Genomic DNA, 57,671 nt, shown 5'->3' with positions numbered 1-57,671 from the left:
CAGCTGTAGTAGAGGCCGGTTTCGCTGTCCGCGAGCAGGCCCCTTCCACGCCAGGGCCCGCAATCGCTCCGGCCAGTGATTGGCTCCTGATTGTCCCCGGCCTTCCTGTCGGCGTGCCACAGCTGTTCCCCCCGATGGTCGAAGAGGGCCAGGGGGGCTCCCTCCGGGTCCACCAGGTAATGCGCCATATCTTCCTGCCGCCAGCGGCACAGCAGGTTTTTTTCCACTGGGTGGTGGAGATAGTGGGTGGTGGGCTGTGATTTCCCGTTGAGAGTGTGGGTCTCGCTCCATATGCCCAGGCTGTACCAACAGCTACCGACCCGACGCTGGCGGGTGGATTTGCGATGGGTACTGAGTTTGCTCAGCCGCCGCCCGAAGGGGTCGTAGCGGAAATAGGTTTTGAAATCGCCGCACTCGGCGCTGCTCAGCAGGCCCCAGCCGTCGTACTGGTAGCGATATTCCCGCTGCCGCTCTCCCGGTCTCCGCTCCACTGTGATATTGCCGCGCAGGTCGCGCTCAATTCCCTCGGGATGTGATCGCTCTGGCTCCGGAGCCGACAGGCTCAGCGGGGGCGGGGAGGCGAACTCCCAGCGCCCCTCGCCGGCTTCTACGGCGGCCAGCTGTCCGTTCCGGTAATTGTGTCGGCTGTGTGTTTCGCCCTGAATCCGGTTGATGCCCTGATCCTGATCCTCGCTGCGCAGGGCGGCCTCGCCGTTGGCGTCGATACCGTAAAGCCCGCCGCCGGGGGCGAAGGTATAGGCCAGGTCGAGGCTGTCGGAGCTCGAACTTTTCAGCCAGCCGCGGCTATCGTATTTGTGCCTGAGGCTGACGCTGCCGCTCTCCCGGCTGTCGTGGTGTTCGGCCACCAGCAGGTTGCGCTGGTCGTACTGAAAACGGACGGAACTGAATGCGTTGGCGGCCTGTACCAGCCGCTGTTGGCGGTCGTAGTGAAACTCGCACTGCTGGCCGTTGTTGTTGCGGATTTTCTGTTGTTCGCCGGTTTTTGAGCGGTGGAAATACCAGCGGATGTCGTTGTCGCGGAACTCCCGCACTTCGCCGTTGGCATCGTAAAACCACTGCCACTGGCGATCACCCGAGTCGGTACAGGAGGATACCAGGCCGAAAGGGTCGTACTGCCAGGCAATTTCAACGGCATCGCCCCGCAGTCCGGCGAGCTGCCCGAAGTCGTTGTAACGCATCTGCCATTCCCGGCCGTCGGCGAAATGCAGGTTCCGGCAGTTGCCGGATTCGTCGTAATCCCAGTGCAGGCTCTCCCGGGCGCCGGCGTGGATTGTGCAGGGGCGTCCGCGCTCGTCGTAATCCAGCGTGTAGCGGTGCTCGCCGATGCAGGTCTCCCTGAGTTCGCCCGAGGGGCCGTAGTGCCACTCGCGCCGGGTTTCGTTGTCGACGATCAGGGCCGTCAGCTGCTGCCAGTGGTTGTACTCGAACTTCCACTCGCGGCCGTTGCGCTGTATCGACAGGAGCTGCCCCTGGCTGTCCCAGCCGAGTTCCACCCGCCCGCCTTCCGGGTCGACGAGCTGGAGCAGCTGCCCCCGGTCGCTGTAGTGGAACTGCCACTGCTGTTTCGCCGGGTCGGTAATTTGCTGCGGCAGGCCCTGGTCGTTGTGCCGGTACTGCCAGACCTGGTCGCAGTGCTCCTGCGCGGCGGCGAGCAGTCCGCGCTGGTCGTAGAGATAGCGATCGGTGATGTCGCCCCGGGTGCGGCGGACCAGATGGCCCAGTTCATCGCGGCGATAGATGCTGCGTTCGCCGTCGGCAGCGGTGATCTGGCACAGGTTTCCGTACAGGTCGTAGAGAAAGCTTTTTCCGCGATCCCCCTGCCGTTCGCTGATCAGTTGTCCCGAGCCGTTGAATTTCCAATGCACCGGGTGCCGGTCGCCGGTGTGCAGGGTGCAACGCCGTTGGGCCTGACGCCAGCTCAGGGTTTGCACGAGCCGGCCGGAATGCAGTTTATGGCAGCGCTGCTGCCTGTCGTAGTGAAATTGCAGACTTCCCGCGGTGCCGCCGTCGATGGCTGTGAGCAATTCGTCCCGATACTGGTAGCGCTCGCGCTCCGGCCCGGTGGCGGCTTCGATTAATATTTCCCCTTCGTCGTAGCGGTATTCGCTCAGGATTTGCCGGTCGCCAGGGGCGTGGCTGTTGACCAGCTGCTCGATACGCTGTTCCCGGCAGCGGAATTCCACCACGCGCCCCCAGGAGCTTACGATCTTTGCGGGCAGGCCCTGCTGGTAGTCCACCGTGAGCGAGTTGCCGAAGTCGTCGCGTATCTCAACCAAAGGGAGCGCATTGCTGACGCCGTCGGCGCGGAAAATTCGCTGCGCCGGAGCAAACCCGGTGATCCGGTAGCTGTGCAGACTCTGGCGGTGGAGCAGCAGGCGTTCAAAACGGTTGTAACTGCTGTGCCCGATGGGGGGCAGGGGAAAGGGGACGATGCGGCCGTCCGCGGTGTGCAGCTCCGCTTTTCCCTCAAGAATATGCAGCTGTTCGCTGAGGCTGTGCCGCCAGCCCGCACCCAACCCGCAGTCATCCGTGTTACTGTGCCGGTAGAAACGCTGCCAGTGAAATGGCAGCGGGCCGGGGATAACAGCATCGGTTCGACTGAATGCCACCTCGCCGTTGCAGGCGATCACGTGGCTGGAGACCTGCTGGCAGTGCTCCAGGGCAGGCAAGCGCTGGCCGTTCGGATTGCCCCCGGGTTCGCTGGACATTTGTATCGGGCCGCCATCGAGTCCGGCGAGGCGGTGCCGGTGTGGTGCGCGGGCCAGGCTGTAAGAGTTGGTTTCAATTTCCGGCGGCCGCGGCCACGCTGGCCCCAGCGGATGCCCTGTATTTTTTGTTGCGGAATCGCCGGGGAGGTTCTGGTTTAGCCAGCGGCAAAAGGCGGCGGGATTTCCGGGTTCGATATCGATATCGGGAGCGCGCAGGGATTTGAGCAACTGCGGGATGTGATTGACCAGACTTTCCGGTGTCATAGCGATTCCCTTTGCAGAGGCTGGCTCAGCGCTGTTCTCTGCGTACGGTAATGTCTTCTTTCTTCGGTCGCAACGTGATGGTGTCGGGAGCGCTTTCGGTCTGAGTTTCCGGCCGGTTGTTGAACTCCAGGACGCCGGCGCTGATGTTGTCCCTGCCCCCGAGCCGATTGGCGTCGTCGACAAATCGATACACGCAGTCGAGGGCCGGCCGGTGGCTTGCCAGTACCTCTTCTATGGCGCGGTCGTCGAGGTATTCGGTGAGGCCGTCGCTGCATAGCAGCAGCAGGGCATTTTCGGTGAGTTTCCAGCTGTTGATGATGGGCTCAACGTGATCCGAGACCCCGAGCGCACGGGTAATGTGATTGCGGATATTCGACTCCTGTGCCTGTTCGGGAGTCAGCTGGCCGCTGTCGATCATTTCCTGCACGACGCTGTGGTCCCGGGTGAGGCGCTGCAGGCCGTAGTGGTTCCACAGGTAGGCGCGGGAGTCGCCCAGGTGGGCGACGATCAGAAAGTCGTGCCAGATCACTGCCAGCACAAGGGTGGTCCCCATCTGGGATAAATGGGGATGGGCGCTCTTGGCGTTGAGGATTTCCCGGTTGGCGGCGTGGATCGCATTCACCAGGGACGTGTGGAGAGCGGCCTGCTGCTGCTCGGGCGTGCAGGAGAAGAAGGCGCTGTCGAGCTGGCTGTTCAGGTGGTGTTGGAGGGTGTCTGCGGCAATTTTGCTCGCTGTCGCGCCACCGCTGTAGCCGCCCATGCCGTCGGCGACAATGACATAGGCGAAGGGATGATTGGGATCGGTGTGGCACCGAATACTGTCTTCGTTGGCTTCACGGACTCGACCTACGTCTGTCCGCCCATTGACTGCCAGCCTGATGGGCTCCATGTCCGCCGGGACTCCCTTTGGTTGTATCGATCTTGGTTGTATCGCTCTCGACAGGTTTGGCCGGCTTCGGCTGTAACCCCACCGTCACAGGCGGACGATTCTAACTTGGTGTGACAGGGAGTTTGAAATTTTTTTCCTTGTTTTGCGATAATGGGCCAGATTTCATGGTGAAACCAGGCGGTACGCCTGTACAAGAAAAGGACTCACCTACCCAATGCCCCGTCTACCACGACTCAATCTGATAGACATTCCCCAGCACATCGTCCAGGTAGGCCATAACAACTTGCCCTGCTTCTTCGATGAAGAAGATTACCAGTTCTACCTCATCAGCTTGCGCAATGCGGCAGATCAGTATCGTGTGGATGTCCATGCCTATGTGCTCCTGCCCAATATGGTGCAGATCATCGCCACACCGAGGGTGCCCAACGGCGTCTCTTCGATGATGCAGTCCCTGGGCCGGCGCTATGTCCAGTACATCAATCACCGCTATAAGCGCTCGGGCACCTTGTGGCGGGGCCGCTACAAGTCCAGCCTGATCGATTCCGATGCCTACCTGCTTACCTGTTATCGCTATGTGGAACTCCGGCCCCTGTACCTGGGGCTGGCCGACTCCCTGGGGGACTATCCCTGGTCCAGCTTCAATCACCACGCCGACAACGTGGAAAACGCCGTGATTACCGACCACCGGCTGTACATGGCCCTGGGGGAGACTCCGCGGGAGCGCGCGCAGGAGTACCGCTCGCTGTTCCGCTACAGCTTTGACCGCCGCCTGTTGGACTACATCGCGGAAACGATCAAGGTGGGGCACGTTTTGGGCGGCGATTCGTTCAAGGACAAAATTGAGCAGATCGCCAACCAGCGGGTCAGGCCCCTGAAGCGCGGACGGCCGCGCAAGTCGAAAAAAACTGCGGCCGACAAGGCTCCAGAGGTTGTCCGTGTCGCGCAGAGCGTGGCCAGGCAGCCGGAAAACCTCGAAGCCACACCAATGGAAACTTAATTTTGAATCAAATCACCATGAATTCCGGCGCCTCCATTTTTCACAGCGAACAGGGCGCGGCTCTTCAGCCGACGTCCGGCGAAGTGCTGAAGGTAGCTATTCTGGGCGACTTCAGTGGGCGCTCCAGCCGGCGCCTGTGCGAGCCGGAAACCCTGTCACAGCGCCCGGCCCACCGTCTGGGCAAGGACAGTTTCGAGTCCCTGTTCGAGCGGCTCGGCGTGCGTATGCAATTGCCGGTGATGGATGAGCCTCTGTCCCTGCTGGAGTACGACGACCTGCACCCCGACTACCTGTACAGTCGGGTGCCGCTCTTCAGGCAATTTATCGAACTGGAAAAGCGCCTGCTGAATCCAGCGGAATTCTCCAGGGCTGCGGAGGAAATCCAGCAGTGGAAGCCGGAACTGCGCGGCGTCAATGACGCCCTGGCGAATGCATCTCTCGGTGGGGCGTCCATGCTGGACGCAATCCTCGGCTCCGACAGCTATCGGGACAGCTACCGGAATAGCGATCAGGGCCGGATCGACCGGTTGATCCGGGATATAGTCGCCCCCTATGTGCAGAAAACGCCGGACCAGCGCCAGGGCACCTACCTGCAGGCGGTAAAAGAGGCGGCCTCCGAGGCCATGCGCAAACTCATGCACCACAGTGATTTCCGCCAGTTGGAGGCCAGTTGGCGGAGCCTGCACCTGTTGTTGCGCCGAGTGCAGGATCACCCGAATTTGCACCTGTACCTGATAGATATCAGCAAAGAAGAGCTGATGGCGGATCTCGCCCAGGCCGAGAGCGATCTCGAAAAATCCCAGGTGTTCAAATGCCTGGTGGAGCGGGAAACCATTTCGGGCAGCCGGCCGTACAATGTGATCGTCGGGGATTTCTTTGTCACCGACGAAGAGCGGGACCTCCATTGGCTCATCGATCTCTCCACTATTGCCGAAGCGGCGGGAAGCGCCCTGCTTCTCGGGGCGGACCCCCGTCTGGCGGGCTGCCCCAGCCTGGCGGGTTCCCTGGACCCGGACGACTGGCATTATCCCCTGTCCGGGGAGTTCGCCGAGAGCTGGTTGGCGGTGAGAGAGTATTCCGGTAGCGAGTACGTGGCGCTGGCGGGCCCGCGTTTTATGCTCCGCCTGCCCTACGGCGCTGACTCGGCGACGACGGACTGCTTTGAATACGAGGAATTGACACCGGAACACGGCCACAATTATTACCTCTGGGGCAACAGCGCCTACCTGCTGGCGCTTTCCATATGCCAACAGTTTTCCGAGGCGGGGCGGCCGGCACCGGTTTTGTCGGCGAGCTATGAGGACCTGCCTCTGCATTTGCGCGACCTGCCCCAGGGGCGGTGGATGACACCCTGTGCTGAAGCCCTGCTCACCGACAGGGCGGCGGCGCGGTTTGAAAGTGCGGGCATCAGCACATTGCGTTCGGTGCAGGGGCGCGACCAGATTCTGCTGCCCCGGCTGCAGTCGCTTGCCGGCGGCGGCCTCAAAGGGCCCTGGAGCTGATCTGTATCCGCCGGTGGAAATATGCGGATATTGAAGTAAAAAGAATGGCACCATGGCGGCAGTGCCGGCAGTATGCCCTGTCGCAATTGCGAAATAACAATACAGCGCGAGCCAGAGTGAAATGGATCTGATCCTCTCCGTGTTGGCGGACCCAAAGGGTGCCAACATGCTTAAGCACACCAAACTTTTTACTCCCGCCGGCGGCAATCTCGGCCGCGCAGACGGCAATGACTGGGTGTTGCCCGATCCGGAGCGGGTGGTGTCTTCCAAGCACGCGATGATCGCTTTCGGCGACAACCAGTACTATCTGGTGGACAACAGCACCAACGGAACCTACCTCAACCAGGGGGAGAACCCCATCGGCAAGGGCAACCGTGTTCCGCTGAGCGAAGGCGACGTTATCGGCATCGGGGATTACCAGTTGAAGGTGGCCCTCCGCCGGCCACAGGCCGAATCGGACCTGCCGAAGGGGCTCGGCGGGGCGGACTTCCTCGACAGCGGCGACCGCACCACCTTCAGTGCCGCAGCCGCCGCCAAAATGCAGAGCCAGGCGGAGGCGCAACAACTGGACAGCTGGCTGGAACCGGGCGCGAACTCAGGAGCGTCCCATTCCGGGGAGTGGGGATACGTCGGCACCAGTGCGGGCAGCCCCTCTTCCGACAGCTTGGTTTCCCCGAATGCCGAACCGGTGGATCCACTGGCGGTATTCGGCTCATCCGGAAGTTCAGGTTCCGGTGAAAGCTGGGACCCCCTGGCCGGTTTCGACAGTGGGTCGAACAGGGCGTCGGGCGGCCAATGGGAGGACGACGACTGGTGGAAAGACGGCAGTAGCCAGGATCACGCACCGGCGGACCAGCATGCGATGAGCTTTACCGCACAGCAGCCCCCGGTGGTGGAGCCGGTACAGGCGCCACAGCCGCAGCAACAGGTGCAACCGCCGCAGCAGATACCGCCGCAACCACAGCCACAACCCCCGGCCCCGCAACCGGCGGAGGTCGACAACCCCTTTGCGGAATCCTTCGCCGTCATGCAGGGGCAACAGGTGGATGGAGCACCCGGTTTTAACGTCGGCGGACAACCCGTTGAGGGCTTTTCCCACGCCTCGCAACAGTTTTCCCCTCTGCAGCAAACCCCGCCGCAGCAAACTCCACAGCAGCAGAGCCCCCTGCAGCAGAACCCATTGCAGCAACCTCCGCCCCAGCAAATCCCACCGCACAATGCGGGGCTTCAGCCCAGTCCCGCGGGTGTGAGTCCGGCCGCGGCGCCGGAGCCACCACCACCTCCCCCGCCGCCGGCGGCAAGCGTGGATACCGGTGCGCTGATGGCCGCGCTGGGCCTGAACCTTCCCCCCGAGCACAGGCAGCAGTTGGATCAGCAGGTGTCCGCGATTGTGCAGGAAACCATAGCCCGGCTGATCGACCTGTTGCGCGCCAGGAGCAGTATCAAAAACGAGCTGCGGGTGCAGCGCACCATGATCCAGACGGAGGCGAACAACCCGCTGAAATTCAGCGCCACGGCCGCCGATGCACTCGGTGTCATGTTTTCCGGAAACGGAGCCTTCATGTCGCCCCAGCAGGCGGTCGCGGACGGATTCGATGATCTTTCCGATCACCAGATGGCGGTGCTGGACGGCATGCGTGCGGGCTATGAGGCAATGCTGAAATTTTTCAGCCCGGACAACATCGAGCGCCGTGTGAGCAACCGGGGTGGCGTCTTTGGCAGTAAAAATGCCAAGAACTGGGAAGGTTTCAAGGAGTTGTACGGAGAGCTGGCAAGGGACCCGGAAGCCTGTTACCGACGCCTTTTCGGCGACGAATTTGCCACCACTTACGAGTACAGATTGTCGGAGCTGAAAAATCAGCGACATCTGAAAGATTAATACAAATAACAAGTCCAAGGATATTGTCATGTCTGCTAGTAAAGTTTTCAGGTTGCTGCTGATCGGGCTCCTTGTCCTGTCCGCTGCCGCCTGCCAAACCACTCGCCGCACATTGAATTTTGATACCAGCGTGGAGCTGGTCGTGGATGCCAGAAATGATGTGAATCCCGATAACGACGGCCGCGCGTCGCCGGTTGTGGTTCGTGTCTTCATGCTCGCCGACGACCGCCAGTTTTCCCGGGAGGACTTCCTCAACCTCTACGAGAACGCGGAGTCCAGGCTGGGCAAGGACCTGCTCGATACGGTCATTCTCAAGGAGTTTGCCCCCGGTGAGCAGCGCCTGGAAAAACTGAATTTGACCCCGGAAGTCAAATATATCGGCCTGCTGGCGGAGTTCGTGCAGTACCAGGATGCGGATGCGCTGATGCTGTTGCCGATAACTGATCACAAGGCAAATGAATATCAGGTAACGCTCGCGGATAAATGGATAGGTTCCCCGGCGTCGTTGTCGCGGCGGAGCCGGCTGTCCGACAGGAAGCCTAAGAGTGGAAGCTCTTCCCCGGAAAAGGACGATACGGTGACCATCTCCAGCGCCGAGTACGAGCGCATGCGCGAGCGACTCCAGCAAGTGGAGAAGGACAAGAAAGCAATCGAAGGTCTGAGCCGCTAACCAGGGCTTACAGCTCCGTTAAGGAAGAAACATGTCGGCGAATAATAAGGTTATTTGGGGGGAGGGCATGTTTTTGCGCCCTCAGCATTTCCAGCAGCAGGACCGCTACCTGGAACAATTGCTGCAGGCGCGGACGGCCGCCCTGGGGCCCTACACGTGGGGCATCGTTGAACTGGCCATCGACAGTGAGCCGCTGGCCATGGGGAAGATATCGGTATCCCGGGTCAACGCCATTTTTCCCGACGGTACACCGATGCTCGCTCCGGAGAACGAATATCTGCCGGAGGTTCTCGAAGTTCCGGTACATACCAGGGACGAAGTCGTCTATCTCTGCGTGCCGATGAAAAGACCCGGAAGCCAGGAGTCGGTGCGCGATCAGGAGGATTTTCCCCAGGCGCGTTATCAGACAAGTAACTTTGATGTCCGCAACAGCGCCTCGGCATCCGGCGAATCGGCGCGCATCCAGGTGGGCAAGCTGCGCGCCTGTTTGAAGTTGGGCAGCGATGACCTCAGCGGCTATGCGGCAATCGGCATTGCCAGAATCCGCGAGCGGCAGCCGGAAAAACCGGTGGAGCTGGACTCCGACTATATACCGCCGTTGCTGAATTCCGAGGCTTCCTCGGTCATCAAGGCCTATATAGAGGAAATCAGAGGACTGTTGGATCACCGCGGTTCGGCGCTGGGACACCGCCTGAGCGACAGCGGCAGGAGCGGTTCGGCCGAGATAGCCGATTACCTGCTTCTGCAGGTGATCAACCGTTTTGAGCCGCTGTTGGGCCAGCTGACCGCACAGCCGCGCCTGCATCCCCACAGCTTTTTTCTGGAGCTGCTTCAACTGGCCGGGGAGTTGTCCACATTTACCTCGCCCAACAAGCGGCCGCCGGCAATTCCCGGTTATTCACACGAAAACCTGCAGCAGAGCTACGCCGGGTTGTTCTCCGCACTGCGCCAGTCGCTGTCGACGGTACTGGAGCAGACCGCCATTGCGATGGAGCTGGTGCAGAGAAAGTTCGGAATTTTTGTCGCACCGGTCACCGACCCGTCGCTTGTCAAAACCGCCAGCTTTATCGTGGCCGCGAAAGCCGATATGCCCGGCGACTTGCTGCGCAGCCGTTTTCCGGGCCAGGCCAAGGTCGCCCCGGTGGAGGCTATTCGCGAGCTGATTTCCGCGCAGCTGCCGGGGCTCGCATTGCGCCCGCTGCCGGTGGCGCCCCGCCAGATCCCCTATCACGCTGGTTTTACCTACTTTGAGCTGGAGCGCACGGGAGAGCTGTGGCAGGCAATGCAGAGGTCCGGGGGGTTTGCGGTTCACCTCGGGGCGGAATTCCCCGGCCTGGCCATGGAGCTCTGGGCAATAAGGAATAATTGATCATGAACAATGATGATTTTACACCGCCACGCGCTCCCAATACGGGGGACCGCACTGTTGTGGTGCCCACTCCGGGAGCCGCAGCTTCCGGTGGAAGACCCGGCCCCCAGACCCCGGCTTTTTCCGGCGCGGATGTACAACAGGCAATCCGGGTAAGAAACAGCCTCAACCCGCTGGTGTCTGCCGCGTCGAAGCTGCTGGGGGTGATCATCAAACTGCGCACGACAATGAGTCACGACAATGTGCCGGACCTGCACAAGCGGCTCACCAGGGAGATTCAGAGTTTTGAGCGCGAGGCCAAACAGCTTTCCATTTCCCCGGACATCGTGCTCACGGCGCGCTACCTGCTCTGCACCGTGGTCGACGAGGTAGTTCTTACAACCCCCTGGGGAACGGCGAGCGGATGGAGCCAGCACTCCCTGTTGAGCCTGTTCCACAAGGAGACTTTTGGCGGTGAGAAGTGCTTCGTTATCCTGCAGCGGATGCTGGAGACCCCGGGTTCCCACCTGGAGGTCCTGGAACTGTTTTACCTCTGCCTGAGTCTCGGGTTTCAGGGGAAATACCGCCTGGCCCAGCGCGGCCACGAGCAGCTGGAACAGATTCGCGACAATCTGTATCACACCATAGAGAGCCATCGCCCATCGATGGAAAGGGATTTGTCCCCCCACTGGCAGGGATGTGTCGAACGGAAAAACCGCCTGATCCAATACATACCCCTCTGGGTGATCGCCAGTGTCGTGCTGGGCGCCCTGGTATTGACCTACAGCGGCTACCGCTGGTGGTTGTACGAAAGTGCGACCCCTGTGGCTGAAAACATAACTGGGCTGGTCGTCGACAGCAAAGTCGACAGCAAAGAGAGTACCGAAGCAGCCCGCTGACAACGGATTAATAGTGTTCCAGCGCCGTTCGGCCCTGGGGGATGGAGCTATTCATGAGACGCCTGCGCGATTTTTTTACCAATAAATGGGTGGTCGGTTTTATCGGCCTGGCGGCGCTGTCGCTGTTGATCTGGTTTGGGGCGGATTACATCAAGTTCGGCGAGGACAACGCGACCCTGTCGACCGGTGTGCGCATCACCATAATCGTTTTCCTCTTTGCGATCTGGCTGGTTTGGAATATCAGCCAGTGGCTGGTCGAAAGGCGGCAGAATCAGGCGCTGATCAGCAGCATTGAAGAATCCCAGGAGAGCGAGGTCGATCCGGATGAGGAGCGCAGCCAGGAGGAGCTCGGCGCGCTGTCACAGCGTTTCCGGGAGGCCATGGAAGTCCTGCGCAAGGCCAGGTTCAAGTCGCACAAGGGCAACGTCTCCCTGTACCAGCTGCCCTGGTACATCATTATCGGCCCCCCCGGTTCCGGCAAGACAACGGCGCTGATCAATTCCGGTCTTGAGTTCCCCCTGGCCAGCAGCCACGGCAGGGAAGCGCTCGGCGGTGTCGGCGGCACTCGCAACTGCGACTGGTGGTTTACCAACGATGCGGTGCTGATCGACACCGCAGGGCGATATACCACCCAGGACAGCCACCGCGTACACGACAACAGTGCTTGGCAGGCATTTTTGGGGCTTCTCAAACGCTATCGCCGCCGCCGCCCGATCAATGGTGCCCTGGTGGCCATCAGTCTCCAGGACCTGATGGTGCAAACTGCCGAGCAGCGCCTGCATCAGGCCAAAACCCTTCGCCAGCGGATCAATGAATTGCAGCAGCAGCTGGGGATACGCTTTCCCATCTACCTCACCTTTACCAAATGCGACCTGGTGGCGGGCTTCAGTGAGTTCTTTGACAACCTGTCGCAGGCGGAGCGGGAGCAGGTCTGGGGTATCAGTTTCCCCGCCGAGAGCAGCCCGGCCGCCGGTGCGCCCCTGGAAAATTTTGTCGCCGAGTTCCAGCAGTTGATCGAGCGGCTCAACCAGAGAATCCTGTGGCGCGTTCACAACGAGCGGAATGTCGAAAAGAGGGCATTGCTGCAGGGCTTCCCCGCCCGGCTGGAAAGCCTGCAGGAGGTGTTGAGCGATTTCGTAAAACAGACTTTCAGTGCCAACCGGTACGACACAGTACCCATGGTCAGGGGGGTGTATTTCACCAGCGGTACCCAGGAGGGCAGCCCGATCGACCGGATGATGGCATCGGTAAGCGCGGACTTCGGCCTTGAGCGCGACGCGGGCCGCAAGTTTCAGGGGGTGGGGAAAAGCTACTTCCTGCACCGGCTGCTCAAGGATGTGGTCTTTCCCGAAGCGGAACTGGTGGGCGTCAACCGGAAGATAGAGACCGCTACACTGTGGTTGCGCAGGGGCGTCTATGTCTCGCTGGCCGCAGTTTTTATTGGAGCCCTTTTTCTTTGGACCGGCAGTATCGCCCAGAACAAGATCTACATGAATGAGGTCAGCGATCACATCGCCCGTTATCGGGAGAACAGCAGGGAATTCACGGGCCGCCAGCCCACCCCCGTCGAGAGCCTGCAACTGCTGGAACCACTGCGCCACGCCGCCTCGGTCTATGAAAAAGAGGATCATCCCTGGCTGAGTAATCTGGGTCTCTATGACGATCGCGTGGACAGGGCCGCCGATCGCCTGTACCGGGACCAGTTGCTCGGTGTATTTCTGCCGTCCCTGGTGCGGGATATCGAGCGCGACCTGGCCCGGCTGGGTGCGGAGGACTCCGCGCTGACGGATACGCTGAGAACCTACCTGATGTTTTTCAATCCCGACAAACGGAATGGGCAGGTCCTGCAGGATTACTACACCGCGAGCTGGGAGCGCCAGCTGCCCGGCCAGGCGCAGCAGCAGGAGCAACTGGCGGTGCATTTGCAACAGCTCTTCGCGCAACCGCTGCCGGAGAATCTGCAGGCCAACGAGCGTGTGGTGGCCCGCGCGCGGCAGCAGCTTCGACGCATTCCCGTTCCCCAGCGCCTGTATGCCCAGCTGAAGAACAGCGACATGGGTGTGACGCCGGTGGATCTCTACGGGGAGATCGGTGGAGACACAGAGCAGCTGTTCGGCCTCCAGGCAACTGATCCGCGCTTTTCCATCCCCTACCTGTACACCAAGGCCGGCTACAAGGAACAGGACTTCGGCGCCGATTCCCCGCTTATGACCAAACTGTCTGAGGAGCGGTGGATCTATGGCGGCGATATCAGCGGTGAGGATTTCAGTGAGGCCGACCGGGAGAAACTCGGTGAAGAGGTAAAGCGGATTTATCTGAGCGAGTACCACCAGCGCTGGCAGCGGTTCCTCGGCAGCTTTTCGATACAGGGTTTCCGCACCACCAGCCAGGCGCTGGATACACTGTCCAAGTTCTCGGACCCGGTGTATTCGCCGCTGCTGGCGGTGTCGGAAATTACCGCGGACAACACCCGGCTGACCCCGAGGCCGGAGCTGCCGACGGATGCCTCCGGTGTCGCGCTCCCGGTCTCAAGCAACGCGCGTCGCGCGGGCTCCGCACTGGCCGGTGGTGCCGCCGCAGCCCTGCAGGAGAGCTTCCAGCCGACCATCGTCGATCTCCGCTTCGAGGAGCTGCAGCGAATCACCCAGAATGATAAAGGCCGGCCGGCCAGGGTGCAGGAATATCTCTCCGCGATTAGCAAGGCGCAGGAATTCCTGACGGAAATAGACAGTGCCCCGGATGCCAACGAGGCCGCTTTTGCCAGCGCCAAAGAGCGCTTCGCGGGTGGCGGCGGGGAGGCCATCAAGCAGCTCCGTATAAAGGCCGCCAACGCCCCGGCGCCTTTCGACCAATGGCTGACCGATATCGCCGACAATACCTGGGCCCTGGTGATGGCCAAGGCCAAGCTGCACGCCGACCGGGTCTGGCGCGAGCAGGTGTACAGCAGTTACAGCCGCAGCCTGGCCAACCGCTATCCGCTGCGGGCGGGCCGGGACCAGGAAGTGCCGATCATGGAATTCAATGAGTACTTCAAGCCCGGCGGCACCGAACAGAAGTTCGTCTCCGAGTACCTGAAGCCGTTCGTCGACACGCGGAACTGGAGCGTGAAATCCCTGGAGGGACAGAGCCTGGGCCTGTCCCAGGGAGCGCTCTCGCAGCTCCGCCGGGCCGACCGCATCCGCAGGACCTTCTTCAGTAGTGGCGAACAGGCGGGCTACTCCTTCCGCATCGAACCCACCAAGCTGGATTCCGGCGTCCGGCTGTTTGCCCTGGAAATGGGTGGACAGCGGGTTCCCTACTCGCACGGTCCGAGAACTCCCAAGCAGCTGGCTTGGCGGGGCGGGGAGAGCAACCGCGCGCGTATTATTTTTGAGGATCTCAACGAAACCGTGCACCGCAGCCATTTTGAAGGGGATTGGGCCTGGTACCGCCTGCTCGCCGACTCCGACCTGCGGCCGGGGCGCAGCAGCACCGAGTATTTTGTCACCTTCGAGAAGCAGGGCCGCAAGGCCGAATTCCGATTGACGGCCTCCGGTGTTGAAAACCCGTTCGACCGCAGCCTACTTCAGGGCTATCGCTGCCCGGAAACCTTGTGATTTAGAGGTCTGTAAAAGTGTCGAGTGCAAAGGGATTATTCGGAAAGCTGCCCGGGCATGGGGATTTTATCCAGCGCCAACTGCCCGGCAGTTTCGTGACACCCTGGGACGAATGGCTGCAGAGAGCGGTCCACGGGTCGCGGGAACTCGTTGGGGAGTCCTGGCTGGATTATTACCTTACCAGCCCCATCTGGCGTTTCGTACTGTCCTGCGGGGTACTCGACGAGTGCGCCTGGGCCGGTGTGCTGGTGCCCAGTGTGGACAGTGTGGGCCGCTACTTCCCCCTGACCATGGCCGTACCTGTTCCCGCATCCGCGCAGGCAAATCCTTTTGCCGTGCAGGCGGGCGCGGACAGCTGGTACCGGCTGTTGTCGGATCTGGCAATAGATGCGCTGCAGAGCACCCTGCAGGCCGACCAGGTGATGGAGCGGTTTCCGGATTTTCCCGCCGGTGCGGTCGCCGGTGGAGAGTCGGCATTTTTCGGCGCGGCCATTACCGCCACCAGTGAAACCGGGAGCATTGCCGGCAGTTATCCCGGCCTGCTGAATCAGTTGTACAAGCAGCAGTACCCCAGCTACAGCCTTTGGTGGTGCTCGGGCTCCCAGTATCTGGCGCCCACCACCCTGCTGAGCCCCGGCCTGCCCGAACCCAGCCTCTACTGTTCCATGCTCGGCGCGCAGAGCCGGCATTGGTAGACGCGCGTCCAAGGAGTAATGTGTGAAATATATAGTGACATTGGAAAAAAACGGCCTCTGGCCCTTCGCATCGAACTTTATCGCTTAACTTAGCGCCATTCGTGCGTGTCGGAGTTCAGTCACGCTACGTTCCCGACGACAGATTTTGGATTAGGAGGTGATGCGGAAGAAAGTGGTACGACTGTACTGTTTTCACGTGCGTTCGATTTTGGAGTCGCGCACAAGTGCCATTCTTAGTTAGTACGGTGTGTGTTTGTTTTTGTGAGGCAGTATCCAACTGTGAGTTGGATTAGGTAGAATTGGGCATGGCTGAGGGCTCGGATCTGCTTTCGGCGTGCGTCTGTCGAAGGCTGAATGGCAAGGGTGCCGGGAGAGCCGGTAGTGTAAATGGCTTTAGGATGGCCGGGGAGGGCTGGGTTGGCCCCCTACTGATAAAATTGATATGCATGGAACGCAGGTCGCCAGAATGTCTTTCCGGGTTATTTTTACAGGATCACTCCGTGACGGATTCAACCGCCGCCGGGGGATCGAGTCGCTTGGCAAGCAGTTTGCGCTGGGTTTTGACCAGATCAAGTATTTGCTGTCCGGTGCTCACCGGGTGGTAAAGTGTGTTGAGGACCGCCGACAGGCGGAGAGGATCGTCAAGGCTCTATGGGATGGGGGATGGCATACGGAGTTGCATCTGGACAACCGCGTTGTCTTTCGCACAAATCAGGTGCAGAAGCCAAGTTTTCAGGATCCCGGGCTGGGTCTGGTCGGGCCGGGTCTGGTAAGGGTGCGCGGGCGGGATTCCCCGGTTTCCGCTGTCATACCGGAATCCTGGCAGCCGTGCACAGACCTCAATCCGAATGCCGTGCTCCAAGTCGGGGACCGGAATGCCCACCACTACATGATTGTCTTAATGCAGGCGAGGGAGGAGCTGCCGGCGGGACTGGCTCTGCCGGATTACAGTGTCGCGCAGCTGCAACAGTGCTTGGCCAGACTGGCTTCGGGGCGTTTACTCTCCGGGCCCGAGATGGTTGAGTATGGAGATTCACCGGCGTGTACCAGTGAAATATCGGCCCGGCTGGATACTACCGCAATACAATATTTGGTGGCCCATTTTCAATGTGAGCGGTATTTCCATACCTTGTTTCTGTGGTGCAGCCAGAGGGAGTTCCCGCAGCAAAAACCGCTGTTCCAGAGAATGGTGGCCGGTTTTCGAACGGAACCTGTTGTGCAGGCTGCCCGGGAGGGGACGGGGTGTGGCTAGTCGTGGTACCTGCAAGGGAGCAGCTTTCGTATGGATCCTGTGCTGTACGGTAGGCTGGTTGTCTTGATCAGCTTATTCACGACAGGCATTCTTTCTAATAAGAATCAAGGCAAAGGAATTATTTGAGTCAAAGGAACTTCCATGGCATTCCCCAATATAATCAGCATCGACGAGTTGGCTGCTCCGATTTCGGAGGACCAGCCGACAGGCAGCGACATTCGAGAAGATCGCTCGCCGACCTCCGATTACTACACCATCAAAGACTCCCGCAACAGCGCCCGCGCCGCCGAACGCTCCGCCATGTTCGACGACAGCGATGCCGATCTGCTCGCGCCCTGGCACGACGTGGCCAAATGCGCTGAGAAAATTCTCTCGGCCCAGAGCAAGGACCTTGAAGTCGCGACCTGGTATACCGAAGCGTTGATCCGGCTGCACGGATTTCCCGGCCTGCGCGATGGTTTTGCGTTGATAGAACGCCTGGTGAAAGAAAACTGGGACGGCCTTTATCCCGAACCCGACGAAGACGGTCTGGAAACCAAGGTGGCGCCGCTGACGGGCCTGAATGGTGACGGCGGGGACGGCACCCTGATGATGCCAGTCCGCAATGCGCCCATTACCCCGGAAAGTGATTACGGTGCCTATTCATTCTTCCAGTATCAGCAGGCCCGGGACGCGGACCGCATCGCCGATGACGATGCCAAAGCCGCCCGGCTGGAAGTCCTCGGGTACAGCTTTGATGAAATCGAACAATGCGTAAACGCCGCGAGCAACGAATGGGCGCAGGATCTGGTGGAAACCCTCGAAGAGGCGTTGGCCCACTATAAAAGCATCAGTGAAGAGTTGCGCTCCAGTTGTGGCCACGACGCTCCACCCTTCACCAATATCACCACTCTTCTGGACGAGGTGCTGCGGACCACGCGCTTTGTCTACAAGAGCCAGTTGGAAGCGCTGGCCGCTTCGGCGGCGCCGCCGGAGGCGGAGGTGGGCGGCACGGAAGGCGGGGAGAGCAGCCCCCCCGGCGGGGCGGCGCCCGCGGTCGCAGGCGTATCCATGCCGACCGGGCCGGTCGCCTCGCGCGAAGATGCCCTGAAGCTGCTCGAAGCAGCTGCCAAGTACTTCCGCACCTACGAACCCCACACCCCACTGGCGCCGGGTCTGGAGCGCCTTATCGGCTGGGGTCGCATGACGGTATCGGAACTCATGGCCGAACTGTTGCCGGATGACCAGTCCCGGTCGATCTACTCCCAGTTGACCGGCGTCAAGCTCGACGGTTCTGATACCCAGCGTTACGTCGCCCCCCCTCCGGCCGCCAGGGCGCCGCAGGCTCCCACGGCGCCCGCGAGTGCAGAGACTCCGGAAGCGTCTTCGGGTCAGGCAGAATGGTCGGAGGAATCACAAACAGCGGACGCCGGCGTAGGCTGGTAGAACATTAAACTTTTACACTTCCTAAATCGAGGAAAGGAGATCAGAGATGTCCGAGAGCATCCACAACAAGCTGAAGCGTGTGCGTAAGCCGCGCGTCCATATTACCTACGATGTCGAAACCAATGGCGCCGAAGTCAAGAAGGAACTGCCGTTCGTAACCGGTGTGATGGGCGATTATTCCGGTGACAACGCCGAGAACCGGAAAGCCCTCAAAGAGAGAAAATTTGTCCAGATCGACCGCGATAATTTCAACGACGTAATGACAAAGGTCAATCCAAAGCTGAGTCTCCAGGTGGAAAACACCCTCTCCGGAGATGGAAGCAAGATGGCCGTGGACCTGGATTTCAGGCATATGGACGACTTCTCTCCGGAGAGAGTAGTCGATCAGGTAGAGCCGCTGAAGCAGCTGCTCGAGGCTCGCAGCAAACTGCGCGACCTGCTGAGCAAGGCGGACCGATCGGAAGATCTCGAGAAGGTTCTGGAAGACATTCTGAAAAGCACCGAAAACGTAGGCGCTATCTCTGAACAGCTGGGCCTTGGTGAAAACAAAGGAGAAGAGTCAGAATGAGCACCGAAGCAGAAAATGCAGTAGAAAATGAAGCGGAAGAGCAGTCGGTCAGCCTGCTCGACCAGGCCATTTCTGCGACCAAGCAAACCTCGCCGGACGAAGCAAAGGACCTGATTTCCAACCTGACGGAGCAGGTTCTGAAGGGCACCGTAACCTGGGACCGAAACCTGACCCAGACGATCTCAAAGGCTGTCCAGGCAATCGATGAGGCCATGTCCAAGCAGCTTTCGGCCATTCTGCACGACGAGAAATTCCAGAAGCTGGAGGGCTCGTGGCGCGGTCTCAATCACCTGGTGATGAACAGCGAAACCGGCGCGACCCTGAAGATCCGCATGCTGAATATCACCAAGCGGGAACTGTTCCGCGACCTGGACAAGGCCGTTGAATTTGACCAGAGCCAGACTTTCAAGAAAGTCTACGAAGAAGAGTTTGGTACCGCGGGTGGTGAACCTTTTGGCTGCATGATCGGCGACTTCGAGTTCACCAGCCACCCGGAGGATGTCGAACTGCTGAGCAAGATGTCCAATGTGGCCGCCGCCGGTTTCTGCCCCTTTATCTCCGCTGCCGGAGCCGGAATGTTCGGTTTCAGCGATTTTACCGAGCTGTCCAAGCCCCGGGACCTGGGTGGGATTTTTGAGTCCGGCGAATACATCAAGTGGCGCAGTTTCCGGGACAGCGAAGACTCTCGCTTCGTTACCCTGGTGATGCCCAGGACTCTCGCGCGCACGCCCTACGGAGCCAACACCAAGCCGATTGAATCCTTCAATTTCGAAGAGTTCGACGTGGATGAGTCCGGTGTGTCCCGCCCCGCCGACCATGATCAGTACTGCTGGATGAACGCCGCCTATGTGATGGGTACTACCATGACCAGGGCATTTGCGGAGAATTCCTGGTGTACAGCCATTCGCGGTGCAGAGGGTGGCGGTAAGGTAGAGGGACTGCCGACGCATATCTTCAAGAGCGACGACGGCGATCTGGACCAGAAGTGCCCGACGGAAATCGGTATTACAGACCGTCGCGAAGCGGAGCTCAGCAGCCAGGGCTTCCTGCCGCTGTGCCATTACAAGAATACCGATTACTCGGTCTTCTTCGGCTCGCAGAGCACCCAAAAGCCGAAGGCCTACGACGATCCGGATGCGACCTCGAACGCCGCTATCTCCGCCCGCCTGCCATACCTGATGGCCACGGCCCGGATTGCCCATTACCTGAAGGTTATGGCGCGCGATAAAGTAGGTTCCTTCATGGAAGCGAGCGACTGTGAGCGCTGGCTGAACAAGTGGATCACCCAGTACACCAACTCCAACCCGGATGCCAGCGCGGAAATGAAAGCCAAGTACCCCCTGGCCGAAGCGAGAGTGGAAGTGAAGGAAATTCCGGGCCAGCCCGGCTGCTACAGTGCAGTTGCCTACCTTAAACCCTGGCTGCAGATGGAGGAGTTGACCACCTCCATGCGCATGGTGGCCAATATCCCCACAGCGGGGTAATAAATGGCGGCCCGCCCGGCGGGCCGCTCTTTTCCGACTGACAGATTATCCGTGGGAGTCCTGCCTTGCCCGCTGCATCTAGCGATCACAATTCCGGAGATTGCGGAATAGAGCTGCCTTCGCAGTTGCTTACTGGTAAGGGGGCGGATTTGCAAAAGTTTTTGCGGGAACCGGATGACCTGTTCGCCTTCGAATATTGGCTGTCGGAAATATATCCTTGCCCGCAGCCGGAACAGTTTACCGTTCGCCAGTGGCTGAGCCGCTTGGTAGCGGAACTGGACGAGTTGATCTGCGACCAGATCAACAGCATCCTGCATCATTCGCGCTTCCAGAGGCTTGAAGCCAGCTGGCGCGGCCTATCAATGCTGGTCCACAACACCCCGCATTCCGACAACATCAAGATCAAGTTGCTGGATGTGAGCTGGAGGGATCTCAGCAAGGATATGGAACGGGCCCCGGACTTTGATCAGTCGGGCCTTTTTCATCTCATTTACAATGAGGAATTCGGAACCCCGGGTGGAGAGCCCTTTGGTCTTCTTCTCGGCGATTACTACATATCCCACCGCCCTTTCGCCGATCACCCATACGACGACGTCTTTACTTTGCAGGGTATTGCCCATACTTCGGCAGCGGCTTTTGCACCGTTTGTCTGTGCGGCTACTCCGCAGCTGTTCGGTGTGGATCACTACGATGACCTTGCCAAGCCGATCGATTTTTCAGAAGTGTTCCGGCAAAAGGAGTATATCCGCTGGAATGGCTTGAGGGATCTCGAGGACAGCCGGTTCCTGGCGGTTACCTTGCCACAGGTGCTTCTGCGCCAGCCCTACAATACTCAATTCTCCCGTTACGGCGGCCTGCGGTTTGCAGAGCGGGTCTCTGCATCCCACAGTCGGAAATATCTCTGGGGCAATGCCTGTTTCGCAATGGGCGCGGTGTTGATTCGGGAGTTCAATGACGTGGGCTGGTTTTCGCACATCCGGGGCGTTGCCAGGGATCATCTGGGGGGCGGCCTGGTATCCCAACTGCCGGTGGTCTCGTACAAGCCGGATACAACTTCGAATATGGTCCGCATGTCCACCTCTATCCTCGTGACGGATTTTGTAGAGCGGGACTTGAGTGAGCTGGGATTCTCCTGTCTGTGCCACTGTTACGATACCGCGTACAGTGCATTCAACAGTGTTCCGTCATTACAGCGGCCCAAGCAGTACACCACCAAGTCCGCCACCGCCAATGCGCGTATCAGCGCCATGCTGCAGCAGATTCTCTGCGCATCGAGATTTGCCCACTACATCAAGGTGATGATCAGGGACAAAGTGGGTGCCTATATGAACGCCCAGGACTGCGAGCGCCAGTTGCAGAAATGGCTGGACCGCTACACCACCGGGCGCGATGACCTGTCCTGGGAGATGTTGGCCCGCTACCCTCTCAGAGAGGCCCGGGTGCGGGTGGTGGACGAGCCGGGAAAAGCTGGCAGTTATCAGAGTGTGATTCACCTGAAAAGTCACTACACCGTTGACCATTTGGTTTCCGAATTGAAACTTACCACCGCTCTGGCTCAGATCGGCGTAGGCACGATACGATAACAAGGGCCCAAATTATTATGCGAAAAGATAAGCGCCTTCTGGCCCCGGTTCTCGACAGGCTGTTGGAATCGTCCCGCAATATGGACCTGCACCAGCCGCATCAGGTACTGAAGCAGCTTCGGGAGGGCGTCCGGAGGGATCTGGAGTACCTGTTCAATACACGCTATCGCTGTTTATCCGCTCCGGAAACTCATACCCATCTCAGTAATTCCAATATCAATTTCGGCCTGCCGGACCTGTCGACAATCAATCTTTCCTCGATGGACAGCCGGAAGCGGTTCTGCCGGGAAATCGAGAGAACGATACTGGATTTCGAGCCCAGAATCCGCTCGGTAAAAGTGACGAGCCAGGACAAGATGGATGTCGAGGACCCCAGTATACGCTTTCGTGTCGAGGCGGTTCTGCATGTCAACCCCGCATCGGAGGTCATAGTGTTCGATTCCGCTTTGAATCCGGTAACTCAGCTGGTCGATGTATCGGAGATTATGTAATGAGTGAAAAGCTGATTGATCTCTACGAGCGGGAACTGGCGTTTATCCAGCAGACGGCTTCCGAGTTCACCAAAATACATCCGGCCGCAGCCTCCAGGCTGCAACTGGATACCGATACCGTGGACGACCCCCTGGTAGGCCGCCTGCTGTCGGGTTTCGCCTATATGAATGCGCGTGTCCAGCAGAAGCTGAGCGACGATTTTCCCGAGCTTACCGATGCAATGCTGGAGACCTTATATCCCCATTACCTGAGGCCGATTCCGTCCTGTGCCATTGTGCAGTTCGAGCCGGAACCGGACCTGGATGCGATTACCCGTGTAGATGCCGATACCCTGCTGGAAACCGACAGCTTTAACGGGCAGACTTGCCGCTTTACCAGCCGCTACCCGGTCGATATTTGTCCTTTCCAGGTGGCCAATGCCAGCCTGATGCCGCGCCCTTTTATCGCGCCCGGGTGCAATGAGATCCAGGGGGCGAATGCGGTACTCAAACTGTCTCTGAAAACCCTCAGCCAGGATCTGAGCTTCTCTGAAATACAGCCGGGGAAATTGCGCTTCTTTCTTCGGGGACAGCCCAGCCACGTCTACGCACTGTACGATCTGCTGCTCAGCCGTTGTGTAAAGCTGGTGGTGGCCAGCGGTGAAACCGATCCAAAACCCACTTTTATGGAGCCGGACGCCATACAACAGGTCGGGCTGGAACCGGACCAGGGCCTCCTGCCATACCCGGACACGGCATTTATCGGCTATCGCCTGCTTACAGAGTACTTCGCGTTCCCGGAGAAGTTTCTCTTTATCGATATCTGCAATCTCCAGGAAGCCATTAATGACAGTTACGGCGATACACTCAATCTGTATTTCTACTTGTCGGAAAACCACGACGAACTGGAAAAGCAGATTGCTGCCAGCATGTTTGCGCTGGGCTGTACGCCGGTTGTCAATCTGTTTCCACAAACGGCGGACCCGATACCGCTTAGCCATACCGAATACAGCTATCACGTGGTGCCCGATGCGCGTCGAAGTGACGGCCTTGAGGTCTATTCGATCGACGCCGTTGGTGCAACGGATGGCAGCGGCAAAACCACCCCGTATCGTCCTTTCTACGGCATTCAGCACAGCCGCCATCACGCCCGGCAATCGGCATTCTGGTATGTTCGCCGCCGCGACGTAATAGAGGGCGAGCACCGCAATGAGCAGGCGACGGAATTGGATATATGCCTGGTGGACCTGGATTTCAATCCACATCGTATCAGCGATCAGACGCTGGACCTGAAGCTGACCTGTTGCAACCGCAACCTGCCGAAAAAGCTGCCCAGTGGCAATTCACAGCCTTACCTGGAAGTGGTCGACGGCGATGCGCCGGCAAGCAGAGTCAGCAGTGTGATATCTCCTACGGCGACCTTGAGACCGCCGCACCGCGAGCGGGGATACTGGCGGTTGATTTCACATCTCAACCTCAACCACCTGTCCCTTTCCGGTTCGGGTGGCTGTGACGCGCTTAAGGAGATTTTAAGGCTCTATGATTTCCGCGATTCGGCCAGCACCAGAAACCTGATCGAATCGCTGTTGAAGGTAAATACGAGGCCGATCACCGCGCCGATACAGATAGATCAGAGCGTAGTATTGTGCCGGGGAACAGAGGTGGAGATCGAACTGGATTCCATGATGTTGTCCGGCACCAGCCCGCTGTTATTTGCCAGCATTATAGAGCGCTTTCTCGGCCTCTATTGCTCACTGAATTCCTTTACCCGACTGATTGCCACACTGAGTGGCAGAGATGGAGAACTGAAGCGATGGCCACCTCGCGCCGGCGACAAAGCTTTACTGTAATAGAGCGCCTGCGCCGCGAGCCCTATTGCTTCGACTTCTTTCAGGCGGTCAGGCTCCTTGAGCATGCGGCGGTACTGGGGGGAGACGGTTACGCCGGGGAACCGATTGCCGGCTCCTCCCCGCCATCGCGCGAGGTAGTGCGTTTTAGCGCGCAGTCGAACCTGTCATTTATCGGCTCCGATATTCTGCGCCTGGAGCAGCATCAAAGCCGCGGTACCGGGCAGGCCGATGATGAAATCAGGCAGTGGAAGATGGATGTCGGGTTCACCGGCCTGATCGGCAGCCAGGGTGTAATGCCTTACTACCTGACTGAGCTGGTTCTCAGGGAGTTGCGGGAGAAAAACACCGCGCTGCGCGACTTCCTGGATATGTTTAACCATCGCCACGTCTCACTGTTCTACCAGGCTTGGCACAAATACCAGCTGCCGGTCAATTACGAGCGACAGCACCTTCGCAAGGAACGTGAGCTGGATCTGTTCAGCCACGCACTGGCATCGCTCTCCGGGCTCGGTACCAGTGAAATGCGTTACCGAATGCCGCTGCCGGACGAAGCCTTGTTTGGCATGGCGGGACACCTGGGCAGGCAACAGTGCTCCGCGGCCGCCCTGGCTAGTATGATCCGCCATCACTTCGGCCTGAACGTCAATATTGAGCAGTTCCGGGGGCAATGGGACGAATTGCCGGAAGATGTGCTCTGTCGACTGCCGGGGCCGGAATATCCCCAGGGGGTGAATAATTGCCTGGGGGTCAACACTGTGCTGGGCACCATGTGCTTCCAGGCACAGAATAAGTTTCGCGTCGTGGTTGAACCAATGGCGTACGACCAGTTCATGACCATAGCACCAGGCAGTGACAAGCTGGAAGCGCTCAAGTCTTTTATTCAGTTCAGCGCCGGCGTGGAAATGGATTTCGAGATCTCTGTAACCCTGTTTACCGGACAGGTAGTGCCGGTGCAGTTGATTGATGAACCCGACGTCCAGCCGCTGTTGGGCTGGAATACCCATATGTCCAGTGAACACCAATATGACCAGCGGGTGGAGATCGCACTGAGTGCGGACCGGGTTTCTCCCGATGAAGCACTGCCCGCAGCCTGATAATCCCTAAAAGGAACTTTGAATAATATGATCAATATCGACCTGAAGCGCCTCGTGGATACCATGACCCCCCATATGCGCGATTCCCTGGAAGGGGCAGCGGGGCTCTGTCTGGCCCAGAGCCAGTACAATGTGGAACTGGAACACTGGCTATTGAAATTGCTGGATCAGTCCGACACCGACCTGTACCACCTGCTGGAGAAGCACGATGTCAACCCGTCGAATCTCGCCAAGCAGCTGGCGACAACCATTGCGAGGTTTAAATCGGGGAGCAGTCGGCCGGCGGCGCTTTCGCCGACGATAGTCGAAGGCGCAAAAAATGCCTGGATGCTCGCATCCATCGACTATGGGCACCGCTCCATAAGTTCCGGCCACCTGCTGGCCGCATTGCTGCTGGAAGAAACATCGCGCCGGCAGTTGCTGGAGTCCTGCCCCGAGCTGAAATCCATAGCACCGGAATCCATCCGCGAGACCGCCCGGGCAATGTTTGGTCGCAGTGGCGAATCCAGCCACATGACCGGTGGCGGCGACGGAGATGAAGGGGCAGCGGCGGTGGTAGCCGCCGCGAGTAAGGCGCCGTCCCTGGATAAATACACCATCAATCTCACCGAGCGCGCCCAGAAAGGGGAGATAGACCCGGTTTTGGGGCGGGATGAGGAAATACGACAGTGTATCGATATCCTGACCCGCCGCCGGCAAAACAACCCGATCCTTACCGGCGAGGCCGGTGTGGGTAAAACCGCGGTGGTCGAGGGGTTTGCCCTGCGTATCGCCACCGGCGACGTGCCGGACCCGCTGAAAGGCGTCGCCGTGCGCACCCTGGACCTCGGGCTGCTCCAGGCCGGTGCCAGTGTAAAGGGGGAGTTTGAAAACCGCCTCAAGTCCGTTATCGAGGAAGTGCGGGCCTCGGCAACGCCTATCATCCTGTTTATCGATGAGGCGCACACCATGATCGGTGCCGGGGGTAAAGAGGGGCAGGGGGATGCCGCCAACCTGTTGAAGCCTGCACTGGCCCGCGGCGAACTGCGCACTATTGCCGCGACCACCTGGGCGGAGTACAAAAAATATTTCGAACGTGATCCGGCGCTCACCCGGCGGTTTCAGGTGGTGAAGGTTGAGGAACCCAGTGAAGAGAAAGCCATCGACATGATGCGCGGTATAGCCACTTCACTGGAGGAGCATCACCGCGTGCGTATCCTAGACGAGGCCATTGTTGCGTCCGTGAAGTTATCCCACCGGTATATTCCGGGACGCCAATTGCCGGATAAGTCCGTCAGTCTGCTGGACACCGCCTGTGCCCGTGTCGCTCTTGGCCAGTCGGCAACCCCCGGGGCGATTGAAGACGCCAGGCGGATAATTGAGCGCGCTAAAACCACTATACAGAAACTGCAACGCGAAAATGCTGCCAGTGGTGAACATGAAGAGCAGCTGCAAATTTTATCTGAACAGCAGGCGGAGGCCGAAGAACGCCTGAATAGGTTGCAGGCTCAGCATCAGCAGGAACAGGAGCTGACCGTACAGATCCACAAACTGCGGGATCAAATCGATGACCTTTTTCAACAACAGCAGGCCCCGCGGCAACAGGACGAAGAGAACACCCTGGACGCCGCCACCATGGCCGATCTCAAGCAGCAGTTACAATCGCTTTATGCGCAGCTCCAAGAGGTACAGGGCGATACTCCGCTGATGCAGCCGGCTGTGGATGAACAGGCCATTGCCGAAGTGGTAGCCAACTGGACCGGCATCCCGGTTGGCAAAATGGTCAGTGATGAAATAATCGCGGTACAAACCCTGGCCGAGCGCCTCGAGCGGCGGGTTATCGGGCAGCCCCATGTCCTTGAAGCTGTCGCACAGGCGATTCGTACGTCACGTGCCGGCCTGACAGACCCGCGCAAACCGGTGGGCGTGTTTATGTTCTGCGGAACCAGCGGTGTCGGAAAAACTGAAACAGCTTTGGCCCTGGCTGATGAGTTATTTGGCGGCGAACAGAATATCACCACCATTAGTATGGCCGAATTCAAGGAGGAGCATAAGGTTTCCATGTTACTGGGTTCGCCTCCGGGCTATGTCGGCTACGGAGAGGGCGGCGTATTGACCGAGGCGGCTCGCCGCAAACCCTACTCGGTAATTCTGCTGGATGAAATAGAAAAAGCGCACCCGGGCGTCCAGGATATCTTCTACAACCTTTTCGACAAGGGAACCATAAAAGATGGAGAAGGGCGCGATATCGACTTCAAGAACACGGTTATTATCATGACCTCCAATGCTGGAGAGGATGCTATCCGTGCAATCTTCAGTCAAGTGGAGGAAAAGCCGGAACCAGACGTTCTGCTGGACAATATCCGTCCCCACCTGCTAAAGAAATTCAAACCTGCCTTCCTCGGTCGTGCCAACGTGATCGCTTATTATCCGCTGGATGACGAGGATATGGTGGAAATCTGCAAGATCAATATGCGCCGTATTGAAAAGCGGGTTAAGGAACACTATGGAGCCAGTTTCAGCTATGACGATGATGTGCTGATCAATATCGTCGCGCGGTGCCAGGAGTCCGATACTGGGGCGCGGAATATAGAGGTGATTTTGAACCGGACGTTATTGCCGTCGCTGGCTAGTGAGTGTCTGGGCAAAATGGCCAAAGGAGAGGAAGTTGCGGCCATTCATGTGAGCGCCACTGAAGAAGGTGATTTTAGTTACCAAGTTAGCTAATTGGCCAGAGCGGCCTTACGGAGGGGCCGCTCTTATCAATTCGTTTTACAGCCGGTGCGGGAATCGATCTTTTGACTAACCCCCAATCAGGACTGTCGGGCATCCCACCACGATCTTTCCTCCGTGCGCTGTCGTATCTCCCATCCGCGCCGCTGGCTTACCCTGGATCATTACTGTGGTGCTGCCCATGGCCACGGTGTCGGGAGGCCCGACGCAGGTGCAGGCGCTGCCCACAGTCGCTGATGGCATCTTGCCGATAATGACAGTGGGACCGCCGGGGCTCAGTATCGGTCCACCGACGTGCGGGACCGTACCGGTTACCATTGGGCAGACGTGCATATCCGTGATACGCGATGCAGGTTTTCCCATAGTTCTATTCCTCGATTCGTCCGTTGCCGCCTCTTGCCAGATCCAGCCCCTGCTTCATGTAGCGAACAAAGCGTTCGCTGGGGTCCACCGGGTCATAGAGCACTGCGGCAAGCGTTATACTGCCGGCCACCGCATGGGCGTATAGGTGTTGGGGCGGCTCAATAGCCGGTTCTCCCTCAGCGGCCAGGCTGCCGTGGCACCAGCTTGCAGCTGTCGCCGCCCAACTGGCGGGGGTCTTGTGTTTGGTTTTTTCCCCCAGCAGTTTGCAGCGCAAACGGCCCTCCTCACTGGGCTTCTTGGTCCAACTTTCCGCGGCGATAAGGGCGTTTATATTGTCCTCATCGGTTTGTGGGTTCTGGATATCGCGAGCTGCCAGGCACGCCCACCATACCGCCTCACGCTTGGGCAACCCGTGTGCAAGAAGCTTGATCGCATCCGGGTAGAGCCCGACTTCCATCAGGCGATTGATGCTTACCTCTGGTGCGGTATCCGGTACCAGGTGTTCTTCTGCCTCTTCGCTTACGTCGAAATTTTTCAATAATTCGGCGGCGGTCAGGGCCTGAACTTTTATCAGATCTGTCATCGCTTACTCCATCAATTGATCATGGTCACGCCGCCTTTCAAGGTAAGCATGCCGCCGCCTTTGACTTCGGCAGTGGCGTCGCCCTTGAATGACAGCATGGTGCCCTTGATGGTAATTCCGGCGGGCGTCAGCTTGATGCTGCTGCCACCAACTTTCAATTCAATGGAGGATTTTGAAGTGATCTTGATCGCGCCCATGGCGTCGGTGGTTTGCGTACCCTTGCTGATCTTGAGGGTATGATTCCCAGCACCCAGGGTGGTTTTTTGATCGCCTTTGTCGATCTTGACAATCTGGTCCCCTTTGGCAATGGTGACTTTCTCACTGCCATCGGTGACGGTGACGCTGCGGTCCTGTTTGATCTCCAGGGTCTGCTCATTCTCGATCTTGCCGGTCTGGTCGTGGTGGATCACGAAGTTGTGGTCCCTGCCGGCCTCCATATAGATCTCTTCTTTGCCGCCCTTGTCGTCGAAGCGCAGTTCATTGAACGCACTGCCCTCGTATTCGGTTTTCCAGCCGCTTTGGGTGGCGGTGTAGTTGGGGCCGGGATTGTCGCCGTTGTAGACGGCTCCGGTAACCAGTGGGCGGTCCGGATCGCCGTTGATGTAAGTCACCACCACTTCCTGGCCGATACGGGGTACGAAGTTGGCGCCCCAGTTTTTGCCGGCGAAGGATTGCATTACCCGTATCCAGCAGCTGTTCTGCGCGGAGTTCCAGGGAAACTTCACCTTGATTTGGGTATAGGGGTCCTGGGAGCTGTCGGAAGCTGTGGCTTTTACTTCCAGTACCTGGGCCACCTGTGGCGAGTGAATCCTGTTGGAGCGCGCGAGCGGGTCCGGCCGGGGCATTACCGAAGCGGGCACGCAGCTGAACGTACTCCTGAAGTGCGTTTGGCCGCTGTTGCTGTCTGCCGCGAGTAATTTAACGGATGTGAGTAGGTACTTGCCTTTCTCCGTGCTCAGCGTGTGGTCGAAGTCAAAGCGGCCGCCGGCGCTGAAGGCGGGGCAATCGCTGCTCCCGTGGGCCATGTCGAACTGCGCCTCCTGGGACTCCATGGCCCTTTCCGCCAGCGCCTTGTGGTAGCTGTCCTTGAACTTGCGCTTGTGCTCGCCATCCTGCTCGAAGTGGTTCAGGCCGTAGAGGCTGCGCATATAGCTGGAAATATCGTTGAGCTTGCTGGTGGTCTTGACTTGCTGTTTGTTGTCCTTGGTCGCGGTGAATTCATTGTAGTCCTTGAACTCAAAACCGCCGCCGTGATAGTTGAAGACCCGGTCCCAGCTGCTGATGGTGTGCTTGGTTGGATGACTTCCGCCGCCGTCGTACTCCACCTTTTCCGATTCGCAGTCGTAGAAATCCTGCGGGTCGTCGCAGAGTACCAGCTCATGCTGCCCGTCGCTGTGTTTGAAATAGTAGACAATCCCTTCTTCAGACATCAGGCGGCTGATGAACTCAAAATCGCTCTCATCGAACTGTACGCAGTACTCGCGGGTGATGTATTCCGCGTTGAGCTTTGTGGAAAGCTTGATGACCTTGCTGTACTCGCCCAGCACTTCCTCCAGGATCTGCTTGGCCGATTTCTTCTCGAAAACACGGTTCTTGCCGCCGAGGCTGGTAAACCACAGGCCCGGGTGCAGTACTGCGGTATAGCTGCGCATGCCCTCGGCGTTGACATCGTGCATGGAGAAGTGGGTTACATAACCGCTGATGTAACGCGGTGTCTTAGCGTGGTGGATGGCTGCCGTCATCACCTTGCCAACGACGTCGTCCTGGGTGACGGTATGATTGTCGGAGAGCAGTTTGAGCGTGTAGTTGAACGGCTTCGAGATATGCTCTTCGCCGTCTATCATTGTGGCAATCAGTGCGTCCTTGCCGAGTGGGCAGTCGACGTTGATCATCCGTTTGTCTTGGCTAAGAATGGACATGCTTGTCACCGGGTTCCTGAGAGGTTGTCATGGTTTGAGATTTTTGCTCTGAATTCAAAAATTGTATTTCTGTGTGGTGGTCATCACAGCCACCCTTACATTTGACAGTTGATTTTTTCTCAAAATTCAGCCTACTGATTTCTGCTTGGCATGTAAATTGTAAGGCCTGACCCTGCTGACCTGCTTGACCCTGCTGACCTGCTGCTGACCTGACCTGTGCGACCTCAATTCGCCTGCAAGCAGGCTCCTATAGAGGGATTCCGCTTAACTTAGTGCCATTCGTGTTTGACCCATTTATCTGTCTGCGTAAAACGAGTCAAACTTAATTTATCAGAGAAATTTGTAGCAACTGCCGTAAAGCGCCAGCGCGCTGATTGTTGGGCCAGTGTGTCAGTATTTCCTCCACATCATCCAACGCTCTCTGCATATTACCTAGCTTGTGATTCAGTTCTGCGCGTGCGATCTGCGCTTCGTAATAAATATTACGGCCAGATAGATCAACGGCATCGGTGAACTCCGCCAAAGCAGCACTAAAATCGCCAACTGAAAGGTTGTACTGGCCCATTAGATAGCTCCCCAAAGGGGATAAGTGGCCTTTACCCCGTGCCAGTCGTATCTGATTGGGGATTCCGTCAGCCTGCCCCAGGCTATACGTTAGCTGTGCAAGATATACATGGGGTAACCCGTCGTTAGGTGTCCTATCTATATAGGTGCCTAGTAAAGGACGAATACTACCTTCAACCTTGGCCAGGTTTCGCGTGTTACTCTCATTGATTTTGATTAAAGAAGCACCAAGCAAAAAATGGCAACGGAGGTTGTCCGGATCAATCTCTAGAGAATTTTGAGATATCTGGGCGGCTTCTTCGTGCCGATTAAGCTGGAAAAGGCTCTCGGCTTCCAGCTGTAACAAAGTTGTGTGCATTCTCGTTGAATCGTCTGTAACCCGGATGACCTCAAGGGCTTCGATGAAGTTCTGGCTGTTAATATAGTTGTTCGCCAGAGCTATTCTTGCATCTAAATAACTTTCAGACTTAGGTGAAATTCCTTCGAGAAGTATTGATCCCGCATCACTCTGACCCGCATGGAAAAGAATCTCTGAAAGCCTTAGCTTCTCTGAATCCAGGATCGTCATGCCTATTGAGATGTTCTCTACAATCGCCATGGATAGCTGCACAATCTTCAGACTTGCTAGTACATCAAAGGGGTAAAATTCTACAATCTTCTGATAAGCTGCAATTGCCGACATAATATCTTTTCGATCTTCAGCAGCTTTGGCGCGGCACCTAAGCGCGACAGGATTACTTGCATCGATATCCAGAATGGATTCAATATGACCATCAACAACATCCGGAACGGACTGGAATGAGGCAAGGCGGGCCATAATCTCCATTTTGCCGAGGGAAAATGGAGACTCATCAGAAACAGTGGCTGCAACTTCAGTTGCTCTGAGGGGTTTACCACTAAACATCAAACCCTGAGCGTACAAATAAGCCGCATAATCGAACTTCGGTGCCATCTTGCATGTGTTGTATAGGTGCTCACATGAGGCTTCGAAGTTTAGGCTTGCTTGGAGAGCCTTTCCCGAGAAAAAGTGGAAATACAATGCTGCATGAGTCATTCCTTGCTCGTCATTCAACTGTTTATGGCAATAAAAAAGTAGCTGAAAGATATTAGGGTTCTCAGGATCTATAGATTTCCAGGAGTTCAGTATGTTTATAGCTAAATTTGGGTTTTCTCTCGCAATATGGGCGTCTGCAAGAATATTGTAAAATAGGGTTTCCTTTTTAATATTCAGGGCTATCTCAGCTATTCGAATGAGCTCATCGCAGGTGTTTCGGCCTTCAATATTGGCCATTGCGATGAGCTTATATCGAAACAGAGTGATATCATCCTTATATTCCGCAAGGTCTCTTTCACTTATTTTTTCATCAAGTTCTGACCACTTCTTTTCCTCGTAGAGTCTTTCCAGGAGCTCAGAAACATCAAGTTTCATGTTATTTTCCATGTAGCCAAAGGCAATCATTAATGTCAGTGGTTGACCAGTTCTCGATTTTGGTTCTCGAATTCAGGGAACCTAACCCACAGACTTTCCGAATGAGTCAGCAAATGCTGGGCTGCCCGAAGGTAATTCCTTCCGGTATCGTCATCAAGGTTGCTCATGGAGTATTGCCTTCCAATCAGAAAGCTGTGCGCAAACTGAAACCAGTTTTCAAACACACGGCGCGCTATTACGCCGTAGCCCATTACTGTCTGCCAAGCCTCATCTTCCTCGATATAGCCAGCCGTTAAAGCCATGCGCGCCAAAAATGTAGCGCGTGCAATATCCCATGCGACGATTCCACAACCATCGATAACGTCACGATAATGACGTATGGTTTTAAAGCGAGCATGCTGCTTCGGGTCTTTGTCTCGTAGGTTATCGAGCAAGCCGGAGATGTTCTCCGGGTGTAAAGTCAGAAAATATCCCCAGTCCTGATTAAAGACATTGCGCCCACCACCATCACGCAGCCAATCTATTGTTTCTCGATATTCTTGAGCGTTGGTGATGTCCCACCAGGCCGATAATATTTTACGGTACGCCTCGGGATCGTCGTGTCGAAGAATATCGTGCCTCTGGCCATTTACCTGTACGCTGATAGCGGACAGCCCCAAACACCAGAGTTGCTCGTTGGTGTAATCGTACGGGTTGAAACTGTTGAGTTTCGATTTCACTTTTCGTTTCCTTAATTTTGATCTCGTGCAGAAACGGAGTTGTAAGCCTTGTATTCTTTGCGTGTGCCACAGTTGGGTTTGTCATCTAAGACGGTTACTAACACTGCTACCATTTGTGCATTTTTTGGGCAGGCCTGACCCCTATATTATGTCGTATGTTTAGATATTCTATCGTTTAAACAGGCCGGGCAAACTGGCTTTAACTCTAGGGATATTTCAAAAGCAGTCTCCTCAGACTTTATTGTCTCGAGAATATTGGAGCCGAAGCTTTCCTGCAAGGAGTTTAAAAAATCTTCATCAACATAAAAATAATAGTCCTTTCCAGGCTCATCTTTATAGTGGATTTTATTTAACTCTAAATCCTTGCTATTCCCTAACACAAAGTCTAAAACGCCTTCAGAAACCAAGCTGGCAATATTTTCTCCATGAATCTTACATTTCATGTATGCCATCTAAAAACCAGCCTTCTTATGTGTGACCCTGTGCTCTTGAGGCGGTCAATCGGATGAAATCCCTATTATTTCCTTTCCGAATTCAACTTTGTACTTACTGTTAAGAATCTGGTCTTGGTTTACTCTTTTAAATTTTTCATAAAAAGAGTCTTTCCTGGCAGTGAATCCTTTACAGGAATCTATGAGGTTTTTATACGGATTTTGATCTTTGTCAGTTGAGTCGCGAGTGATAACTAGGCTCTCTAGGGGAGCGTCATTGTCAACCACTAGCACTCCTGGCTTTGGGACGTGGTATTTTTCGGCACAGCTCTCGCAGCACCACAGCAAAAAATAACTATCGTCTAGTAATTGAGTCGCCACATATCTAGCTTCTTGATTTTTGGAAGATTCGTCTGCCAGATGCCTGCAAACGTTCACAGAGCTATCTTTGTGAGTAATCTTCCTGAGCTTGCTTATTCCTTCTGCAAGGCTTTCTTTCTCGTTCTTCTGAGTCATTGTCCAAGCTCTTTTGATTCTTTTCGAAGGTTTCTCATGTATCTAGCAGTACTTCGATCTGGAGGACTTGCTGTTGGTGCTTCTGCTCTCCCTCCTGCTCTCATTACGTCGAAGCAATGTGTTAAGCAACTTTGGTTTTCAATGTCGTAAAGAGGGGTGTCTAAGCGATCAGGGTCACCGCCGGCGTTAATAAGCTTTTGGTTGCTGTCTTTTAGTAGAGCTTCTTGATGTTTCTGTGCGCCTAATGGGTCCGGTAGATGCACTTTAATTTTCTCGTAGTTTGGATCAGTGCTCATTTCATTTGTGTCAAGCACATCAATGAGAGTTTTTGTCGGAAAAGTTCTATTGGTACCCTCATATCCGCCAAGTTGCTCTGTCGAGATTGTTTTCTCTGAAGTGACGACTTCGATACCAAAGTGAACCTGATCTCCAGAACCTTTCTTATGAATAATGGCATAGCCTTCTTTGCTGGATAGGCCATATGGGTCTACCCAGCCTAAAGGATTGGGCGCATATTGATAATTATTGATCCCGCCTAGTAATCTTATGGGGTCCTGTGTGACAAACTGCCCAATCTCCGGATCATAATACCTAAATCGATTGTAATGCAGCCCAGTCTCCTCATCGAAATACTGCCCCTGAAACCGAATCGGCTGTTCGATCTTGTTACAGTGCTTGATGGCTACATTGCCATAGGTTTTGTAGCTGACGCTCCAGGCAATTTCGCCTTCGCTGTCGGTCAGTGTATCCGGCGTACCCAGATGGTCGAGATGGTAGTGATAGACCTCGCCGTCCTCGCTCAGCGCGATCGGCTTGAAGGTGCCGGGCTCGAAGTAGTAGGTGCGCGTCTTGAGGTCCTGGCCGCTGTCGGCATCGCGGGTGGTTTCCCGCAGCAGTACATCGCCATCCCACAGGAATTCTACCCGCTTTTCGCTATCCGCTTTGACGACACGCCGGCCCAGCGGGTCGTATTGGTAGTGGGTTTCCCGCTGGAGTTGTTCCGCTCCGCCTTCTTTTACCTTTAGCTGTTCGACCCTGACCAACTGCTGTCGGCTGTTATAGTGGTAGCGGGTCTGCAGCTTTTTGTCTTTCCCGCGCAGGGCGGCAATGCGGTTGCCGTGCACGTCGTAGCGGTAGTGGGTGTCGCCGCGGAAGGCGAGGCGGTTGCCGCTGACTTTGGTTTCTCCCGCCTGTTGCCTGGCTTCTTCCGGGCTGCCGGCGGCGGCGAGGATGTTGTGCGCCGGGTCGTGGACGAAGTGTTCCGGGTTGGGGCCGTCCACCTGGGTGAGGCGGTCGAGGGCGTCGTAGTGATAGTGGCGGCTGCCGCGCAGGCTGTCGTCTATCTGGCTGATCTGGCCGTTGCGGTTGTAGTGGTAACTGCGTTCGTGTAGCGGATTTTCCACGGGGCCGGTGGCTTTGCCAAAGCGCATTTTATGCAGGCGGCCCTGGGGGTCGTAGTCCCGTTCGCTGGCGAGGCCGTTGCCGTGCTGTCTCTGGATCTCGCGGCCCTGGTCGTCGCGTTCGATGGCGGCGAGCAGTTGTTCAGTGCCGTTGTTTATGCGGTGCAGGCTCTGGAACCGGCCGGTGGGATCGTAGGCGAGCTTGAGTTCTTCGCCGTCCGGCAGGGTGCTGGCGATGCGGTTACCCGCGGCGTCGTAGCGGTGGCTGATTTTGGCCTGGTCCTGCCAGTCGGTGGTGACGCGGCCACAGGGGTCGTATTCCCAGCGCAGTTTGCGGTGGGCATTTTCCGCTTCGATCAATTGGCCGGCGCGGTTGTAGCGGAAGCCGGTGACGCCGTCGGGGGTGGTTTCCCGCAGCAGCCGCCCAAAGGCGTCGCGCTCGAAGGCGGTGTCAATGCCCCGGCCGGTGTCCAGATCGGTGACGGCGCGGCTGGCGATCAGGTGGCCGGCGCGGTTGTAGGCGTAGCGGGTGGTGCGGCCGTCGAAGCCCACCTCCTCGATGAGGCGTTCGCTGAGGTCGTATTTGAGCTTGTAGCGCTCGCCCTTTTCGTTGGTGAGGCCGGTCAGGTTGCGCTCGCCGTCGTAGTGGTATTCGAGGCGGCTGCCGTCGGGGTTGGTGCGCGCACATACCTGGCTGAGGCCGTCGTAGTCGTAGCGAGTGCTGCGGCCCTCGGGGTCGATGATTTCCGCTACCAGGCCCTGGGGATTGTAGCGGTACTGGGTGCGGGCGCCGTCCGCCGCGATTACCGCGCTGATACGGTCCTGGCTATCGTACTCGTAGCGGGTGCTCTGGCTCGGTCCGCCTTGCTCCGAGCCCTGTTGTGCCCCTTGTCGAATCTCCACCAGGCGCTGGGCGTTGTCGTAGCGGTAGTGCCGGGAGCGGCCCATGGCGTCGTGGATGGCACTGAGCTTGCCCTGGGGATTCCACAGATAGCGAATGGTGTTGTCGAGAGGGTCGGTGACGCTGCCCACCAGGCCGATGGGGTTGTAGGCATACTTTGTCGCGTTGCCGAGCGGGTCGATGCTCTCGGTAACCTGGCCGTTTTTGTTGTAGCGGCGTTCCCATGAGTGGCCGGCGGGATCGGTGATTTTGGCCAGCAGGCCCTCGGCGTTGTATTCGATACGGTGCGCGCCGCCGGCGGCGTCGGTCTTTTGGATCAGGCGGCCGTAGGAGTCGTATTCGTAGTGTTCCTCGCGGGGGAGCCCCTCCTCGCTGGGCAACTGGACTTTGGTCAGCTGGCCGAGGGTGTTGTAGCTGTAGAGGGTTTCGGCACCCTCCGCATCCCTGTAATAGATGGGCAGGGCGCGGTCGTTGAAGCGGTAGCGCTCCCGGCCGCCACGGGTGTCGGTGACGGTGACACCCTTGCGATCGTCGTCCCAGTCGAACTGGTAGCTATAGGTGGGCTGGCCGTCGATGGGGTCGCCCCATTGGCGCAGGCAGCGGGCGCCGGGGCCCTCGGCGTCCCACTCGAAATAGAAGTTGTAGCCGCTCTTGAGGGTACGTTGTTTGATAACGTGGCGGTGATACTGGTAGCGCTCGCTGTGGCCGTCGGCATCGGTGGCCTGGATCAGGTCGCCTTCGTCGCTGTACTGGTAGCTGGCGAGGGCCGTGATGCGGCCGTCGCGGGTTTCCTTCTTTAGTTCGCCGATGCGGCTACGATTTGCGTTGCCCTGGGGCTGGCTGATGTGCAGGGCTTCGCCGAGGCTGCTCTCGACGCAGATCAGGCGTTCGTCGACATAGTGGAAACGATGAAAGTTGCCGTAGCCGTCGCGGATCTCCGCCAGGGAGAAATAGTCTGCAAATGCACCGGCGGGTTTGAAGTGTTTCTGCACACCATTCGGCGCGCCGTAGGGGGCGATTATCCAGTGATCGTCATCGACGCGGGTGAGACTGAGCTTTTCCGCCACATTGTGGCTGCGGCCGCTGGCGCCCGGAGCGGGGAGGGCAATGATCCGGCCCTCGGCGTCGTGGAAGTGCAGCGGCTTGCCTTTGCCGCGCCATTCCAGGCGCTCGCCGAGGGTATGCGTCCAGCCGCAACCCATGCCGAAGTCTTTCGGGTTGCTGCTGCGGTAGGTGCGCGCCAGGGTGAAGGGCAGGGGGCCGTCCAGCACCGCGTCCACCAGGGTGAGGCGCTCCTCGCCGGTTTTCAGGTTGATGGGCTCGCCGCCTTCCAGGGCCGTTTCGTTGTTCTGGGTGCTGTCGCCGTTCCGGTTTTGCCCGGTCTCGCTGTTGGTGTTATCTGGCTCGTTGCTGTTGTTTGGCTCGCTGGTGTTGTCCGCGCGACTATTGTTGTCGGCAGCGCCGTCGCCCTTTCCGGCGTTGCCGGAATCCGCAGCGTTCGATTGGCGCGCCGGCTGCGGGGTCGCCGCTTGGGGGGCGGGGGCGTCGACGGATTCCAGGTCGGAGAAGCTGGCGCCCCGGGTTCTCATCCGCCTCAGGCGCTGCTTCTTGAGCCGAGCGAAGCGCATCATCAGTTTTCCGATGCGTTCGAAGCGGGCGATCAGGCGCGCATTTTTGGCTAGGGCTGCCACGGCGCCGGCGCCGCCGGTCACCGCCGCCAATACAATGGTAAGCACGATTTCAAACACACCGCCGCCGGTGAATTCGGTTACTTCCAGGCTGTGTTGGGCGCTGACGTAGTCCCTGGCAAATCGGGTGATAGCGCTGCGCAGATCGGGATCATCGTAAATCAGTTCGGCAACTTCGAAAGCCTGGCGCAGTTGTTCCGCTGTGATCGAGGTGGGATCGAATCCCAGCACATCGACCACTTCCCTTTTGACGTCGGCCAGATACTCCCGGCCGGATTCCTCCAGGGGTTTGTCGTGGTAGATATAGTCGACCGCGGCGTTAGTGGCGGCGAATGCCTGACGGGCGGGGCTGATCACGGCTGCCACTTCGAGCACGTCCTTGACCCAGACCCCCAAGCCCCAGGCCGCCTGGCCGAAGCCGGTGGCGTAGCGCTTTATGTAAGCGCCCGCTTTTTCCAGTGCATTGCGCTGTTCATGCATTTCCTGGATGCGGACCGCCTCGGCCCGCTCTTCGGCGACGATCTGCTGCAGGCCCCTGCGAATCTGGGCTGCCAGTGCGGATTGCTCTTCCGCCAACTGGTCATCACCGAGGGGATTTTCCTCGATGATCAGGCGCTGATCGGCCAGGGCGCGGTAGATATCCCTGCGTTGGCCGGTGACGCCGGCCGGCGCACCCGCATAGGGGTCCAACGGGTGGTGGTCTTCATGCCCGTTGCGATAATGCAGGCCTGTGGGATCGGGAAGCCGTTGTTCGAAGCGAAGGAATCTATCGTAAATTTGCTCGATTACCGCTTCGTCAAAGCTCAAGAGTAGTTGAAGGTCGACATTGCTCTGTGCAAAAGCCTGTGAAAGGAACGGCGGCTGATACCATCCTTCCCTTACGCGGTAGCGAACGCCCTGTCTGTTTTCAACATCCAAAAACATGGCTAGTCCCTGAAAACCCTGCAGTGTATTCCTTGAGCGAAAGAAGCACCGAGGGGCCGCAGCCCCCGCAGCTTTTGGCTGCAGGCACTCGGCCCCTGCGGTGAGAACCGAAAAAGCTGCTTACAGCACGGTAGCGGTAGTGAGATCGTAACCCACGCGCATATTTTTCGGGTTTTTGTTGGTTTTGTCTGCGTGGTTGAGGTCCGCTTCGATCTTGGAGAAGCTCAGAGAGAGAGACTCCTGCGGAGCACCACCTGCAGAGGCGCTGATGCTGTAGGAAGAGATGATGCAGTCCTCCAGAGCGTAAACCGCGTACTTCTCTACGGAGTTGGCTCCGGTCTGTACTACGTGGATCTCAGCCTTGACGCCTTCGTCGCCGGAAACAGAAGCCTTGAACAGACCGCCGGAAGCCGCATCGATGCGCTTGGTTACGGTAATTTCGCTGATGCTCGGGCGGGAAGCCTCGCGGTTCGCCATAGCGCCGGCTTCCATGCTGATGCCGCGGCCGACACCAAAGTTGAAGCTGTCCACTTCGATCCAGTCCTCGTAACCTTTGGCAGTTACGTTACCTTTCGGCGCGTTGTTGTTGAAGTTCATGTAAATAGCCATGGAAAATCCCTCGTGGTTATGTGGTCCGTGACATGGGTGGTGATTCCTTTACCACCGCGAAACGCAGTAGTTAAGGGCTTGCCGTAACGGCAACTGGAAGCATTTAATCAGAGTGATCTGCAAAAAAAAACCATGTTTTTCAATAATTTAATTGACTCTGGCACGAATTCATAAGCTGGCGAAGCTTGTTTGCCGGCAGCAGTTATGTCACCTCCGGCAAAATTCACTCTGGCACTGTTTTTGGGGGCCGCATCGTTGCTTGAGTGTGCTGTTGGTGCGGTGATGGTGAGGGGGCTCAGGCTATGTCCGGGCAAGCTCCCCACTCGGGACCGAATTTCTGTGAAAAAATTTTGACCCGGCTGCGCGCAGGCTTTGGCTGGACCGAAAAGTCCGGAAAAGGAGGGCAAGTGGAAAATCCGGGCCCTGTAGGATGGGCAAAGCGCAGCGTGCCCATCAAGGCTGACTTGGCACCATCCTGGTCCGGATGTAATTTGTGATAGGTATCATTGTTGCTGTGACCCCCGTCCGGTATAATCCGCCGCTACTTCTGCAGTTCCTTCTTTAGATTTAGTCAGATACCAGAACTTTCACAGGCTAGCTATGGCATCCGGACGTGCTGTAGACATTTTCCATGGAGGTGGATTTGAACGACAAGACTCGTATAGCCAAGCCGGTTGACAAGGCGCGCGATGACGGCGATACGACAGTATTTGTCGGCCGCGACAACACCGGGGCTAACGATCACCCGCCGGTGGGGAGCAATCCCGGCCTTATTCCCTCCGCCGCTGCGGATTTCACCGCTGACGCTACCGTATTGAAGCCGGATTCCAGGGACTCGGATGCCACGCGAATAGCCTCGCCGGCTCGTGAAGCCGTATTCTTCGAGCCCTCCTCCTCCCGAGTCGGTGCCGTTACCAAGACGGTTATCAAGGGGCGCTTCGAGCTGGACAAGCTGCTCGGGGTCGGCGGCATGGGAGCGGTGTACAAGGCACTGGACCGGCGGAAAGTGGAGGCCAGTGACAGCGAGCCCTACGTCGCCATCAAGCTGCTGAACGACGATTTCCGCCAGCACCCCGACGCCTTCATCTCATTGCAGCGCGAAGCGCGCAAATCGCAGACCCTGGCGCACCCGAACATCGTAACGGTCTACGATTTCGACCGCGAGGGTGAGCGGGTCTTCATGACCATGGAGTTCCTGGAGGGGGCGCCGCTCGACAAGTTGTTGCGCGAGCACGCTGGTGTGGGCTTGGAGTTCGAGCTCGCCTGCAGCGTTCTGAAAGATATCTCCCAGGCCCTGATCTACGCACACTCCCACAGTATCGTCCACTCGGACTTCAAGCCGGGTAATATTTTCGTAACCGAGAAGAAGGGTGCGAAGGTATTCGACTTCGGCATCGCCCGCGCGGTTTCGGAAGGCAGTATCGCCAGCAAGGTCGGCGAGAAAACCCTCTTCGATGCCAGCACCCTGGGAGCCCTGACCCCGGCCTACGCCAGCATGGAAATGCTGCAGGGCGGAGAGCCCGCACCCAGTGACGATGTCTACGCGCTGGGCTGCGTTGCCTACGAGTTGTTTTCCGGCCGTCATCCATTCGATAAGACGCCCGCGGACAAAGCCTGGGAGCAGAGGCTGAAACCGGAACGGATCAGAGGGCTGAACCGCCGCCAGTGGCGCGCGCTGGAATCCGCGCTGGCCCTCAAACGTCGGGACCGCACTGCCACGGTGGAAGAGTTTGTCCAGAGGTTCTTCGTCAACAACACCTGGAAATGGCTTTTGGGCGGCGCGTTTGCCGCTCTGCTGGTGGGGGCCGGCGTTGCCTACAATCAACTGGAAAGGGAAAACGTCGCCGAGCAGCAGCGGGTAAAAATCGAGCTGGAGCAGAAGCTGCAGAAAGAGCTGAAAGAGCGGAGGATCGCCGACAAGCGCCAGACTATCGGCCGCCTGATCGATCTCAGTACTCTCACTCCATCCTGGGAAGAAGATCTCCAGGTAGAGCTGGATGAATACGCGCAACTGAATCCCGAGGATGAGAACTACCTCGACACCTCACGCCAGCAGGTCTACGAACTCTTCGTCGCCGCCGCCACCGGCCAGCTCAACCTCGGCAACCTGGACCAGGCGGACGCCATGCTTACCAGCGCCGCCAACTGGTACGGCGAATCCGGCGAAACCGCCGCAATCAAATCCCAGTTGGAGCAGGAGCGCGAAGAACTGCGTGCGCGTCTCGAAGCCGAGCGCCTTGCCGCCGAGCGCGAAGCCGAACGCCTGCGCCAGCAGGAACTGGCAGAAGAGCGCCGCCGCGCGGAACAGGAAAAACAACGGCAGCTCAACGCCATCCTCGGTGAAATGGAAGACTCCCTGCGTTGCCGCTTCGATATGAATATCGGCGGCGTTTCCCCGCAGCTCACTGCGCTTGCCCAGTTGGACGCCGCCAAGGCCCTGAAAATCCGCCCGGTACTGGCTGAAGAGCTGAATGGCTGCATCCAAGGCCTTGCCGCGGAAGACCCCTTGCGCACCGCGCCCCTGCTGCAAGACGCCCGAGCGCTGCTGCCGGAGCAACAGTTGTTGCAGGATTTCAAGCTGGACTACTGCGGCCACCTGCAACCGGGCAGCGGTGGCCGGGGCGACCGCTACACCTGCGCCGACCGCCTCGAAGACGGCAGCAAAGGCCCCACCATGGTCGTCGTCAATGGCGATACCCGCAAAGCACTTGTGGTGAGCAAATACGAAATCAGCAACGCGGAGTTCAAGCGCTTCTGCAGCGCCACCAGCCACTGCGAGGGCCTAAAGCTCGGCCCGGACACACTGCCCGTCAATAACGTTTCCGTTGCTCAGGCGGAAGAGTACCTCGACTGGCTCAGCGCCCAGACCGGCTATGACTACCGCCTGCCCAGCGAGCGGGAATGGTTTGCCGCCGCCAGCGGCAACGGAGAAACCGAGGCCGCAGACCGCAACTGCTACCTCAAGTACGGGGGCATTGAGAAGGGTACTGAACTGTTGGCCGCCAGAGCGGGCACCGGCAACGCCTTCGGCATCGTCAACGCCGTGGGCAACGTGCAGGAGTGGGTATTTGGCCCCGAGGGCAAATTGATGGCCGCCGGCGGCAGCCGCGATGACGCCATGAGCCGCTGCCTGGTCACCACCAAACGCTTCCACAGCGGCGAGGCCGACGGGCTCACCGGGTTCCGTATCGTTCGCAATTTCGAGTGATTCCAAAACGCCAATACTGCGCTCAAAATCAAAAGCAGACCGCGGGCGCTTAAAAATAGTGACAAGGATTTGTAGGGGGGAGTATGAATACCCGTGGTAAAACCCGACTGGCCGTCGCCGGTGCCAGCCTGCTGCTGGTCGCGCCTTATCTCAACGCCCAGGAAGGGGACTCCAGCTTTCGCAGCCGCGTCCGTGCCGCCTTCGACCAGGACGCGCCCACCATCAACGAGCAGGACGTCATCCGCGACTTCGAGCATCGCACCCGCAGCGAAGACCCCAACCTCAATACCGAAATCCCTCAAGTCTCCCAGCGCAACCGCGGCCCGCGCATCACAGTAAAGGAATTCCGCTTTCATCGCCTGAAGGAATACCCGGAGTTCGGTATCACCAAAGAGGTCGTGGAGCAGCTCGCCGAAGGGCTGCGGATAAAATTCATGAAGGAAGACCAGCTCCTCGCCAGCGGCTACACCGCCGATGAACTGGAAGAGCTCGCCCTCACGCTCGACGGCATGAACCTGCGCTACGAATCCGAAGACCTGGGCCCCGCAGAACTGCGCCGCCTCAGCAATATCATCGATCAGCAGAATGCCCAGCGCGGCCTCAGCTACGGCGACCTGGAGGAAATCGCCGCGGAGCTCACTCGCTTCTACCGCAAACAGGGGCTCTTCCTCGCCCAGGTGCAGCTACCCGCACAGGAAGTGCAAAACGGCGTGGTCACCCTTGTCGTGCAGGAGGGCCTGCTAGGCCAGATCGCCGCCGAAGGCAATAACAACTACTCCTTGGAACAGCTGGCCGCTCCCTTTGAAAACCATCGCGGCAAACTGGTCAACCACGAAGATATCGAAGAGGGACTCTACCTCCTCAACGACCTGCCGGCCCTCAATATCACCGGCTACTTCAGCCCCGGCGACAATCCCGGTGAAACCCGCCTCAACTTAAAGGCGCGGGACGAAAGCACCTGGAAAATGGTGACCCGCCTGGACAACCACGGCTCCATCTTTACCGGCGACCTGCGCTCCTACAGTTCCCTGGAATGGCTGAACCCCACCGGCATCGGCGACGCCCTGACCATCGGTTACCTCAAATCCAACAACGTCGACAATATGGACTCGGACTACGGCTCCGACCTCGGCCAGATCCGCTACAGCCTGCCCCTGTTCGGCCCGCGAACCCGTCTGCAGTTCTCCGCGGACTACAACCAGTTCAAACTGCGCGACCTGGACAACGACAACAACGTCGTCAATCTGCTGGAAATCGAAGGAACCAACGAAAGCTACGCGATGACCGTAGACCACAAGTTCCGCCGCTCCCGGGGCTTCAATCTCACCGGCTCCTTCAGCCTCACCGACAAAAAATCGGATCTCGACGCCATTATTGAACTGCCCGAACCGGGAGACCACGTATACGGCAGCGAACTGGGCTTCTATATCGACGGCCTCTCCAGCGGCGCCGTACCGATGCTCAACGTCCTCAATACCAAAATACAGTACGGTGAATTCCAGAACGAAGTGGACGAGTTGCGCGGTGGAGACTTTACCAAAGTTGCCGTGGACACCAGTTCCCTGTTTTTCCTGCCCGTCCCGTTTACCGAAGCCAAGTCGCGCCTCATCCTGAAGAGCCGCTGGCAGTACAGCGACGCCAGCCTGCCCGGTTTCGAACAGTTCACCCTCGGCGGTGCCAACGGCGTGCGGGCTTTCGACGTGCGCGACTTCTCCGCCGACCAGGCCGGCCTTCTCTCCGCCGAGTGGTACTTCGACCTGCCCAACGTCCTGAACCCGCGTGTTTTCGGCGAGCGCCTGAACGACATCTTCCAGTTCGCTCTGATTGCAGACGGCGGCTACGGTGTGGTCAACAACTACGAAGAGGACGAACTCGGCGAAGAGATTCCCAGCGATTGGGCCGCCTTCGGCGGCGCCGGCATGCTGTTCAAATTCAGCTGGCGCGAATCCTTCGCCAGCCAGATCTCCGTCGCCTGGCCCACCACCTCCAAGTCTTCCATTGAAGGCACCGGAGACGATGCAGATAAGCCGACAATTTATGCGGATATGTCTTTCTCCTTTTAACCGAAGGGCAAACGGAAACCGGCTGACGCGAACGCTTTCTGTAGGAGCCTGCTTGCAGGCGAATTGAGGTCGTAACAGCCTCAAAAATATCCGCTTGCAAGCAGACTTCTATACCGATGGATACTTCGTAGGATGGGCAAAGCGGAGCGTGCCCATCAAATGGAAGAGGTTTAGGCCATCCAGCAAAGAATTTTAGAACATTCGAATTAAAGAAAATCTGAGGCAAGGATTAATTATGACCACGAACCACAACAGCAAACTCGCGGTATTCACACTGAGCCTACTGCTTGCCGCCTGCGGTGGCGGAGGCAGCAGTTCCGGCAGCTCCAGTAACTCAAGCAGCTCAAGCAGTTCCAGTAGCTCGAGCAGCTCCAGCAGCTCCTCTTCCGGTGGCGAGGTGGAGCCCCCGCCGGAGCCGCCGCAAGCCCCGGCGCTGAGTTGGGAGCCCCGGCAGACCAAGACGTTCCACTTCAGTTGGGAAGCCGTGGAAAACGTGGACGAATACCACCTGCTGGAAAATACCGATGGAACTACCGGCTACGAAGCTATCGCCACCATCGACGGCGGGGCAACGGAGCACGGCCTGACCGTATTCCTGCCTGAGAAAATGGCGGCCAGTTATATCCTGGAGGCCTGTAATGAAAATGGCTGTACCGAGTCCGACAGTGTGGCGGTGAGTGGCAACCTGGCGGAGGCTGTTGGTTATTCCAAGGCGTCCAATACGGAGGCGGGCGATTGGTTTGGCGCAGCTCTAGCCCTGTCTGCGGATGGTTCCACCCTGGCAGTGGCTGCAACTCGTGAAGACAGCGCGGCGGCGGGGGTGGATGGCGATCAGGATGACAATGAAGGTGGGGATCGCGGGGCCGTCTATGTATTCCGCATGGTTGATGGCTCATGGCAACAGCAGGCCTACCTGAAGTCCTCCAATGCGTTTGATGTAGGTATATTGGGGGCCGGGTTTGGGTTTGGCTATTCTCTTTCCCTTTCCGCAGACGGCAATACCCTTGCCGTGGGTGCACCATATGAGAATAGCGCCTCTACAGGTGTCAATGGGGATCAGGATAATGCCGATGCCAGCAAAAGTGGCGCTGTCTATATTTTGGCTTATGAGGAGCAGGAGTGGAAGCATCAGGCCTATGTCAAGGCATCCAATGCCGGGGTGGCGGATCGTTTCGGTTGGAGTGTTTCTCTGTCCGCGGATGGGGAGATCCTGGCGGTGGGGGCCAGCTACGAGCGTAGTGCGGCGACCGGTATCGACGGCGATCAAAACAATGACGACGCTTTGGGCGCTGGCGCGGTTTACCTGTTCAGCAAGGACAGCGGCGAATGGCAGCAGAACTTCTATATCAAGGCTTCCAACACAGAAGAAGAGGACTATTTTGGGGCCCAAATTGCCTTATCTGGGGATGCCCAAACTCTGGCGGTGACGGCCGAGCGGGAACAGGGCCTGTCTCCAGGGGTAAATGGGGATCAAGAGGATAACTCCGGTGCCGTTCTCACTGGTGCCGTCTACGTATTCGCGCGCGGGGGGGATAGTTGGGCACAGCAGGCTTATTTGAAATCTTCCAACATTGATTCGAGTGATCTATTTGGTTGGTCACTGGCGATTTCCGCGGACGGCAGTACCCTGGCTGTGGGCGCAAGGGGTGAAGATGGCGAAGCGACCGGTGTCAATGGCGATCAGAGCAGTAACGACATGGAAGATAGCGGCGCCGTCTATGTTTTTGAGCGCAACGAGGGTAGCTGGGAGCAGAAGACCTATCTGAAGGCTTCCAATACGGATGCCAGTGACGAGTTTGGTAGGCAACTGGCGATATCCGCCGATGGCAGCAGGCTGGCCGTCTCTTCGATTGGCGATGACAGCGCGGCAAAGGGTATTGACGGCGATCAGACCGATAACAGTTTGGCGTCTACGGGTGCTGTTTACCTTTTTTCCAAGGAGGACGGAGATTGGCGCCAGGAGCATTATATAAAGGCCTCCAATACCGATGCCGCAGATGGATTCGGTCACAGTCTTGGCCTCTCCGGGGATGGCCGGACTTTGGCAGTAGGCGCGCGAAGAGAAGACAGTCAGGCTAAGGGCGTGAACGGTGACCAGGAGGATAACAGCATGAGTGAAGCCGGCGCCGTGTACCTCTATTGACGTCCGGTGAAGAAGACCTTACAGGATTACTCAATGATGCCGCTTTAGCGGCATACAAAGTGTATTTTTCAAGAACTTAACCAAGATCAACCGCCTGGCGATCGCATAGTCAGGGAAGCAGCCGCAAGGTGCAGACATGCAGAAACACAATATGACCCGTGAACTGAAAAAACTGACTTCGGCAATCAAAGTGTGGCATTTGGCCTGTGCGGGGATGATTGCCGGACAGGCGATCAGCCCCGCGGCATTCGCCGGGCCCAAAGGCGGCACCATTACCGGCGGCGAGGGCGGTATCACGGTTGAGGACCTGGCCACCATTATCAACCAGGAAACGGATCTGCTTTCCATTGACTGGGAATCCTTCAATATCAGCGAGGAGGAACTGGTCAAATTCCTGCAGCCGGACTCCTCTTCGGTGGTGCTGAACCGCATTCTGGACAGCAATGCCAGTGAAATCCGCGGGCGTATCGAGTCCAACGGCCATGTGATCCTGGCCAACCCCCGCGGTGTGCTGTTTACCGAGACGGCTACCGTCAATGTGGGCGCCATCACCGCCGCCGGCCTGGATATGGACCCGGCGGATTTTATGAACGGCGATTTCGCCTTCAAGGCGGAAGGCGGCAGCGCCGGTGTGGTGGTCAACCGGGGAGTTATCAACGCCGCCAGCGCGGTGTTGGTGGGCAGGCAGATCACCAATGCACCGGGTTCCCTGATCAGCGCGGAAATGGTCAGCCTCGCCGCCGCCGACGAGGCGGTGCTGACCTTCGATGCCGATGGCCTGATCGGTGTGCAGGTCACCAAGCAGGTGATGGAGAACGACCTGGGTATCGACACCGCCGTACTCAACCAGGGCCAAATAGACGGCATCAAGGTGCTGATGGAGGCCAGTGTCTCCGGGGACCTGTTCACCTCGGCGGTAAACAACGAAGGCGTGGTGCGTGCCCGGGGTATCGACACCAGTGGTGGCACCATTCGCCTGACGGGTTCCGGTTCCTCTGTGGTGAACAGCGGGGTCCTGGACGTCTCGGGCAATACTGGCGGCCTGGTGGTTGTGGAGGGCGACAGCGCCGTGCACAGCGGTGAAATCGCCGTGCGCGGAGAAACCGGCGCTGGCGGCCGGGCCCATGTGCTGGGAGGCGAGGTCAGTGTCAGCGGCAGTATCGACGCCCGCGGCAGCGCCGGCGGTGGTGAGGTATTGGTCGGCGGCGGCTACCAGGGCAAGGACAGTGAAATTCGCAATGCCAAAAACACCACTGTAACGGCCGAAGCCGATATCGATGCCAGCGGCATGGGCCAGGGCGACGGTGGTGAAGTGGTTGTCTGGGCCGACGACAGCACCTATTTCGCCGGCAGCATCCGCGCGGAATCCGGTGAATTGGGTGGTGATGGTGGCCTGGTGGAAACCTCCGGCAAGGGGACGCTGAGCTTTGGCCACGACGATATGTTCGTTTCCGCCAGGGCGCACGCCGGTGGCGCGGCCGGGGAGTGGTTGATTGATCCCGGTTGGTTCCGGATTGAGAAGGAGGGGGACTGCCCGGCTACTAATTGCCTGGATACCGTGACGATCACCAGTACCCTTGGTGGTGGGAGTGACTTAACGATAAAAGTTAGCGAAGGCGCCCACCCTGAAATCGATGGCAGTCCGGTAGAGGGAGATAATACCGACCTGGACAGCATTCTGGTCGCTGCGAGTCTGGCCTGGAAAGGTGACGGTAACGACGGTAACGGTAACAGTGCGATATTAACCTTGGACGCTTCCGGCTCCGTACAGATAGGAGAAGATGCCGGAGAAGGCGTAAATATTAGCGGTAACGGTGCGGATGACGGTCTCCGCATAATCGCAAACGATTTCAAGATCACCGACGGTTCCAGCGTTACGGTTGCTGATCTGGATGTCTACCTGAAGGATTCCATCACCAATAACGGTAGCATAAAAGCAGGCGCCCTTGAGCTTTTTGTTGGCAGTGAAGTTGAGGTTGATGGCGGGGAAGTTGTAAGTGTTACCTCACTGGATGTTTCCACGGACAACTTACTGGGCGACCTGAGTATTACTGGTGAGGATACGATAAGCACGGTGACAGGCGGTCTGGGCTCGGACAAATTCACTTTGTCCAATGCCGCTGACACTCTTGAGATCAATGATACAAATAAATTTATCCTGAATAGCCAGATTCAGTTTGAAAGTGTGGAGGTCGTAGATGCCGGATCCGGTTCCGACACCATTATCGGCAGGGACGGTGATGATACTACTGCCGGTGAAAGCTGGCTGGTGGGTGTGGATGGAGTACAGGCCGACGGCCTAACCTTCCTGTCCACGGAAGAATTCATCGCAAATAGCTCCAGTCTTACCGCTTCCGCCACGGACAAGACCTTCCAGCTTCGGAAGGAGTATGACGCGGATCTCGATGCGGATGTTCCCTACTTGTCTTATGCCGGATACAAATTCAAGGGCCTGTCTTCCGCCAGTAGCGTAAGTGAGCTGGATGTAGATTTTGTATTGGATGCCAGCGGCCAGGATTCCCTGGTAACGATAAATTCCGCCCATGAATTGGCGGCCGAAGGAATAAGCTTTTCCAATATTGGTGAGGCGAAGCTGGTCAATCTTGCCGGAAGCACGGGTAAGAATGAATTTACGATAGATAGCGATGGCGTCTTGTCTGATGGAAACATAGATTTCACTGAGGTGGAGAACGTCTCCGCCGACGCCGATGATACTCTTGATTCCTCGGTCGCACTGTGGCTCTCTGAAAATGATGAAAACGGCATTGGAGACAATAAAGTTTCAACAAGCAATATTGAAGGCACAGGTATTGCGTTTTCGGGAATAGATGACGTAGCCGTCGGGACATTGAATGGCGCCAGTGTTGGTACGAATAGTTTTGTTATCAATAGTGATAACAAAGTGGAATCAAATAACATCATCTTTTCCGGGGTTGGTTTTGTTAATGGCGATGCAGGAGCTGAAAATACTGTAGATACCGTTGCGGGTATTACTTGGGAATTGGGGGCTGCTAATAGCAGTGTCAAAGCAGTACTCGGCGAAAATTCAAGCCTGGAATTCACTGGTATTGACGAAGTAACCACCAAAGATGCCATTGTGGATGGAACAAAAAATACTACCGCTGATTCCTTCACCTATAACGGCGGAGTTCTGGGGCTAGCAAGCTATGGACTTGAATTTAGCGATATCGCAGAAGTAAAGGCGAGTATCGGTGATGGCTCCACCCTGAGTAGCGACCAAGCTGTATGGAACCTGGTGGACGGTGCCGGGAACCAGGTAGACGCCGGCGACGGGGTAAGATTCAACGGAATCGATGAAATCAGTACTACTGCGACTGGTAACCCCTCTCTGAATGGCACATCGGAGGATGATGAGTTCAATATCCTTGCCGCAAACCGGGTTGATGTTCACGGTATCATCTTCAATGGTATAAAAAAGGTGGATGGCAAAGGCCATATAACAGCTTATGGCGACTATGTGGTAGCGGACAGCCTCACTGTGGATAATGGAAATGCCAGTGAGCCAAATGGAAAACTATCCGGCATATCCTTTAGTGGAACAGAAAGCTTTTCCGCAAAGAAAATAGTTGTTGAGGATAATATTGATGCCACTTGGTCATTTAATGACGATGGTGATGTAAATTATTCATCCTTAGAGGTTAGTCACCTGTTTAAGGGGGTTGAAGCTGTAGAGGCGGGTGGCGGTAGCGATATCGTCACAGGGGCGACCGACGAAAGCTGGACCATAACCGGAGTCAACTTAGCAACAAACAACAACGTCAGTTTCCAGAACGTCGAGGATCTGGAGTTCGTCGGTGGCGTTGATGGCGTTTCCAATATCATGGCAAACACCGGATTCGATGACTTCCAGGTGAAACAGGAAGGTGAATCCGTCTTCGTGGAAATCGCCGGGATGAAAATCGCCGGAGCCAATAGCTTTGAGTCTCTGGATGCTGGATATGGCTCCCTGTCGGCAGATACTGTCTTTTTTGAGGGTGCCATCCGCGAGCTCAAAGTGAAACCGGATGAGCTGACTGAGTGGACCTTCTCGGGAATCAATGATGTTACCGCTTCCACCCTGAACGCTGATTCCGGTTCCCTGGCGTTTACCACCGGTGTTCAGGATGGTGACTTAAGTGTATCTGATATCGATTTTCACGGGTTGTCATTGGTTGACGTCGGAGTTTCCACGGGGAATTCCTTGATAGTCAATTCCATGGCTGATACTTCCGCCTCTGTAAATATCTCCTCGGAGGATAATTCCTTATCCAGCAAGGGTATTGAATTCCTGGGAATTGAAGATGTCTCCGGTTTTGTTTCTGAAGCTAATGTGCAGTACAGCTACAAGATCGAAGGTTCAGTGAATCATGCTGAGAAACTGACGATTACTGGAGAGAATGCTGTCAATTGGAATTTGACTGATGACGACAGCATCCGCTTCGCCAACGTTGACGAGATCGATGGTGGAGTTTCGCCTAATGACGGTGTGGCCGACATGATTGTGGCCATTGGCGAAGTAACCCTGACTGATACCGCTAAGCAGATCAACAGCAGCGGCATAATTTTTAGAAATATAGATGAGGTGGATGGCGGAACCTTGCTGTCATCGGGCATGGGCGATGCCTATGTGATAGAGGGTGTTCATCAAGTCGCGGCCAATGAAATCAAATTTTCCGATATTCTGAAAGTGAATGGTAATGCGGATGATACAGTTACGGGCCTGGATGGTACCAAATGGACATTCGATGAAAATGGCGATGTGGTCGGCAGCCAGATCTCCTTTGTTGATATCACGGACTTTACTGCTACTAATTCCAGTTTCGAAGCCGATGCTGTCTCCCTGACAGGCGATGCCAACGCAGTTAAGTACAATGACGGTATTCTCTTTAGGGGCCTGGTTTCCGTTACCACTTCCACTCTCAATGGCACAGTTGGCAGCGATGCTTTTGTGATTTTGGATGGGGTTTCGAATGTCGAGGCCAATGGCATTGAGTTCTCCGGAGTTACCAGCGTCGTTGCTCAGGAAGCGACTGGTGACAACGATACCGTAACCAGCCTTGCTGGTTCTGAGTGGGAACTGGACACGGTCGAGAACAACGGGATTTCATTTTCCGGTATAGAATTTGTAGATACTAAGTTCGGTACCTTGACGGGTACCGATAGCGCGGACAATTTCACTCTCAATACCGATGGCGGCGTAATAGCGGGTGATGTTGTTTATGGCAGCCTGAGAACGGTAAACGGCGGCGATGGTGACGACAATCTGGATGCGCTGCTTTATGTCGCGGGCCTGGAGATCACAGTCAATGATTACGAAGTAAAGGCCAACGGCCTGGATCTAGCCTTTACCAGTATTCAAACTGCCGATAGCAATGTCCTGGCCGGCACCAGTGGAAACGATTTATTTTCCCTGGATTCTTCAGGTGATCTCAATGCCAAAAGTATCCTTGCAGACGCTACGATTCGCTTCAAAGGCGTTTCGACCATCAACGCTGGCGACGGAAATGACACACTGACAGTCGCCGGGGATAGCCTCGCTTTTGAGGTAGCTGGTGCAAATATACTGACCTTTGACGCCATTACCGCCAATGGATTGGACCGGTTGGAATATACGGATGCCGGGACTGGAGCCGGTGGCAGCGCCACTGGCGCTGCGGGCGCAAACTGGCTGCTGGAAGCAGCCGCCGGCGAGGTAGAAAACAACGGCATCACCTTGGCGGGCGTGAGTACCTTTGCGGCCTCCGACGGTGCGGGCCTGGTTGGTCGCACCGGCAGCGCGGAGACTTTCGACCTGCGGGACAATGGGGATGTCCAGGTTCACGGGCTGACTTTCCAGAACCTGTCCTCCGTCGATGGCGGCAGTGGTGAGGTAACGGACACCGTAGCGCTGCAGACTTCCAGTGCAGCAACCCTTACCGGAAAGAATGGCGAAGCCAAGATCCTCGATATCCTCTTCAGTGATATCGAGGAGGTGACCAACGGCACGATTCAGGTCTCGGGCATCGCTGACGAATTTATCATTCAGGACACGAATAAGGTCAAGGCCAACAATATTGCTTTCTCCGACATCACCACTATCAGCGATCTCGGTGAGGGCGACACTGTGATTGGCGTAGCGGGAGACGGCTGGACCCTGAATGGTACGTCCGGCCAAGCAAAAAGTAGCGGGATTACTTTTGTCGGTAAGTATTCGGTGAGCGCGGAAGATTCGGTTCTTACCGGTGATGCCGCAACGTTGGAAACCTATACCCTGACCAATGATGGTTCTACAACCGTACAAGTGGACGATATTAAGTTTACCGGTCTTTCTTCCGTGAATGGCGGAGGCGGTGACAACCTGAATGCGGGCGCTTACAGTGATTGGCTCGTCCTGACGGGTGAGCCCCAAGGGCTGAAAACCAAGGATGAGACACTGGCGTTTGCGGGTATGGAAAATGTGGTCGCCACTTCTTTGGAAGGGACTGAAAATGCGGATGTTTTCAACGTTCGCGTTGTAAATGGAGAACTGACTACATCCTCTTATCAAATGAACTTTACCGGCCTGACGGAAGTCGACGCGGGGTCGGGTTTTGAATGGGATAGAGTCGAAGTTACCGGCGGAACTTATGAATGGGATTGGTGGTCAGGAACTGCGCGAGTATTCGATCAGATTGATTTCAGCAGTATCGAATGGGTTACCGGTAGTGACTACGAAGTAATAACCTCTGATCAGAACGATGAGTTGACAGTCGTCGGGGAAGACGCTGTTGAAGTCAACGGGGTTCGTTTTGAAGGGTTTGATTTTATTGATGCCAAGGGCGGGGACGATACAGTAACCGGCTTTACAGGGCAAGATTGGACTTTATTGGGCTGGGAGACAGCTGAAAACAACGGCATCACTTTTGAAAACGTAGAATTCCTGATTGCGGTAGAGGGTGGGGGCCTGTTTGGCACCACGCAAGTCGACTTGCAAGATGGAAGCGATAACTTCACGCTGCTGCAAAACGGTCATATCGATGTCCTGGGTATGGATGTGGAAGGTATGACCCGGGTGGTTGCGGGCGGCGGCGCCGATAGCCTGAATGCCCTGGCTTACGTCGACGGTCTCTCGCTGTCCGACAGCAAGGCGGTTAAAGCCGGAGACCTGGAATTTACCGGCATCGATAGCGCTCAGGTTAATGCTCTGGAGACCACCGCTGATCCGGAGAGTTTACAGGTCACCGGCCAGGGCGCCCTGAGTATTGCCGATATCGACTTTAGCGGCCTCACCTCAGTTACCGATACCGGCGGCAGCGACACACTGAGCAGCACCGCCGCTGCCTTTGGATGGTCTCTCGCAGATGACAGCCTGAACGTTACCCACGCGGGCATCATCTTCTCCGGAGTGGAATTCTTCTCCGGAGGCAACGGCATCCTGCAGGGCGGCTCAGCCAGCTCCAGCTATACAATCACCGACAGCGGCGCGCTGACCGTAGACGAGATCCGTTCCTTCAGCGGCTTGGGCGAGGTGCAGGCTCAGGGGGGCGAGGATAGCCTGGCCACCATTGATAAAGTCTCCCTGACAGACAGCAACGGCGCATTCCACACAAGCGATATCGACTTTACCGGTATTGTTTCCCTGAATGCCGCCGACTTGGTGGGAACCGGGAATGCTGACAAATTCCAGATGGAAGGTGATAGTAAGCTCAGTATCTACGATCTCACCATTTCCGGTATCGACACCTTGGATGCCGGCAGCGACGGCGATACCGTGGCGGGCCGAACTGCCCAAGGCTACCAGTTGAACGACGATGGTTCCGTCACGCACGACGGCATCAACTTCACCGGCGTCCAGTTCTTCGAAGGTTTGAAGGCGGCGCTGGTGGCCACCACTGGGAATGAGACCTTCACTTATTCCACTGGCGTGGAAGTTGAATCAGTGGAAGTGGACGGGCGTACTTTCACCGGCCTCACTTCTGTAAATGGCAATGGCGGCACCGATACTCTCGCGGCCGAAGGTTACAGCGGCACCCTGGTGCTGAGTGGCGCCAAGAATGCACTGACAAACGAAGATGAAATCCTCACTTTCAGTGGCATGACGAATGTGAAGGCCACCGATCTGCGCGGTACCGTCGGCGCGGATACTTTCGGCGTGTCCCAAAGCGGAGACCAGGTGGAAGTTTCCATTTACGATATGACCTTTACCGGCCTCAGCGACGTCGATGCTAGTGACGATAACGATACGGTCAATATCTCCAATGGCAACGCACAGATTACAGGAGAAGAGACGGTTTCCGTTTTCGATATCACCTTCTTCGACATTGAAGTTGGTACCGGTAGTGGTTACGACGTTTCTGCCACCAATGGTGATGATGTATTCAACGTTACCGAGAGTGGCGGTGTCAGGATCAGTGGTATCGTCTTTGACAGCTTTGGCACAATCAATGCCCTGGGTGGGAACGACACGGTAACCGGAGCTACAGGTAAAGACTGGACTTTGTTGGGGTGGAAGGAAGCCGAAAACAACGGCATCACCTTTGAAAACGTAGAATTTCTGATAGCGGCCGAGGGCGGCCTGATGGGCACCACCCAGGTCGACTCGCAAGATGGAAGCGATGACTTTGTGCTGTTGCAAAACGGTCATATCGATGTCCTGGGTATGGATGTGGAAGGCATGACCAGGGTAGTTGCGGGCGGTGGTACCGATAGCCTGAATGCCCTGGTTTATGACGGCGGGCTCTCTCTGTCCGGCAGTAAGGCCGTTACTGCTGGTGACCTGGTGTTTAGCGGTATCGATAGTGTTCAGGTTGAGTCCTTGCAGACTTCTGGCGACGTAGAAGATTTTGATGTTACCGATCTGGGAGCCCTTAGCGTTGCCGATATCGACTTTACCGACCTCACCTCAGTTACCGATACCGGCGGCAGCGACACACTGAGCAGCACCGCCGCTGCCTTTGGGTGGTCTCTCGCAGATGACAGCCTGAACGTTACCCACGCGGGCATCATCTTCTCCGGAGTGGAATCCTTCTCCGGAGGCAACGGCATCCTGCAGGGCGGCTCAGCCAGCTCCAGCTATACAATCACCGACAGCGGCGCGCTGACCGTAGACGAGATCCGTTCCTTCAGCGGCTTGGGCGAGGTGCAGGCTCAGGGGGGCGAGGATAGCCTGGCCACCATTGATAAAGTCTCCCTGACAGACAGCAACGGCGCATTCCACACAAGCGATATCGACTTTACCGGTATTGTTTCCCTGAATGCCGCCGACTTGGTGGGAACCGGGAATGCTGACAAATTCCAGATGGAAGGTGACAGCAAGCTCAGTATCTACGGTCTTACCATTTCCGATATCGACACCCTGAATGCCGGCAGCGACGGCGATACCGTGGCGGGCCGAACTGCCCAAGGCTATCAGTTGAACGACGATGGTTCCGTCACGCACGACGGCATCAACTTCACCGGCGTCCAGTTCTTCGAAGGTTTGAAGGCGGCGCTGGTGGCCACCACTGGGAATGAGACCTTCACTTATTCCACTGGCGTGGAAGTTGAATCAGTGGAAGTGGACGGGCGTACTTTCACCGGCCTCACTTCTGTAAATGGCAATGGCGGCACCGATACTCTCGCGGCCGAAGGTTACAGCGGCACCCTGGTGCTGAGTGGCGCCAAGAATGCACTGACAAACGAAGATGAAATCCTCACTTTCAGTGGCATGACGAATGTGAAGGCCACCGATCTGCGCGGTACCGCCGGCGCGGATACTTTCGATGTGTCCCAAAGCGGAGACCAGGTGGAAGTTTCCATTTACGATATGATCTTTACTGGCCTTGGCAGCGTCGATGCCAGCGACGATGAGGATACGGTTCAGGTCTCCAATGGCAATGCACAGATTACAGGGGACGAGACCCTTTCCGTCTTCGACATTACCTTCTCTGACATTGAAGTTGGTACCGGCAGTGGTTTCGATGTGTCTGCCACCGATGGCAATGATGTATTCAGCGTTACCGAGAGTGGCGGCGTCAAGATCAGTGGTATCGCCTTTGACAGCTTTGGCACAATCGATGCCTTGGGCGGAAATGACAGGGTAACCGGCGCCGACGGTTTCGACTGGTACCTGAAGGGTGAACATTCGGCCGAGAATAACGGCATCACCTTCTTGAACATGGAGGAACTGATCACCGTCAATGCAAATCTTCTGGGCATAGACGATGCCAGCGTAACGGAAAACTTTACCCTGATATCGGAGGGCGTGGTCGATGTCTGGGGCATGCGCGCCAGCGGCATGGCTCAGGTAAACGCCCGTGCGGGAACCAGCGACCTGAACTTCGGCGAAGACTACACCGCGACACTCTC

Annotated in this window: 32 protein-coding genes (2 of these 32 only partly in view); 21 read left to right on the top strand and 11 right to left on the bottom strand. The window is 57.1% G+C overall.

Features of this window, described 5'->3' with window-relative positions:
* On the bottom strand, positions 1 to 2,993 hold the 5' portion of the coding sequence (locus PP263_RS13975; protein ID WP_308364179.1) for a DUF6531 domain-containing protein. Its footprint begins 130 nt before the window's first position; the window shows 2,993 of its 3,123 coding nt (coding positions 1-2,993); its start codon is at positions 2,991 to 2,993; its stop codon lies off the left edge, out of view.
* A 25-nt stretch (positions 2,994 to 3,018) separates the two neighbouring features.
* On the bottom strand, positions 3,019 to 3,882 hold the full coding sequence (locus tag PP263_RS13970; RefSeq protein WP_308364178.1) for a Stp1/IreP family PP2C-type Ser/Thr phosphatase: 864 nt from the start codon (positions 3,880 to 3,882) through the stop codon (positions 3,019 to 3,021).
* Positions 3,883 to 4,096: 214 nt separating this feature from the next.
* Between PP263_RS13970 and PP263_RS13965 the strand changes: the two genes are divergently transcribed.
* The 17 genes from PP263_RS13965 to tssH all read left to right on the top strand — a co-directional run bounded on the left by PP263_RS13965 (position 4,097) and on the right by tssH (position 27,900).
* On the top strand, positions 4,097 to 4,879 hold the full coding sequence (locus PP263_RS13965; RefSeq protein WP_308364176.1) for a transposase: 783 nt from the start codon (positions 4,097 to 4,099) through the stop codon (positions 4,877 to 4,879).
* A gap of 2 nt (positions 4,880 to 4,881) precedes the next feature.
* Positions 4,882 to 6,381 carry a type VI secretion system contractile sheath domain-containing protein gene (locus PP263_RS13960; RefSeq protein WP_308364175.1) on the top strand — a complete coding sequence of 500 codons (1,500 nt, stop codon included), beginning with the start codon at positions 4,882 to 4,884 and terminating at the stop codon, positions 6,379 to 6,381.
* A 166-nt stretch (positions 6,382 to 6,547) separates the two neighbouring features.
* Positions 6,548 to 8,260, top strand: coding sequence for a type VI secretion system-associated FHA domain protein TagH (tagH, locus tag PP263_RS13955; RefSeq protein ID WP_308364174.1), 1,713 nt, complete (start codon positions 6,548 to 6,550; stop codon positions 8,258 to 8,260).
* A 28-nt stretch (positions 8,261 to 8,288) separates the two neighbouring features.
* The gene (gene tssJ, locus PP263_RS13950; RefSeq protein WP_308364173.1) at positions 8,289 to 8,930 is read left to right on the top strand and encodes a type VI secretion system lipoprotein TssJ; all 642 of its coding nucleotides are present in this window, start codon (positions 8,289 to 8,291) and stop codon (positions 8,928 to 8,930) included.
* Positions 8,931 to 8,961: 31 nt separating this feature from the next.
* Positions 8,962 to 10,299, top strand: a complete 1,338-nt coding sequence (tssK, locus tag PP263_RS13945; protein ID WP_308364171.1) for a type VI secretion system baseplate subunit TssK — start codon at positions 8,962 to 8,964, stop codon at positions 10,297 to 10,299.
* Between the two features lie 2 nt (positions 10,300 to 10,301).
* The gene (gene icmH, locus PP263_RS13940) at positions 10,302 to 11,177 is read left to right on the top strand and encodes a type IVB secretion system protein IcmH/DotU (RefSeq protein WP_308364170.1); all 876 of its coding nucleotides are present in this window, start codon (positions 10,302 to 10,304) and stop codon (positions 11,175 to 11,177) included.
* A gap of 53 nt (positions 11,178 to 11,230) precedes the next feature.
* On the top strand, positions 11,231 to 14,773 hold the full coding sequence (gene tssM, locus PP263_RS13935; protein ID WP_308364169.1) for a type VI secretion system membrane subunit TssM: 3,543 nt from the start codon (positions 11,231 to 11,233) through the stop codon (positions 14,771 to 14,773).
* Positions 14,774 to 14,790: 17 nt separating this feature from the next.
* A complete protein-coding gene (tagF, locus tag PP263_RS13930; RefSeq protein WP_308364168.1) occupies positions 14,791 to 15,468 on the top strand; it encodes a type VI secretion system-associated protein TagF in 678 nt (225 codons plus the stop codon).
* A 466-nt stretch (positions 15,469 to 15,934) separates the two neighbouring features.
* On the top strand, positions 15,935 to 16,720 hold the full coding sequence (locus PP263_RS13925; protein ID WP_308364167.1) for a hypothetical protein: 786 nt from the start codon (positions 15,935 to 15,937) through the stop codon (positions 16,718 to 16,720).
* Positions 16,721 to 16,861: 141 nt separating this feature from the next.
* Complete coding sequence (gene tssA, locus PP263_RS13920) at positions 16,862 to 18,145, top strand: type VI secretion system protein TssA (protein ID WP_308364166.1); 1,284 nt, start codon at positions 16,862 to 16,864, stop codon at positions 18,143 to 18,145.
* 46 nt (positions 18,146 to 18,191) lie between these two features.
* On the top strand, positions 18,192 to 18,713 hold the full coding sequence (gene tssB / locus PP263_RS13915; RefSeq protein ID WP_183458891.1) for a type VI secretion system contractile sheath small subunit: 522 nt from the start codon (positions 18,192 to 18,194) through the stop codon (positions 18,711 to 18,713).
* Positions 18,710 to 20,197, top strand: coding sequence for a type VI secretion system contractile sheath large subunit (gene tssC / locus PP263_RS13910; protein ID WP_308364165.1), 1,488 nt, complete (start codon positions 18,710 to 18,712; stop codon positions 20,195 to 20,197). Before tssB ends, tssC (PP263_RS13910) begins: the two co-directional genes overlap by 4 nt.
* A 149-nt stretch (positions 20,198 to 20,346) precedes the next feature.
* Positions 20,347 to 21,780 (top strand): type VI secretion system contractile sheath large subunit, encoded by a 1,434-nt coding sequence (gene tssC, locus PP263_RS13905; protein WP_308364164.1) that lies wholly within the window; start codon positions 20,347 to 20,349, stop codon positions 21,778 to 21,780.
* A gap of 17 nt (positions 21,781 to 21,797) precedes the next feature.
* Entirely contained in the window at positions 21,798 to 22,271 is a 474-nt protein-coding gene (gene tssE, locus PP263_RS13900; protein WP_308364163.1) for a type VI secretion system baseplate subunit TssE, read from the top strand.
* The gene (gene tssF, locus PP263_RS13895) at positions 22,271 to 24,100 is read left to right on the top strand and encodes a type VI secretion system baseplate subunit TssF (protein WP_308364162.1); all 1,830 of its coding nucleotides are present in this window, start codon (positions 22,271 to 22,273) and stop codon (positions 24,098 to 24,100) included. Before tssE ends, tssF begins: the two co-directional genes overlap by 1 nt.
* Positions 24,064 to 25,194: a type VI secretion system baseplate subunit TssG gene (gene tssG, locus PP263_RS13890; protein ID WP_308364161.1), complete on the top strand. Its 1,131-nt coding sequence runs from the start codon at positions 24,064 to 24,066 to the stop codon at positions 25,192 to 25,194. Before tssF ends, tssG begins: the two co-directional genes overlap by 37 nt.
* Before the next feature lie 27 nt (positions 25,195 to 25,221).
* Positions 25,222 to 27,900 carry a type VI secretion system ATPase TssH gene (gene tssH / locus PP263_RS13885; protein ID WP_308364160.1) on the top strand — a complete coding sequence of 893 codons (2,679 nt, stop codon included), beginning with the start codon at positions 25,222 to 25,224 and terminating at the stop codon, positions 27,898 to 27,900.
* 75 nt (positions 27,901 to 27,975) lie between these two features.
* Here the strand turns inward: tssH and PP263_RS13880 are convergent, their stop codons facing one another.
* From PP263_RS13880 to PP263_RS13840, 9 genes are all read right to left on the bottom strand, one after another.
* Positions 27,976 to 28,224, bottom strand: coding sequence for a PAAR domain-containing protein (locus PP263_RS13880; protein WP_308368614.1), 249 nt, complete (start codon positions 28,222 to 28,224; stop codon positions 27,976 to 27,978).
* A 49-nt stretch (positions 28,225 to 28,273) separates the two neighbouring features.
* Positions 28,274 to 28,852, bottom strand: coding sequence for a hypothetical protein (locus tag PP263_RS13875; protein ID WP_308364159.1), 579 nt, complete (start codon positions 28,850 to 28,852; stop codon positions 28,274 to 28,276).
* A gap of 11 nt (positions 28,853 to 28,863) precedes the next feature.
* Positions 28,864 to 30,771: a type VI secretion system tip protein TssI/VgrG gene (locus PP263_RS13870; RefSeq protein ID WP_308364158.1), complete on the bottom strand. Its 1,908-nt coding sequence runs from the start codon at positions 30,769 to 30,771 to the stop codon at positions 28,864 to 28,866.
* Positions 30,772 to 31,093: 322 nt separating this feature from the next.
* Positions 31,094 to 32,764 (bottom strand): tetratricopeptide repeat protein, encoded by a 1,671-nt coding sequence (locus PP263_RS13865; RefSeq protein WP_308364156.1) that lies wholly within the window; start codon positions 32,762 to 32,764, stop codon positions 31,094 to 31,096.
* Between the two features lie 35 nt (positions 32,765 to 32,799).
* On the bottom strand, positions 32,800 to 33,483 hold the full coding sequence (locus tag PP263_RS13860; protein ID WP_308364155.1) for a DUF1266 domain-containing protein: 684 nt from the start codon (positions 33,481 to 33,483) through the stop codon (positions 32,800 to 32,802).
* Positions 33,484 to 33,629: 146 nt separating this feature from the next.
* Positions 33,630 to 33,935, bottom strand: a complete 306-nt coding sequence (locus PP263_RS13855) for a hypothetical protein (RefSeq protein ID WP_308364154.1) — start codon at positions 33,933 to 33,935, stop codon at positions 33,630 to 33,632.
* Between the two features lie 45 nt (positions 33,936 to 33,980).
* Entirely contained in the window at positions 33,981 to 34,430 is a 450-nt protein-coding gene (locus tag PP263_RS13850; RefSeq protein WP_308364152.1) for a hypothetical protein, read from the bottom strand.
* A complete protein-coding gene (locus tag PP263_RS13845) occupies positions 34,427 to 39,343 on the bottom strand; it encodes an RHS repeat-associated core domain-containing protein (RefSeq protein ID WP_308364151.1) in 4,917 nt (1,638 codons plus the stop codon). Before PP263_RS13845 ends, PP263_RS13850 begins: the two co-directional genes overlap by 4 nt.
* A 120-nt stretch (positions 39,344 to 39,463) precedes the next feature.
* Positions 39,464 to 39,952, bottom strand: a complete 489-nt coding sequence (locus tag PP263_RS13840; RefSeq protein WP_308364149.1) for a type VI secretion system tube protein Hcp — start codon at positions 39,950 to 39,952, stop codon at positions 39,464 to 39,466.
* Between the two features lie 643 nt (positions 39,953 to 40,595).
* Here PP263_RS13840 and PP263_RS13835 point away from each other — a divergent pair.
* From PP263_RS13835 to PP263_RS13820, 4 genes are all read left to right on the top strand, one after another.
* A complete protein-coding gene (locus tag PP263_RS13835; RefSeq protein WP_308364148.1) occupies positions 40,596 to 43,160 on the top strand; it encodes a protein kinase in 2,565 nt (854 codons plus the stop codon).
* 83 nt (positions 43,161 to 43,243) lie between these two features.
* A complete protein-coding gene (locus tag PP263_RS13830) occupies positions 43,244 to 45,223 on the top strand; it encodes a ShlB/FhaC/HecB family hemolysin secretion/activation protein (protein WP_308364146.1) in 1,980 nt (659 codons plus the stop codon).
* A 484-nt stretch (positions 45,224 to 45,707) separates the two neighbouring features.
* Positions 45,708 to 47,366, top strand: a complete 1,659-nt coding sequence (locus PP263_RS13825) for a histidine kinase (protein ID WP_308364145.1) — start codon at positions 45,708 to 45,710, stop codon at positions 47,364 to 47,366.
* A gap of 136 nt (positions 47,367 to 47,502) precedes the next feature.
* Positions 47,503 to 57,671 carry the 5' portion of a filamentous hemagglutinin N-terminal domain-containing protein gene (locus tag PP263_RS13820; protein ID WP_308364143.1) on the top strand. It continues 3,388 nt past the right edge of the window, so the window shows 10,169 of its 13,557 coding nt (coding positions 1-10,169); it begins with the start codon at positions 47,503 to 47,505; the stop codon falls past the right edge of the window.

Origin of the sequence: Microbulbifer sp. TB1203, from assembly GCF_030997045.1 — a bacterium.
GTDB lineage: Bacteria > Pseudomonadota > Gammaproteobacteria > Pseudomonadales > Cellvibrionaceae > Microbulbifer.
This window is presented reverse-complemented; position numbering and strand designations above follow the sequence as displayed.

What these genes read in the sequence shown, in the direction of transcription:
- PP263_RS13970 (WP_308364178.1), bottom strand. Translation starts at nt 3,882, where the DNA reads ATGGAGCCCATCAGGCTGGCAGTCAATGGGCGGACAGACGTAGGTCGA.
- PP263_RS13965 (WP_308364176.1), top strand. Translation starts at nt 4,097, where the DNA reads ATGCCCCGTCTACCACGACTCAATCTGATAGACATTCCCCAGCACATC.
- tagH (WP_308364174.1), top strand. Translation starts at nt 6,548, where the DNA reads ATGCTTAAGCACACCAAACTTTTTACTCCCGCCGGCGGCAATCTCGGC.
- tssJ (WP_308364173.1), top strand. Translation starts at nt 8,289, where the DNA reads ATGTCTGCTAGTAAAGTTTTCAGGTTGCTGCTGATCGGGCTCCTTGTC.
- tssK (WP_308364171.1), top strand. Translation starts at nt 8,962, where the DNA reads ATGTCGGCGAATAATAAGGTTATTTGGGGGGAGGGCATGTTTTTGCGC.
- icmH (WP_308364170.1), top strand. Translation starts at nt 10,302, where the DNA reads ATGAACAATGATGATTTTACACCGCCACGCGCTCCCAATACGGGGGAC.
- tssM (WP_308364169.1), top strand. Translation starts at nt 11,231, where the DNA reads ATGAGACGCCTGCGCGATTTTTTTACCAATAAATGGGTGGTCGGTTTT.
- PP263_RS13925 (WP_308364167.1), top strand. Translation starts at nt 15,935, where the DNA reads ATGTCTTTCCGGGTTATTTTTACAGGATCACTCCGTGACGGATTCAAC.
- tssA (WP_308364166.1), top strand. Translation starts at nt 16,862, where the DNA reads ATGGCATTCCCCAATATAATCAGCATCGACGAGTTGGCTGCTCCGATT.
- tssB (WP_183458891.1), top strand. Translation starts at nt 18,192, where the DNA reads ATGTCCGAGAGCATCCACAACAAGCTGAAGCGTGTGCGTAAGCCGCGC.
- tssC (WP_308364165.1), top strand. Translation starts at nt 18,710, where the DNA reads ATGAGCACCGAAGCAGAAAATGCAGTAGAAAATGAAGCGGAAGAGCAG.
- tssE (WP_308364163.1), top strand. Translation starts at nt 21,798, where the DNA reads ATGCGAAAAGATAAGCGCCTTCTGGCCCCGGTTCTCGACAGGCTGTTG.
- tssF (WP_308364162.1), top strand. Translation starts at nt 22,271, where the DNA reads ATGAGTGAAAAGCTGATTGATCTCTACGAGCGGGAACTGGCGTTTATC.
- tssG (WP_308364161.1), top strand. Translation starts at nt 24,064, where the DNA reads ATGGCCACCTCGCGCCGGCGACAAAGCTTTACTGTAATAGAGCGCCTG.
- tssH (WP_308364160.1), top strand. Translation starts at nt 25,222, where the DNA reads ATGATCAATATCGACCTGAAGCGCCTCGTGGATACCATGACCCCCCAT.
- PP263_RS13880 (WP_308368614.1), bottom strand. Translation starts at nt 28,224, where the DNA reads ATGGTAACCGGTACGGTCCCGCACGTCGGTGGACCGATACTGAGCCCC.
- PP263_RS13875 (WP_308364159.1), bottom strand. Translation starts at nt 28,852, where the DNA reads ATGACAGATCTGATAAAAGTTCAGGCCCTGACCGCCGCCGAATTATTG.
- PP263_RS13870 (WP_308364158.1), bottom strand. Translation starts at nt 30,771, where the DNA reads ATGTCCATTCTTAGCCAAGACAAACGGATGATCAACGTCGACTGCCCA.
- PP263_RS13865 (WP_308364156.1), bottom strand. Translation starts at nt 32,764, where the DNA reads ATGAAACTTGATGTTTCTGAGCTCCTGGAAAGACTCTACGAGGAAAAG.
- PP263_RS13855 (WP_308364154.1), bottom strand. Translation starts at nt 33,935, where the DNA reads ATGGCATACATGAAATGTAAGATTCATGGAGAAAATATTGCCAGCTTG.
- PP263_RS13850 (WP_308364152.1), bottom strand. Translation starts at nt 34,430, where the DNA reads ATGACTCAGAAGAACGAGAAAGAAAGCCTTGCAGAAGGAATAAGCAAG.
- PP263_RS13845 (WP_308364151.1), bottom strand. Translation starts at nt 39,343, where the DNA reads ATGTTTTTGGATGTTGAAAACAGACAGGGCGTTCGCTACCGCGTAAGG.
- PP263_RS13840 (WP_308364149.1), bottom strand. Translation starts at nt 39,952, where the DNA reads ATGGCTATTTACATGAACTTCAACAACAACGCGCCGAAAGGTAACGTA.
- PP263_RS13830 (WP_308364146.1), top strand. Translation starts at nt 43,244, where the DNA reads ATGAATACCCGTGGTAAAACCCGACTGGCCGTCGCCGGTGCCAGCCTG.